53 protein-coding genes and 1 tRNA gene (2 of these 54 running past the window's edge) are annotated in these 57,671 nt (G+C 49.9%); 19 read left to right on the forward strand and 35 right to left on the reverse strand.

Features of this window, described 5'->3' with window-relative positions; translation table 11 throughout:
* A protein-coding gene (locus RBH76_05460; GenBank protein ID WMJ84867.1) for a penicillin-binding protein 2 crosses the window boundary here: on the reverse strand, positions 1–825 show its 5' portion. Its footprint begins 780 nt before the window's first position; 825 of the gene's 1,605 nt are visible here — the first part of the coding sequence; the start codon lies at positions 823–825; the stop codon falls past the left edge of the window.
* Positions 826–1,182: 357 nt separating this feature from the next.
* On the opposite strand from RBH76_05460, the gene RBH76_05465 reads away from it, so the two are divergent.
* Together RBH76_05465 and RBH76_05470 are read left to right on the forward strand one after the other, a co-directional pair.
* On the forward strand, positions 1,183–2,484 hold the full coding sequence (locus RBH76_05465) for a phenylacetate--CoA ligase (GenBank protein WMJ84868.1): 1,302 nt from the start codon (positions 1,183–1,185) through the stop codon (positions 2,482–2,484).
* 14 nt (positions 2,485–2,498) lie between these two features.
* Positions 2,499–2,921 carry an ACT domain-containing protein gene (locus RBH76_05470; GenBank protein ID WMJ84869.1) on the forward strand — a complete coding sequence of 141 codons (423 nt, stop codon included), beginning with the start codon at positions 2,499–2,501 and terminating at the stop codon, positions 2,919–2,921.
* A 125-nt stretch (positions 2,922–3,046) separates the two neighbouring features.
* Here the strand turns inward: RBH76_05470 and RBH76_05475 are convergent, their stop codons facing one another.
* From RBH76_05475 to ruvC, 12 genes are all read right to left on the reverse strand, one after another.
* Positions 3,047–5,341: an ATP-dependent Clp protease ATP-binding subunit gene (locus RBH76_05475; protein ID WMJ85207.1), complete on the reverse strand. Its 2,295-nt coding sequence runs from the start codon at positions 5,339–5,341 to the stop codon at positions 3,047–3,049.
* A gap of 114 nt (positions 5,342–5,455) precedes the next feature.
* A complete protein-coding gene (locus RBH76_05480) occupies positions 5,456–6,181 on the reverse strand; it encodes a CvpA family protein (GenBank protein ID WMJ84870.1) in 726 nt (241 codons plus the stop codon).
* 236 nt (positions 6,182–6,417) lie between these two features.
* On the reverse strand, positions 6,418–7,575 hold the full coding sequence (locus RBH76_05485) for a DUF5711 family protein (protein ID WMJ84871.1): 1,158 nt from the start codon (positions 7,573–7,575) through the stop codon (positions 6,418–6,420).
* A gap of 93 nt (positions 7,576–7,668) precedes the next feature.
* Positions 7,669–8,439 carry a tRNA pseudouridine(38-40) synthase TruA gene (gene truA, locus RBH76_05490; GenBank protein WMJ84872.1) on the reverse strand — a complete coding sequence of 257 codons (771 nt, stop codon included), beginning with the start codon at positions 8,437–8,439 and terminating at the stop codon, positions 7,669–7,671.
* Between the two features lie 36 nt (positions 8,440–8,475).
* Positions 8,476–9,288, reverse strand: a complete 813-nt coding sequence (locus RBH76_05495) for an energy-coupling factor transporter transmembrane component T (protein WMJ84873.1) — start codon at positions 9,286–9,288, stop codon at positions 8,476–8,478.
* The gene (locus RBH76_05500; GenBank protein WMJ84874.1) at positions 9,281–10,150 is read right to left on the reverse strand and encodes an energy-coupling factor transporter ATPase; all 870 of its coding nucleotides are present in this window, start codon (positions 10,148–10,150) and stop codon (positions 9,281–9,283) included. The genes RBH76_05495 and RBH76_05500 overlap by 8 nt, the downstream gene beginning before the upstream one ends.
* Positions 10,147–11,001: an energy-coupling factor transporter ATPase gene (locus RBH76_05505; GenBank protein WMJ84875.1), complete on the reverse strand. Its 855-nt coding sequence runs from the start codon at positions 10,999–11,001 to the stop codon at positions 10,147–10,149. The genes RBH76_05500 and RBH76_05505 overlap by 4 nt, the downstream gene beginning before the upstream one ends.
* 72 nt (positions 11,002–11,073) lie before the next feature.
* Positions 11,074–11,937 carry a class I SAM-dependent methyltransferase gene (locus RBH76_05510; protein WMJ84876.1) on the reverse strand — a complete coding sequence of 288 codons (864 nt, stop codon included), beginning with the start codon at positions 11,935–11,937 and terminating at the stop codon, positions 11,074–11,076.
* A gap of 51 nt (positions 11,938–11,988) precedes the next feature.
* Positions 11,989–13,335, reverse strand: coding sequence for a phosphoglucosamine mutase (gene glmM / locus RBH76_05515; protein ID WMJ84877.1), 1,347 nt, complete (start codon positions 13,333–13,335; stop codon positions 11,989–11,991).
* A gap of 63 nt (positions 13,336–13,398) precedes the next feature.
* Positions 13,399–14,448, reverse strand: coding sequence for a Holliday junction branch migration DNA helicase RuvB (gene ruvB / locus RBH76_05520; GenBank protein WMJ84878.1), 1,050 nt, complete (start codon positions 14,446–14,448; stop codon positions 13,399–13,401).
* A 43-nt stretch (positions 14,449–14,491) separates the two neighbouring features.
* Positions 14,492–15,094 (reverse strand): Holliday junction branch migration protein RuvA, encoded by a 603-nt coding sequence (ruvA, locus tag RBH76_05525; GenBank protein WMJ84879.1) that lies wholly within the window; start codon positions 15,092–15,094, stop codon positions 14,492–14,494.
* Complete coding sequence (gene ruvC, locus RBH76_05530) at positions 15,091–15,612, reverse strand: crossover junction endodeoxyribonuclease RuvC (GenBank protein ID WMJ84880.1); 522 nt, start codon at positions 15,610–15,612, stop codon at positions 15,091–15,093. Before ruvC ends, ruvA begins: the two co-directional genes overlap by 4 nt.
* 438 nt (positions 15,613–16,050) lie before the next feature.
* Between ruvC and RBH76_05535 the strand changes: the two genes are divergently transcribed.
* Entirely contained in the window at positions 16,051–16,482 is a 432-nt protein-coding gene (locus tag RBH76_05535; protein ID WMJ84881.1) for a hypothetical protein, read from the forward strand.
* Between the two features lie 250 nt (positions 16,483–16,732).
* Here RBH76_05535 and RBH76_05540 read toward each other — a convergent pair.
* A tRNA-Val gene (locus RBH76_05540) sits at positions 16,733–16,808 on the reverse strand.
* 318 nt (positions 16,809–17,126) lie between these two features.
* Here RBH76_05540 and RBH76_05545 point away from each other — a divergent pair.
* From RBH76_05545 to RBH76_05585, 9 genes are all read left to right on the forward strand, one after another.
* Positions 17,127–18,020 (forward strand): transporter substrate-binding domain-containing protein, encoded by an 894-nt coding sequence (locus RBH76_05545; GenBank protein ID WMJ84882.1) that lies wholly within the window; start codon positions 17,127–17,129, stop codon positions 18,018–18,020.
* A gap of 28 nt (positions 18,021–18,048) precedes the next feature.
* Entirely contained in the window at positions 18,049–18,702 is a 654-nt protein-coding gene (locus RBH76_05550) for an amino acid ABC transporter permease (protein ID WMJ84883.1), read from the forward strand.
* 18 nt (positions 18,703–18,720) lie between these two features.
* Positions 18,721–19,464: an amino acid ABC transporter ATP-binding protein gene (locus RBH76_05555; protein WMJ84884.1), complete on the forward strand. Its 744-nt coding sequence runs from the start codon at positions 18,721–18,723 to the stop codon at positions 19,462–19,464.
* A gap of 105 nt (positions 19,465–19,569) precedes the next feature.
* On the forward strand, positions 19,570–20,301 hold the full coding sequence (locus tag RBH76_05560) for an SH3 domain-containing protein (protein ID WMJ84885.1): 732 nt from the start codon (positions 19,570–19,572) through the stop codon (positions 20,299–20,301).
* Positions 20,302–20,587: 286 nt separating this feature from the next.
* A complete protein-coding gene (gene secA / locus RBH76_05565; protein ID WMJ84886.1) occupies positions 20,588–23,311 on the forward strand; it encodes a preprotein translocase subunit SecA in 2,724 nt (907 codons plus the stop codon).
* A gap of 624 nt (positions 23,312–23,935) precedes the next feature.
* On the forward strand, positions 23,936–24,610 hold the full coding sequence (locus tag RBH76_05570) for an ABC transporter ATP-binding protein (GenBank protein WMJ84887.1): 675 nt from the start codon (positions 23,936–23,938) through the stop codon (positions 24,608–24,610).
* Positions 24,611–24,660: 50 nt separating this feature from the next.
* Positions 24,661–26,268 (forward strand): hypothetical protein, encoded by a 1,608-nt coding sequence (locus tag RBH76_05575; protein WMJ84888.1) that lies wholly within the window; start codon positions 24,661–24,663, stop codon positions 26,266–26,268.
* A 145-nt stretch (positions 26,269–26,413) separates the two neighbouring features.
* Entirely contained in the window at positions 26,414–27,541 is a 1,128-nt protein-coding gene (locus RBH76_05580; protein ID WMJ84889.1) for an ABC transporter permease, read from the forward strand.
* A 1-nt stretch (position 27,542) separates the two neighbouring features.
* On the forward strand, positions 27,543–28,580 hold the full coding sequence (locus RBH76_05585) for an ABC transporter permease (protein WMJ84890.1): 1,038 nt from the start codon (positions 27,543–27,545) through the stop codon (positions 28,578–28,580).
* Between the two features lie 60 nt (positions 28,581–28,640).
* Here the strand turns inward: RBH76_05585 and RBH76_05590 are convergent, their stop codons facing one another.
* Positions 28,641–29,066 carry an HD domain-containing protein gene (locus RBH76_05590; GenBank protein ID WMJ84891.1) on the reverse strand — a complete coding sequence of 142 codons (426 nt, stop codon included), beginning with the start codon at positions 29,064–29,066 and terminating at the stop codon, positions 28,641–28,643.
* A 292-nt stretch (positions 29,067–29,358) separates the two neighbouring features.
* Between RBH76_05590 and RBH76_05595 the strand changes: the two genes are divergently transcribed.
* Both RBH76_05595 and RBH76_05600 read left to right on the forward strand, forming a co-directional pair.
* On the forward strand, positions 29,359–31,428 hold the full coding sequence (locus RBH76_05595) for a U32 family peptidase (GenBank protein ID WMJ84892.1): 2,070 nt from the start codon (positions 29,359–29,361) through the stop codon (positions 31,426–31,428).
* A 12-nt stretch (positions 31,429–31,440) separates the two neighbouring features.
* The gene (locus tag RBH76_05600) at positions 31,441–32,097 is read left to right on the forward strand and encodes an HAD hydrolase-like protein (GenBank protein WMJ84893.1); all 657 of its coding nucleotides are present in this window, start codon (positions 31,441–31,443) and stop codon (positions 32,095–32,097) included.
* Between the two features lie 237 nt (positions 32,098–32,334).
* Here RBH76_05600 and RBH76_05605 read toward each other — a convergent pair whose 3' ends face one another.
* The 6 genes from RBH76_05605 to RBH76_05630 all read right to left on the reverse strand — a co-directional run bounded on the left by RBH76_05605 (position 32,335) and on the right by RBH76_05630 (position 38,019).
* On the reverse strand, positions 32,335–32,559 hold the full coding sequence (locus RBH76_05605) for a DUF896 domain-containing protein (protein WMJ84894.1): 225 nt from the start codon (positions 32,557–32,559) through the stop codon (positions 32,335–32,337).
* 26 nt (positions 32,560–32,585) lie between these two features.
* Positions 32,586–33,428 carry a peptide chain release factor N(5)-glutamine methyltransferase gene (gene prmC, locus RBH76_05610; GenBank protein WMJ85208.1) on the reverse strand — a complete coding sequence of 281 codons (843 nt, stop codon included), beginning with the start codon at positions 33,426–33,428 and terminating at the stop codon, positions 32,586–32,588.
* 2 nt (positions 33,429–33,430) lie between these two features.
* Positions 33,431–34,363, reverse strand: a complete 933-nt coding sequence (locus tag RBH76_05615) for a DUF1385 domain-containing protein (GenBank protein WMJ84895.1) — start codon at positions 34,361–34,363, stop codon at positions 33,431–33,433.
* Entirely contained in the window at positions 34,360–35,817 is a 1,458-nt protein-coding gene (locus RBH76_05620; protein ID WMJ84896.1) for a HAMP domain-containing sensor histidine kinase, read from the reverse strand. Before RBH76_05620 ends, RBH76_05615 begins: the two co-directional genes overlap by 4 nt.
* 80 nt (positions 35,818–35,897) lie before the next feature.
* Positions 35,898–36,590, reverse strand: a complete 693-nt coding sequence (locus tag RBH76_05625) for a response regulator transcription factor (protein ID WMJ84897.1) — start codon at positions 36,588–36,590, stop codon at positions 35,898–35,900.
* A gap of 112 nt (positions 36,591–36,702) precedes the next feature.
* Positions 36,703–38,019, reverse strand: a complete 1,317-nt coding sequence (locus RBH76_05630) for a hypothetical protein (protein ID WMJ84898.1) — start codon at positions 38,017–38,019, stop codon at positions 36,703–36,705.
* A gap of 458 nt (positions 38,020–38,477) precedes the next feature.
* Between RBH76_05630 and RBH76_05635 the strand changes: the two genes are divergently transcribed.
* Positions 38,478–39,467 (forward strand): asparaginase, encoded by a 990-nt coding sequence (locus RBH76_05635; protein ID WMJ84899.1) that lies wholly within the window; start codon positions 38,478–38,480, stop codon positions 39,465–39,467.
* A gap of 185 nt (positions 39,468–39,652) precedes the next feature.
* Positions 39,653–40,174, forward strand: coding sequence for a ClbS/DfsB family four-helix bundle protein (locus tag RBH76_05640; protein WMJ84900.1), 522 nt, complete (start codon positions 39,653–39,655; stop codon positions 40,172–40,174).
* Between the two features lie 127 nt (positions 40,175–40,301).
* Here the strand turns inward: RBH76_05640 and RBH76_05645 are convergent, their stop codons facing one another.
* The 9 genes from RBH76_05645 to RBH76_05685 all read right to left on the reverse strand — a co-directional run bounded on the left by RBH76_05645 (position 40,302) and on the right by RBH76_05685 (position 50,005).
* Complete coding sequence (locus tag RBH76_05645; protein ID WMJ84901.1) at positions 40,302–41,000, reverse strand: ABC transporter ATP-binding protein; 699 nt, start codon at positions 40,998–41,000, stop codon at positions 40,302–40,304.
* Entirely contained in the window at positions 40,993–41,835 is an 843-nt protein-coding gene (locus tag RBH76_05650) for an ABC transporter ATP-binding protein (GenBank protein ID WMJ84902.1), read from the reverse strand. Before RBH76_05650 ends, RBH76_05645 begins: the two co-directional genes overlap by 8 nt.
* Positions 41,828–42,913, reverse strand: coding sequence for a branched-chain amino acid ABC transporter permease (locus RBH76_05655; protein ID WMJ84903.1), 1,086 nt, complete (start codon positions 42,911–42,913; stop codon positions 41,828–41,830). Before RBH76_05655 ends, RBH76_05650 begins: the two co-directional genes overlap by 8 nt.
* A gap of 9 nt (positions 42,914–42,922) precedes the next feature.
* Positions 42,923–43,807: a branched-chain amino acid ABC transporter permease gene (locus tag RBH76_05660; protein ID WMJ84904.1), complete on the reverse strand. Its 885-nt coding sequence runs from the start codon at positions 43,805–43,807 to the stop codon at positions 42,923–42,925.
* 106 nt (positions 43,808–43,913) lie between these two features.
* Complete coding sequence (locus RBH76_05665) at positions 43,914–45,140, reverse strand: ABC transporter substrate-binding protein (protein WMJ84905.1); 1,227 nt, start codon at positions 45,138–45,140, stop codon at positions 43,914–43,916.
* A 675-nt stretch (positions 45,141–45,815) separates the two neighbouring features.
* Positions 45,816–47,057, reverse strand: a complete 1,242-nt coding sequence (locus tag RBH76_05670) for an ABC transporter substrate-binding protein (GenBank protein WMJ84906.1) — start codon at positions 47,055–47,057, stop codon at positions 45,816–45,818.
* A 176-nt stretch (positions 47,058–47,233) separates the two neighbouring features.
* Positions 47,234–48,130: an RluA family pseudouridine synthase gene (locus RBH76_05675; GenBank protein ID WMJ84907.1), complete on the reverse strand. Its 897-nt coding sequence runs from the start codon at positions 48,128–48,130 to the stop codon at positions 47,234–47,236.
* Entirely contained in the window at positions 48,123–49,037 is a 915-nt protein-coding gene (locus tag RBH76_05680; GenBank protein ID WMJ84908.1) for a DMT family transporter, read from the reverse strand. Before RBH76_05680 ends, RBH76_05675 begins: the two co-directional genes overlap by 8 nt.
* A gap of 56 nt (positions 49,038–49,093) precedes the next feature.
* Entirely contained in the window at positions 49,094–50,005 is a 912-nt protein-coding gene (locus RBH76_05685; GenBank protein ID WMJ84909.1) for an AraC family transcriptional regulator, read from the reverse strand.
* Between the two features lie 302 nt (positions 50,006–50,307).
* Here RBH76_05685 and RBH76_05690 point away from each other — a divergent pair, with 302 nt between their 5' ends.
* The 3 genes from RBH76_05690 (at position 50,308) to RBH76_05700 (ending at position 51,973) form a co-directional block, all read left to right on the forward strand.
* On the forward strand, positions 50,308–50,577 hold the full coding sequence (locus tag RBH76_05690; protein WMJ84910.1) for an autorepressor SdpR family transcription factor: 270 nt from the start codon (positions 50,308–50,310) through the stop codon (positions 50,575–50,577).
* Positions 50,574–51,227, forward strand: coding sequence for an SdpI family protein (locus RBH76_05695; protein ID WMJ84911.1), 654 nt, complete (start codon positions 50,574–50,576; stop codon positions 51,225–51,227). The genes RBH76_05690 and RBH76_05695 overlap by 4 nt, the downstream gene beginning before the upstream one ends.
* A gap of 74 nt (positions 51,228–51,301) precedes the next feature.
* Positions 51,302–51,973: a pentapeptide repeat-containing protein gene (locus RBH76_05700; GenBank protein WMJ84912.1), complete on the forward strand. Its 672-nt coding sequence runs from the start codon at positions 51,302–51,304 to the stop codon at positions 51,971–51,973.
* Positions 51,974–52,051: 78 nt separating this feature from the next.
* On the opposite strand, the gene RBH76_05705 is transcribed toward RBH76_05700, so the two are convergent.
* The 5 genes from RBH76_05705 to RBH76_05725 form a co-directional block, all read right to left on the reverse strand.
* Positions 52,052–53,383 carry an FAD-dependent oxidoreductase gene (locus tag RBH76_05705; GenBank protein ID WMJ85209.1) on the reverse strand — a complete coding sequence of 444 codons (1,332 nt, stop codon included), beginning with the start codon at positions 53,381–53,383 and terminating at the stop codon, positions 52,052–52,054.
* A 328-nt stretch (positions 53,384–53,711) separates the two neighbouring features.
* Positions 53,712–54,923 carry an FprA family A-type flavoprotein gene (locus RBH76_05710; GenBank protein ID WMJ84913.1) on the reverse strand — a complete coding sequence of 404 codons (1,212 nt, stop codon included), beginning with the start codon at positions 54,921–54,923 and terminating at the stop codon, positions 53,712–53,714.
* A 20-nt stretch (positions 54,924–54,943) separates the two neighbouring features.
* Positions 54,944–56,854 (reverse strand): acyl-CoA dehydrogenase family protein, encoded by a 1,911-nt coding sequence (locus tag RBH76_05715; GenBank protein ID WMJ84914.1) that lies wholly within the window; start codon positions 56,852–56,854, stop codon positions 54,944–54,946.
* 58 nt (positions 56,855–56,912) lie between these two features.
* Entirely contained in the window at positions 56,913–57,323 is a 411-nt protein-coding gene (locus tag RBH76_05720; protein ID WMJ84915.1) for an Rrf2 family transcriptional regulator, read from the reverse strand.
* Between the two features lie 302 nt (positions 57,324–57,625).
* Positions 57,626–57,671, reverse strand: the 3' end of a protein-coding gene (locus RBH76_05725; protein ID WMJ84916.1) for a DUF1667 domain-containing protein. The gene runs 323 nt beyond the window's last position; the window shows 46 of its 369 coding nt (coding positions 324–369); its start codon lies off the right edge, out of view; it ends in the stop codon at positions 57,626–57,628.

The following is a 57,671-nucleotide window of genomic DNA, read 5'->3' on the forward strand; positions in this document are numbered from 1 at the left end:
AGCCGTGAGAATCTTAAAGGTGGATCCCACACTGTAAGCAGCGAAAGCGCGGTTAAAAAACGGCATGCGTTCGTCGGTCAGCGCCTCGGCGGGATTATTTGGGTTATACACAGGAGCACTGACCGAAGCAAGAATATCGCCGGTGTAGGGATCCATAATTACAATAGCGCCACAATCGATACCTTTAGCGGCCTGTTCGGCAATTTCCTGAATGTCATGGTCGATAGTCAAAACCAGCCCCGCGCCGTTTAGATAACCACTGTCCATAATCTCAGGCGGAGATGTTTCAATGCCGCGTTGTAAAGCGTCGGTGGCGTAGCGCATCTGCACCACTCCGCCGGCCGAAGTCAGCAGCGAATCGTAAGCGCGTTCAAGTCCCGAGGCACCCTTCCCCGTCGCGGGGTCGATCTGTCCGATAATGTGTACGGCGGGCTGCTCGTCAAGATAACGCTGTGGTACTGGAAAAACTTCAAGCCCCTTGGCATAAAGTGAGGCGGAATCCACCTCCCACAAAAACGGGCGCATCTTGGTCAGCTGCTGCTGCAGCTCGGCACGCTTAGTAATTGGTGTAGCACGCATCAGCACATTTGCCGCCTGCTCATTGGGCAGCACCGCGGCCACGTTTTTGGTGTTGATACCTGTAATCGGTCGTAGCTTGCGGTCGTAAATCATACCGCGTGTCTCGGCGACCTTTAGCACTGTTGCCGATTGCTGATGAGCTGCCTCGATCAACGGCTCAGTGACCGCCAACAGTGAAATTCGCGCAATGAGCAGGCCAAATAGCAGAATTATCAGTGAAAACACCGCAAGAAAACGCTTATACATAAGGGTTGTGCCTCCAAAACTGTTTGACACTATTGTGGGCGTTTCACGACAATTTAATACTTAATGCATTTGGTCGACAATGTATGCCGTATTTTTAAAGATCAACTGTGATAGCACTGCCATTTAGGTACTTTGATCGCAAGGAGGGACATAACGCCAGTCTCACTTTATCAGCTAAGTACCACTCATGCTTTGTTTGTATTGACATATCGCTTTAAAGTGTTATAGTAAATGTTAAATATCAGTCATCAGGCTTTTCCGAGGAGAGTTAGCTGACTAGCACCATATGCGCAGGTCGACGCGCTGGAATTTGGATGTATTACGCGCGGTAAACTTGGCATCGAGGAGGATATCAACATGAAAAAGCCGTTCTGGAACCAGATGGAATCCGCACCCCAACACGAGATAAAATCGATGCAGTCACTACACCTGTCGCAAACGGTGCGACACGTCTATGAAAATGTTTCATTTTACAGAGCAAAGTTTGACGAAGCCGGTATCTCTCCCGAGGATATCAAAAGCGTTGACGACCTTTCTAAATTGCCGTTCACTTACAAGCAGGATCTGCGCGACAACTACCCCTATGGGCTGTTCGCCGTACCGATGGATAAGGTCGTGCGCATCCACGCCTCGTCCGGTACGACAGGAAAGCAGACGGTTGTAGGCTATACTCAAAATGACCTTAATGTGTGGAGCGAGTGCGTCGCGCGCGCGCTAACGGCCGCTGGCGCCGATTCAAGGGACTTTGTGCATGTCTCCTACGGTTACGGACTGTTTACCGGTGGTATAGGCCTGCACGACGGCGCTGGCAAGATTGGTGCATCGGTCATTCCGGCCTCAACCGGCAATACCAAGCGACAGCTTCAAATTCTAAAAGATTTTCGCTCCACCGTGTTGTGCGCCACCCCTTCTTATGCGCTGTTTTTGGGTGAAGCACTGCAGGAGGCCGGTATTTCGCTGGACGAAATATCGCTCAAATGCGGTATTTTCGGCGCTGAACCTTGGACGCAGGAAATGCGACTGCGCATTGAGGCGCTACTGGGAATTAAGGCTTATGACATCTACGGCCTGTCTGAGATTATGGGCCCCGGTGTCTCTTATGAGTGTAGCGCTCAGTGCGGGATGCACATCCATGAGGACTTTTTCATCGCTGAAATCATCGACCCCGTCACCGGCGAGGTGCTACCCGATGGAGCCAAAGGCGAGCTGGTATTCACCACGATTTCTAAAGAGGCACTGCCGCTCATTCGCTACCGTACTCGTGACATCACATCCCTTACCCGTGAAAAATGCACCTGCGGACGCACGTTCGTCCGCATGAATAAAGTCTCGGGCCGAAGTGACGACATGCTCATCATCCGCGGGGTCAACGTCTTCCCTTCGCAAGTGGAGTCGGTGCTGCTCGAACTAGGTATGCCGCCGCACTATCTGCTCATTGTTAATCGTAAGGGGTCGCTTGACACACTTGAAATCCAGGTGGAAATGGACCCCTCAATGACCTTTGACGCCGTACGCCTGATTGAAGAGAAGGAAGAAACCATCCGCCACGCGGTGGAGTCGACACTGGGCATAGCAGCTAAAATAACGCTCGTTTCTCCCAGCACCATTGCCCGCAGCGAGGGTAAAGCCAAACGTGTCATTGACAAACGCGTATTTTAAAGGAGGAAATTGTTATGACCATCAAGCAAATCTCTGTCTTTGTGGAAAACCGCGCCGGAATTCTGGCGAACATCACCTCCGCCCTTGGTAACGCCGGCATCGACATTCTAGCTCTTTCGGTGGCAGACACAACCGATTTCGGTGTGCTGCGTCTCATTGTCAACGATCCTGTACTAGCTGCCCAAACATTGCACAGCGTTGGTTACCCCGTTTCGACCACTGAAGTCATCGCTGTCGCCATCGCGCATCGTCCCGGTGGTTTGTCCGCAGCACTGGCTGCGCTCGGTACTGAAGTGGTGGTGGAGTACTGCTATGCATTCATGGGGCGCGATCCCAAAAATGCCGTGGTCATCCTACGCCCCGATAACAACCAAAGAGCCATTGCGCTGTTGGAAAAGGGCGGGTTCAATACGCTAAGTGAAGACCAGCTTTTCTAACATAAAATATTTTCTTCGGGAAAGCGCTCTAGGGGACATTGCCTAAACTTTGAAAGAGTTTTGTTGCCGAAACACAAAAGCCAGGACAAGAAAGCCTTACACTTTCTGTCCCGGCTTTTTTAATGTTATGCCGTTAACAGTGTTAATTTTTCATTTTTGGCGGTGACGCTAACCAATGCGGGGACATCTGCACCGGCATCCACAATCAATCGCGTCAGCGGGTCTTCGACCTCGCGGCGGATAACCCGGCGAATGTCTCTCGCGCCCGCTTTCTTTCCGAAAGCGCGCTGTGCAATCAGCTCAAGCGCAGATTCATCGTAGCCAAACGTAATGCCGCGCCGCTTCAACGGAGCCTTAATTTCGTCGAGCATTAAAGCAGCGATGCGCCTGAAATCTTCAACACGCAAGTTTTTGAACACTACAATTTCGTCGATACGCGCGAGAAACTCGGGGCGCAAAAAATCTGAAAGGGCTTTCATCGCCCGGTCACGCGAGACCTCGTTGGGCGATTTATCAAAGCCGACCGAGCCGCCCTTGATATTGGAGCCGGCGTTAGAGGTCATGACGATAACGGTATTCTCAAACGACACCCGTCTGCCCTGTGCATCGGTGATGCGTCCCTCGTCGAGAATCTGAAGCAGGATATTGAGCACATCGGGGTGTGCTTTTTCAATCTCGTCGAACAACACAACCGAGTAGGGCTTTCGGCGTACCTTTTCGGTCAGCTGCCCCGCCTCGTCATATCCGACATAGCCGGGCGGTGAACCGACAATGCGTGAGACCGAATGTTTTTCCATATATTCGCTCATATCGATGCGGATGAGCGGTTCAGTGGTGTCAAACAATGCCTCGGCAAGCCGCTTGACCAGCTCAGTTTTACCAACGCCGGTCGGACCGACAAAGATAAACGAAGCCGGGCGCCGCCGGTCAGAAAGCTGAACACGGGTGCGGCGTACTGCTGCGGCCACCAGGTCAACCGCCTCATCCTGCCCAATGACATGTTTTTTAAGCGCGTCGGTCAGTTGCGAAACCTTGGCCAATTCGCTTTCTTTGATCTTAGCCGCAGGAATACCGGTCCATAGCTCAATGACGCGAGCGAGATCGTCCACCGTCACAGCGCGACCCAAGGCCACCGGCTCCAGCGCTTTGATAGCAGCCTCCAACCGCAGAAGCTCGCTGCGTATCTGCGCAAGATTGGCATAATCAACCTCTTGCGCTTGGGTCAGCTGCGCTTCCTGTTGGCGCAATTCTTCATAATCACGGTTTTTCTGCTCATATTCTGCCAGCTCCATGTTATCCAGTGTGCAGCAGGAACAGGCTTCATCTAACAGATCAATCGCCTTATCAGGCAAAAAACGGTCGGTGATATAGCGTTCGCTCATCTCCACCGCCTGCCGTGTGACCTCATCCGACACTTTAACACGGTGAAACGCTTCATAATAGCCCTTGATTCCGGAGAGCACCTCCACCGTTTCCTCAATGGAAGGCTCGTTAACCGTCACCGGCTGAAAGCGTCGCTCCAGTGCAGCGTCCTTTTCAATATGCTTTCGATACTCGTTGAAAGTGGTCGCACCAATCACCTGAATTTCCCCGCGTGAGAGGGCGGGCTTTAGGATGTTAGCGGCGTTCATCGAGCCCTCGGCATCCCCTGCACCGATGAGATTGTGAACCTCGTCGATAAATAATATCACATTGCCCTCGGCCTTGATGTCCTCAACCAGCCCTTTGACACGGCTTTCAAACTGACCGCGAAACTGCGTCCCGGCAACAAGCGCGGTGAGGTCCAGCAAATAAAGCTGTTTATCCATCAGGCGGGGCGGCACGCTGCCCGAGGCCAGACGCTGTGCAATGCCCTCCGCAATAGCCGTTTTGCCCACGCCCGGCTCACCGATGAGACAAGGGTTATTTTTCTGGCGGCGGTTTAATATCTGCATGACGCGATAAACCTCTTTGTCGCGCCCTATAATGCGATCTAATTTACCGTCTCTGGCCTTTTGGGTCAGGTCGTCACAATACTGATCTAAAAATTTGCGGGTTTTGGCCTTCTCACGCTTGGGGCGCTCCCGCTCACGGGTGTTTTTCGTCGGAGGGGTAGCCTCAACCAGCTCGGTCGGCTCATTCTCCTCGGCGGCGGCTTCTCCACCGGTTAATGAGGTCATAAAATTCTGTAAAAAGCCGGGTATCGGCATAGCGCCGCCCGGTTCAAAATCACCCTCCGAGCCAAAGAGCTCGCTCATATGGTCGGAAATATTTTCTATGTCATCCTCGGACATGCCCAGTTTGTCGATCATTTCCTGCACCTGAGGAATATGAAGTTCACGAGCACACTGAATACAGTATCCCTCGTTGACAGGCTGCCCATTTTCAATTTTGCTGACAAATATCATAGCCATTCGCTGCTTACAGCGGCTGCACAGCATATTCATTGGATATCACCCCGGTTTTGTGGAATTTTATATATGTTATAAGAATTGTTTTTATTTTAGCAGTCAGTTGTGAACTGGCAATGAAGCAAGCTTTTACGTTTTTCTTATTTATATGAGTTTTATCGTCGAATTGACCCAAGGCCCGGCTGTATAAAAATGTTTGAAAATGATTGTATGCTCAATCATTTCGGCCGAAACTGGCCCGAACTTACCGCCCGAGGCCGAAATTAAAAACCACAGCACAGCTGAGATAACGAACACATACAGCATACCCTGTATTGCGCCTAATACCCCTCCGAGAAGCTCATTGAACATGCCGATAACCGGTAAATGATTGACAGTTTTCAAAAGCCCTGCAACGATATTGACCAACATCATCAACAAGCTGAACATGATAAAAAACACCACTACCCGCAGCAGACCGATGGCAATCGGCGCAATAATGGTATTGGTTATAGCGGCGGTTACCGTTGCAGCATCGCTGGTAGCCAGCTGCTGATACCACTGCCCAACATAAATTCCCAGCTCGGATTCAAGCGCTGAGGAAAGCATTGCGGGCATTTCACCTGCCAAATCTTCTATGCTTTTGGCAAAGGCCGCCGCATCGGCAGCGGTGAAAGAACCAAGATGTTCTGCCACCATAGTAGATATTTTTTCATTAAAAAAATGCTGGTAAATAACTTCCGCTGCTGGCTGGCTGTAGGTAAGTGCGATAAACATGGCCCCCAGCGATCCGAGCAATACGACAATAGTGTTTAAAAAGCCTTTTCGGTAAGAGGAAATAGCAAAAGCGGCAATAATTCCTACCGTCAGCGCATCCAAAATCCACGACATCCGAATTTCTTCCTTTCTGTCCGGGCAGCTTCGTTACGCTAAGCCCGCAGCACCAGCTGCATAGCTTTAATGTCTCCCCAATGTCATAAAACCGCCGATAGAATCAACAGGCTAGCCTCCTATGTATCATTGATACCTAAATAGAATATTGTTAAACCGCTGCCACGGCTAACATAATCACCAACCAGTTGATGTGTGTACGCCAAACTATGCGCCATCGCTTCAACTTCTTAATCCTATCTTATGGCGGCATGGTTGATCTGCTGCATGGTTGCATAATAAAGTCTCTTTCCTACCACCTGCGCGCAAATCGCATCCTGCGTTTCGGTGATTTCCTCCTTTTGTAGCTGTGCGTTAAAGCGAACCGCCCGGTCACCCAAAAAAGCGATCAGCCCGTCGTTATAAAAATGCAGACTTTTAATGTTTCGGTCAAAACTACCCTCCGCCGTCGGCACTGCGTTTTCGTTTAACAAAACCAGTCTGACCGTATGCGCCGATTCATAGTCACCGACAGCCAGTGCCACGGCACCATCAGGCGAAATGGCAAAACCTGCGATGTGCTCATCCGACAACGAATAGCTGTTTTTCTTTCCGCCTATGGCGGACAGACTATGTACTGCCCGGTCGGTGACCGCGGTGGCCCCTACTCCTTCGGATAGCGAGAGTGCCAATAGAAGCTCATTCGAAAGTACATGGGTGCAGCGCTCCTGACCGGTTGAAATTTCAAAAGTGGTCACCACCGATTCAAGTTCGCCGCCGTTTACACCCACACCGCCCACCGCAATATAGCGCGCATTTTTGTCCAGTGCCAGATTGTAGATAATCCGCTCGGCCGAAACCCATAAAAACTGTTGTGTATAGTTGGAATCGTAGACAATAACCTGTGACTGATCGCCCAAAGCCGCCGTTGAGACGGCGCAAGCACCTGTGGGGGAAATGACAGCAGCATAAATCGGGTAGTCAAACTCATGCGAAAATACCACTGTCTCTCCCGACCGCACCTCTAAATCATATCCGCCACGCGAATAGGTTAAAAGATAACGTCCGGCAGAAACTGCCAGGGTGTTTTTGCCCACCGTGCGCTCGTCTATCACCTGCTTGCCCGCCTGATTGTACACCGAGAGCGCGTTTTCGGTCACCAACACAGCACGATGGCCAACCGATGTAAGCTGCTGCGGTTCAGACGTAATTTCTATGGGATAGCCCGTTTGGTCAAAAAGCATAGCGATGGTATCCGAAAGAATCACGCCAAAGCCGTGCGAGGCAATATCAAAACGCAGAGCGTAGGTTACCACGGCGACCGTAGTAACCAGCGCCACCACAAACAAGCGCCGCACGGTTTTCTTCAAGGCATATTTCTTGCGTTCTTTTTCAAAATCGGTGGTTCTGCCCACGCATGCGCCTCCTTTCAGGTACCATTACAAGTTAGGACTAGGTAAAAACTAACACAAAGAAATAATCAGCCTCGCCACTGGCTAAATATCCTTTTATATGTCGGCTTTGTCGACAGCCGAAAATAATTCGTCGTAATAGACCTCCATTAGCATTAGCCCACGCGCAGGTGCTGTCATACCGGCCCAGCGACGGTCTCTCGAAGCGATGATATCAGGGATACTATCAGTCTCAAGATTGCCCTGCGCAATGTCCAGCAGCGTGCCGGTCATGATTCGCACCATGTTGTAGAGGAACCCATTGCCCGCGACCGAAAATTCTATGAGATCACCACAACGCGTTACCGAACAGTCAAAAATTGTGCGTACGGTGTCCACAATCGATGAGCCGCTATTCTGAAATGCAGCAAAATCAAAGGTGCCAATAAATTGTTGCGCCTGCGCATGCAAAAAATCGACATCCAGGCGATAAGGAAGGTGAAGCGCCAACCCCTCATAAAATGGATCGCGAACCGATCTGTTCAAAATGCGGTAGCAGTAGCGTTTGCCCTTGCAGGAATAGCGCGCGTGAAAATCCTGCGGTACCTCGCAGCAAGCTGTCGCTGCAATGGTCGGTGGTAACTTAACGTTTAAGGCTGGCACCAGCCGCTCGCATGGGATACGGTTGTCGGTAAAAAACGAAACACAGTACATCGCGGCACTGACCCCAGAATCGGTGCGGGAGCAGCCCTTGACGTCGGGGCGGTGCTTTAATACCGCTTCCAGCGCATCCTGAAAGGTCTGCATTATAGTGGGGGCATTCTTCTGCACCTGCCAGCCGCAAAACGTCCGACCATCAAACCGCAGCGTCACCAGTAAATTTCGCAAAACAACACCTCATGGCTCAATCAATAAAAATCAACCTCAGTACATCGACGGGAATATAAAGTTCAGCGCAATGACCAACGTCACCATAAGCAGTGAGAACGCCAATGCCCAAAAGTCCCGCGGAGCATATATAAGCTGCTTCATGCGTGTGCGGCCCTCGTCGCCATGGTAGCAACGACATTCCATCGCCAACGCCAGCTCGTCCGCACGCCGAAACGACGACACAAACAGCGGAATTAAAATCGGAATTAGCGCCTTGGCCCGGTCAATCAGTCCGCCCGATTCCATATCGGCTCCACGCGCCTTCTGCGCCGACATAATTTTATCCGTTTCTTCGATCAGCGTCGGGATAAAGCGCAGCGCGATGGTCATCATCATGGCCAGTTCGTGTACCGGTACGCGCAAGCGCTTCAGCGGCGACAACAGCCGCTCAATCGCGTCGGTAAGCGCAATCGGCGAGGTGGTATAGGTTAAGAGCGATGTACCCGCAATCAGGCAGATGATGCGAATCACCATCAATACTGCCAGCAGTACACCCTCGCGCGTTATTTTTATAATCCAGAGTTCATAAACTGGTGTGCCTTCAACAAATATCATATTGAGCACCGCGGTGAACAGAATAATTGGCACCACAGGCTTGAGACTATTTTTAACCATCACCAGCGGGATGCCTGAAATGAGATAGCCCGCCAGCCCCACGGCGGCACAAAGTAGCAGCCCCGCCATGTTGTTGGTAATAAACAACGCCGTGATATAGCACATGGTCATGATAATTTTCATACGCGGGTCAAGTCGGTGCAAGACCGAATCGCCAGGGAAATACTGGCCGATGGTAATGTCTTTAAGCATGTGCGCCACCCGCCTTTCCCAACGCGCGCAACAGTTCTCGCCGCGCGGCCTCAACGGTATAAACCTGCGTGCTAACGTCAAATCCTCGGTTTTTAAGTTCCATAAAAATCTTGGTCACTTGCGGGGCCGCAAGACCCATGTTTACCAACTCTTCGGTACGCGAGAACACCTCTTCAACCGTACCATAGGCAAACAATTTCGAGTCGTTAACCACCAGCACTTTCTTAGCGTGGCGCGCGACATCTTCCATGCTGTGCGAAACAAGCAGCACCGTGCTGCCGGTTTTTTTGTGGTATTGATTTATCTGGCCAAAAATCTGCTCGCGCCCCTTGGGGTCAAGCCCCGCAGTAGGCTCGTCTAAAATCAGCACCTTCGGGCGCATGGCTAGCACACCCGCGATGGCAACGCGGCGCTTCTGCCCGCCCGAAAGCTCAAACGGTGATTTTTGCATCACATCGGGATCAAGGCCAACAAATCCGGCAGCCTCATGGACGCGATCTTTGATCTCCGCGGCCGACAAACCCATGTTTGTCGGGCCAAAGGCGATATCTTTTTCAACCGTCTCTTCAAAGAGTTGATACTCAGGATACTGAAACACCAGCCCGACAAGAAAGCGAAATTCCCGAATCTTCTTCGGGTTGGCCCAAATATCCCGCCCAAAGATCGAAATGGTGCCGGAGGTCGGGCGAAGCAGCCCATTTAAATGCTGGATAAAAGTCGACTTGCCCGAGCCGGTGTGCCCAATGACCCCAACAAAATCGCCCTCTTCTATCTCCAACGAAAAATCGTCCACCGCAATTTTTTCAAACGGCGTCCCGGGGGAATAGACGTAGCTGACGTGGTCGACTTTTACCGCAATCATGCTTTTGCCCCCTTTGTGGCCGAAAGCAGCTTCGTGAGCGCTTCGACACATTCTTCGTCGGTAATGATATCCTTAGGCAAGTCGATGCCGCTGCGGCGCAGCTCGTAGACGATTTCGGTGGCCTGCGGCACATCGAGCCCGACTTGTTTGAGCAACGACACGTGTGAAAACACCACTTTTGGGGTATCGTCAAGCAGCACTTTGCCACCATCCATAACCACCACCCGCTGACAGGCGGCAGCTTCGTCCATGTAATGCGTGATCAAAATAATGGTCACGCCAAAATCGTGATTTAACCGCGTAATTGTCTCCATAACTTCCTCGCGTCCGCGCGGGTCGAGCATCGCGGTCGGCTCGTCGAGAATAATCAACTTTGGCATCATCGCGATGATCCCCGCAATGGCGATGCGCTGCTTCTGTCCACCCGAAAGCTGGTGCGGCGCGTGCAGACGGTAGTCATGCATCCCCACTTCATTAAGGGCTTCATCCACCCGCTGCCGAATCTCATCGGGCGGGACGCCGAGGTTTTCAAGCCCAAACGCCACATCCTCTTCGACGATGGTAGCGACAATCTGGTTATCAGGGTTTTGAAACACCATACCTGCCGTGCGGCGTAAATCTAAAAGCCTGTCCTCGTCAGCGGTATTGATGCCGTCTACGTAGCAAACGCCACCCTGTGGCAGCAAAATGGCATTTAAGTGCTTAGCAAAGGTCGATTTGCCCGAGCCGTTATGCCCGAGCACCGCCACCATTTCTCCATGTCGCACAGTCAGGTTCACCCTGTCCAGCGCAGCTTCATGCTCGCCGGGGTAGGTAAAAACCAAATCCTGAGCGCTGATAATGTTCTCCATAGTACTCCTTCTTTGCTTCTTGGTGCTCCCCGCCCGTTAACAGCGGTGGAACCCGAAAGTGAATGGGGTATTTCATGCTTGTCCAGCCCAAATAGCGGTGGAACCCTGCGGCAGCACCAGCCCGTTTGATGACACCGGCAGACCGATTTCAGAGGCGGTACATGTCCCGTTATTTTTGCCCGCAGTCACCGAGAGCAGATATTGCATCACCGAAGGCGAAAGCCCAGTGGTGTAGGAATTCAACAACAAAAACAGTGCGTCGGGAGATAGGAGCTGCGTCACAAGACTGCAAAGCTCAAAGATATTATCTTCCAGTTTCCAAACCTCGCCGCCCGGCCCCCGCCCATAGGAGGGCGGATCCATAACGATGCCGTCGTAAGTGTTGCCGCGGCGAATTTCGCGTTCAATAAACTTTTTGCAATCATCAACAATCCAGCGAATCGGCGCACTTTCTAGACCCGACAGCTTTGCGTTGTCGCGCGCCCACTGCACCATACCCTTGGCCGCATCAACATGTACAACCGAAGCGCCCGCCGCTGCGCAAGCCAGCGTTGCGCCACCGGTGTAGGCAAAGAGATTAAGCACCTTGACCGGGCGACTCACCTTTTTGATGGCGTCGGCCATATAGTCCCAGTTTACAGCCTGCTCAGGGAAGAGGCCGGTATGCTTAAACCCTGTTGGGCGTATCAAAAAGCGTAGGTTTTTATAACTGATGGCCCATTCGGCCTTTTTGAGCGTCCGCTGTTCCCATCTACCCCCGCCCTCGGCGGAACGGTGGTAACGGGCGTCAGCCTTCTCCCAGCGCGCGCCCTTTGGCGTGCTCCAGATCACCTGGGGGTCGGGGCGAGCGAGCAATACGTCGCCCCAACGCTCAAGTTTTTCGCCCCCGCTCGCATCTATCAGTTCAAAATCTTTCCAGTCGGCAGAAAATCTCATCCGGTTCTCCTTATTAATTGAAAATCCAGGCCCCTCTTGAATGGGACAATCTCAAATTAAGTGTGTGCTGATGGCGGTGGCAATATCGTTGGCCGCCTTCTCAATTTCGTCGGCCAATTCACCCTCAACCATCACCCTTATGTACGGTTCGGTACCGGAGGCGCGCACGACCACACGGCCCCGCCCCTGTAACGTCTTCTGCCAGCGGTTAATCTCGCCGCAAACCGCCGGATGGGTTTCCAGTGCGGATTTCATGCTGGGGGTCGCGTTCACGTTATGCATAATCTGAGGGAATCGCTTCATTTCGCCGCCCAGTGCCGACAACGGCTTGTGGGCAGCGGCTAACGCATTGAGCAGCATCACGGCTGAAAGCTGACCGTCACCCGTGGTGGCGTGCTCTAAGAATATCATATGACCCGACTGCTCGCCGCCTAGTGAAAGGTTTTTCTCACGCATAACCTCCAGCACATAACGGTCACCTACTTTTGTGATTTCGGTTTTTGTTCCGCGGCTTTTCATCAACTCAAAAAATCCGAAATTAGTCATTGAAGTGACCACAACGGTATCGTCATTCAGCTTACCTTGGGTGGAAAGATAGGCGCTAAGAATCGAAATCAAAACGTCGCCATCAAGCAAATTGCCCTTTTCGTCCACCGCCAACAGGCGGTCAGCGTCGCCGTCAAAGGCAAGCCCCGCAGTATAACTACCCTTTGTCACGAGCGGCGCAAAGCGTTCGATATGGGTGGAGCCGCAGCCGTCGTTGATGTTTACGCCGTCCGGCTTGTCGGCCAGAAAATCGGCCTCAACACCCATCGCATCAAACAATCTTTTTGCGGTCGCAGCAGCGCTGCCGTTGGCACAGTCTATCAGCAGCCTGCCCGAAAATCCGCCAGCGTAAATATTAGCGATATAATTAATGTAACTGCTCACGGCATCCTCGGCGCTTTTCACGCGGCCCATGCAGTTGTGGGTTTTAAACTCATAAGGCTTGGTTCCATCCAAGATAATGGCTTCGATCTCGGCCTCCTCAGCGTCGGTTAGCTTATAGCCGCTTGCGCCGAACAGCTTGATGCCATTAAATTCATACGGGTTATGGCTGGCTGAAAGCATGACCCCCGCATCCGCTTTATAGTGCTGTACCAGATATGCCACCGCTGGCGTAGGCACCACTCCCAGTAGCAAGACATCCGCTCCGACCGAGCACAGGCCTGCCGTCACTGCGGCCTGCAGCATATCGCCAGAGATACGGGTATCGCGCCCGATGACCACCAGCGGCTTTTTATGCGTTTCCGCCGCTAACACCATCGCTGCCGCCCGCCCAATATTCATGGCCAGTTCGGTTGTCAGTTCAATTCCGGCCACACCGCGTGCGCCGTCGGTTCCAAATATTCTTCCCAAAGTAATTCCTCCCCTGCCGGGCAGTTGGTTTAGCCCCGCAAGTTATTGATATGTTGTCACACTTCAAAGTAAGCTAGTCTGATCCGAATCATTTTGTGGAGAAATAAGGCCGAGATGCTGCACCGCCAGCGCTGTTGTACAGCGCCCGCGCGGCGTTCGCGCCAAAAAGCCCAGCTGCATCAGATAGGGCTCGTAAACATCTTCGATGGTGATGGCTTCCTCGCCAGTGGCGGCGGCAAGCGTTTCAAGCCCGACGGGGCCACCGTTGTAGTTCTTGATGATCACGGTGAGCATACGCCGGTCAATTGCATCCAGTCCCAGCCGGTCAATTTCCAGCCGAGAAAGCGCAATATCAGAAATATCACTGGTGATAACGCCGTCTCCCATGACCTGCGCAAAATCTCGCACGCGTTTTAAGAGCCGATTAGCGATACGCGGCGTGCCCCTTGCACGGTGTGCCAGTTCGACGGCACCTTGCGCTTCACACGGAATGTCTAGAATCTTGGCGCTACGCACGATGATTTCGGCCAACTCTTCGGGGTTATAAAGCTCCAGGCGCATCTGTACGCCGAAGCGATCTCGCAACGGCGCGGAAAGCTGCCCCGCACGAGTCGTAGCACCAATCAGTGTAAAACGCGGCAAATCGAGCCGGATAGAGCGCGCCGATGGCCCCTTGCCAATCATGATATCCAGCTCAAAGTCCTCCATCGCGGGGTACAAAACCTCCTCCACCGAGCGGTTGAGACGATGTATTTCGTCGATGAACAGAATATCGCCCTCGCCAAGGTTGGTCAGCAGCGCCACCAGATCGCCCTGGCGCTCAAGCGCCGGACCGGAGGTGACGCGGATCTGTACCCCCATCTCATTGGCTATAATCTGCGCCAGTGTGGTTTTACCCAGTCCTGGCGGGCCGTAGAATAGCGCGTGATCCAGCGGTTCCGCCCTAAGGCGGGCCGCCTCTAAAAATATCTTAAGGTTTTCCTTGACCTTGGTCTGGCCGATATATTCGTCCAAGCTGCGCGGGCGCAACGACAGCTCGGTTTCAGAATCGAGCCGTGTATACTCCGGCGCAACGATGCGATTTTCAAAATCAGTTTCATCATTTCGCAGCAAGAAAAGACCTCCTTTTTATGGTTGTGGCAGTGTGGTTAAAGCACTAGAAGCGCGCAAGTTTTTTTAAGCCGCGCTTGACCAGCGTTTCCACCGACATCTCATCGGTGCAGTCAGCCAACGCGCCTGCCGCTTCCGACTGGCTGTAGCCCAGCGCCGCTAAAGCGGCTATCGCCTCGCTGAGGTTGCCGCCCTTAGTCGTGGAAGCTGAAACTGCCTCCAGCACCTTGGTATCGGCCGAACCAAAGCCGCCTAGCTTGTCCTTTAACTCCAAAACAATGCGCTGCGCAAGCTTGTTGCCCACACCCACCGAACGAGTCAGCGCCTTAGCATCACCGGAAGCCACCGCTAAAGCCAGCTGACTGGAACTAAAGTCAGATAACAGAGTCAGCGCCAATCTAGCCCCCACCCCGTTGACCGTGGTCAGCAACCGAAAACTCGCCAACTCCTGCGCGTCAGCAAAACCAAAAAGGTCTACCGTGTCATCACGTACCACCATATGGGTCAACAAAAGCACCTCGCTGCCTGTGCACGGCATTTTAGTTAGGGTGTTGAGTGAAACGGCGCAACGATAACCCACACCAGCACACTCCACCACAACGCCACCCGGCTCAGCGAGCAAGAGCTCCCCTCTAAGTGAATAAATCATCGGTTCCTCCTGTTGTTGTCGTTTAGCACCGCGCGCCGCATCGTTGAAACCGATGCGCTGTGCGCGTGACAAATCGCTATGGCCAACGCGTCGGCGACATCATCCGGCTTAGGACATTCCGGCAGACACAATAGCCGCCGGGTCATGTCCATCACTTGACGTTTTTCGGCCTTGCCATAGCCAACCACTGCCTGCTTGACCTGCATAGGATTATATTCGAACGGCTCAATGTCATACTGTGCTGCCGCTAGCAAAATGACCCCTCTGGCTTGCGCTACATAGATGCCTGTCGTCTTGTTCTGCGAAAAAAAAAGCTCTTCTATCGCCATGGCGTCGGGGCGTACCCGCTCAATCAGCGCGCACATGTCGCTGTAAATGGACGCCAGTCGCTTTTCAAACGGAACCTTGGGCGGCGTGGTAATTGCATCCGCCTCCAACATGGCAAATCGGCCGCGGTCGTAAGAAACCGCACCGCAACCGACAATGGCATACCCTGGGTCTATGCCTAATACCACCATCGGCTTACCTCCCTTGTTTGTCGTAAATGGGTATATCTGACTTATTATAGCATAGACAGCCCTTTCCAACAAGCAGTCAAGCGTCGTTTTTATGAGCATTGCATGTGTCATTTGTAAACAAAACTGCTCTCGTGATGACGTCAACCGCACCACCTTTGGAGCATGATTAATGATATATAAATGTCATTCTTTCATACCGTCATATCTGGTTAAAGAAGATGTACATCCCGATACCGCATTTAATGTTTACAAACCTTACCATCTATAGTAAGTATGGAGGAAATGTTTGACAAAAGGATGATGGACGTGTTATGTAAACATTGTGGTTAAAGAGATTCCTGGAAACAGCAAATTCTGCCGGTACTGCGGTCAGCCCGTTGTGTCGCAATGTGAAAGCCCCACCAATGAGCCACCCGAGATGCAACAACAGCAAATCTGATGCTGCAGCTGAGTGACAAAATACTGTACAACATGCGTTATGCATTAGGCAGCGATGGTACTATTATCGCTAAAGACAGACTCTTTAAAGATCGGGGATACGGAGAGCTAATTTTTGACAATCCAATCAATCCTGATAAATGGGTAAAAAACGCCGCAGATTTTAACAATGCCGAGGATGAGATAACGTTGACAGAGTTTACTGCCATTGATCTTGGGATGACCTACAAAGAGGCGTGCGCTATCATCAGCAGCCACGGCATCGAAAATTATCGCGTTAATGTTCTAGGATACGAAACCGTAATCTACACCTGGGAAGGTATTGGTACCAAGGAGGCCAGCGCTACCCTGACCTTTACCGACGGTTTATTAATTGCTAAGGAACAGAACGCCCTAAAGCAAATATTGAGATTAAGACCGCATTGCAGCTAAAACAGCTTGACCATGCGGTCTTATTTTATCTTTCTTCGCCACTTCAATTCCTGACGGTATCACATTTTAAATTAAAAAGCGTCTTTGTATGGAATATTATTTCCACCGTCGTTGTTGTCTGGGTTCTATTTCAAAGGCAAAAGGTATTGGGCATAGCAAGAATGGAAAACGCTATTTTGTCGTCAAAATTTTCAACGCAAAACAAAAACCGCACTGCCCGCCGAAAACGGCTTAGCAATGCGGTTTTTTCTGGTGGACGATAACGGGCTCGAACCGCTGACCCTTCGCACGTCAAGCGAATGCTCTACCAGCTGAGCTAATCGTCCATGTCACTTCAAGCGACGTAGGCAATTATACAACACGAAACTAAAAAAAGCAAGGGGTTTGTCCCACTTTTTTAAATTTTTTTTACTAAACACCATTGTAACGCTTAGAAATGCGAAAAAACCGATTAAGGGCTTACAATTTCTTAATGATCTTGAAGAAAACCGGCGTCTAAATGCGAAATATAAAGATATTCAGACTATAATCGCTATAATTTAAAAATTCGGGGATTTGTCGCCGCTTTTTCTAGTTAGCATTTTACCTTGCTAAACTGTTATAATGAGACCTGTTCAAATATCATGTGAAAGGAATGGACCCTCATGAAAAAGATTATTTGCGCAACTCTCGCAGCCGCAATGGCGCTTGCTCTGACTGCCTGCGGCGGCGCTTCTTCCAGTGTTTCAACTCCCGCTTCCTCCGAGGCATCGGCTGCTTCTTCCGCCGCCCCCGCTAAAGAAACCTATATCGAGTTGACCGAAGACCTCGGCGCCGAAGAATACGGCGTAGGTTTTCGCAACGGTGACATCGCCTTTGGCCTTGAGGTACAAAAATACTTAGACGAGATGATTGCCGACGGCACCGCCGCTGAAATTTCTCAGAAGTGGTTTGATACCGACGCACTTTTTAAGGACAAGGGTTTCCTTGAGGAATCCGAAGCGCCCGCCGACGACAAGTCGCTTGAAAGCATCAAATCTAAAGGCAAGTTCATCGTCGGCCTTGACGACAGCTATCCCCCCATGGGCTTCCGCGATGATAAAAATGAGATTGTTGGCTTTGATATCGACCTCGCCAGAGAAGTTGCCAAGCGTATGGGCGTCGAAGTTGAGTTCCAGCCCATCGATTGGGATTCTAAAGAGCTTGAGCTCAACGCAGGAAAAATCGACTGTATCTGGAATGGTATGACCATTACCTCCGAGCGCGTCGCAAATATGTACTTCACCAAGCCCTATATTGCCAACCAGCAGATCATCATTGTCCCCGCTTCGTCCGGTATCACCACTAAGACGCAGCTTGAGGGCAAGATTGTCGGCCTGCAAAAAGGTTCTTCCTCGCTTGAAGCGCTCACCTCTGACCCCATTGGTGACAAAGTCAAGGAAATTGTGGAGTATCCCGATAACGTCTCGGCTTACATGGATTTACAAGCTGGACGAATAGACGTTTTTGTTGTAGACTCTGTTGTGGGTCGATATGTCATCGCACAGAACGCCCGATAATTAAAACGGAAACGGTGGTCGTAAATCAATGCTAAAAAATTTTTTTGACATCGCCATACTGCTGACTGACGGTGTCAAATATACCCTTGCGCTTTTTGCGGTCACCATTGTTGGGTCGATGCCGCTGGGGTTGTTGCTCACATTTATGCGCATCGGAAAAAGTACCATTCTCCGTGGTATAACTAGCTTTTATGTGTACATAATGCGCGGAACACCGTTGCTGTTACAGCTTTACTTCTTTTATTATGGCCTACCATTTATTCCCGGCATGAAAAACGTCATCGTGCTCGACCGACTAACAGCGGCGATGCTCGCTTTTGTTTTGAATTACGCGGCCTATTTCTGCGAGATTTTCCGCGGTGGCATCATTTCGGTGGACAAGGGTCAATATGAAGCTGCCCGCGTGCTGGGCTTTTCCAAAGTACAAACGCTGTTTAAAATTGTACTGCCACAGATGTTGCGCGTGTCGCTGCCCTCCATCGCCAACGAGAGCATTACACTGGTTAAGGATACGGCGCTGGTCACGGTTATCGGCGTCACCGAGATTCTGTATTTTGCCAAGGCGACGGTCAACCGTCAGGCGGTGTTCACCGCTTATCCCGTGGCGGCGGTGTTTTATCTGTTGATGACTTATATCATCACCAAGCTGTTCGATTATCTCGAACGCAAATACAGCTTTTAAGGGGGGCGCGCTAATATTATGAGTATTATTGAAGTACGCAACCTTAAAAAAAGCTTTGGCGATGTAAGAGTACTCGACGGTGTCTCCTTTTCGGTCGAAAAGGGAGAAGCCATTGCGGTCATCGGCCCCTCCGGCTCAGGCAAAAGCACCATGCTGCGCTGTCTGATCGGTTTAGAACGTGCAGACGGTGGCGATATTATCATCGAAGGCGACCCGCTCATGCAAAATGGCGTCTATGTCGGCGACGCTCAGATGCGTAAGGCTTGCGCTAAAATGGGTATGGTATTCCAAAGCTTTAATCTTTTTCCGCATATGACCGTGCTCAATAATCTGATTGCGGCACCGACAATAGTGCGCAAAGAAGATAAAACCGAGGCTACCGAGCGCGCCCGCACGCTACTGAGTGACGTGGGGCTCTTGGATAAGGCCAATGTCTACCCCTCAGCGCTTTCGGGCGGACAAAAACAGCGTGTGGCCATCGCCCGCGCGCTGATGATGAACCCCGATCTATTGCTGTTCGATGAACCAACCTCGTCACTTGACCCTCAGCTGACTGCCGAGGTGCTGGCGGTGATGAAAAAGCTGGTGAAAAAGCGCATGACCATGATCGTTGTTACCCATGAGATGGGTTTTGCCCGAGAGGCTGCTGATAAAGTGATGTTCATGTGTGATTGCAACATCGTTGAGATGGGTACCACCAAGGAAGTTTTTGATCACCCTAAAGACCCGCGTATTCGGGAGTTCATACAAAGTATTTTATAAAATCAGGCTATATTGCATTAAATTGATGCAATATAGCCTGATTTTTGCACCTTTTTTGTTTTTTGTCATATCATGCTACTGTAAAAAGCATGCAGGAGGTTTGTTATGCCAAAAATATATTTGAGCCCCTCAACACAAGAGGGCAACTTTTATGTCACCGGCGGCTCAGAGGAATACCATATGAACCAACTGGCCGATGCACTTGAGCCATACTTACGGGCAAACGCCATCGGCTTTACCCGCAACAATCCTAACCAAACTGTTGTTTCAATCATACGCCAGTCCAACGCCGGGGATTATGCACTGCATCTAGCGCTTCATTCCAACGCTGCGCCCGAATACGGCACCTTGCGCGGCGTGGATATTTACTATTTCCCCGGCAGCTATTCGGGGCAGCGTGCGGCTAATATCGCCGTCCGGCGCTTTAAGGAAATTTATCCGCTGCCAGACAAGGTACGCGCACTTACCACGACGAGACTCGGCGAGGTCGACAAGGTCAAGGCTCCCGCACTGTTCCTTGAAATTGGGTACCATGACAACGAGGAAGATGCCAATTGGGTAACCGAGAATCTTGACACCATTGCCAAAACGATTGGTCAGACACTTGCAGAATATTTTGGGCAGCCGTTTGTCAGCCCGATTCAGCCGCAGCAGGCAACAGTGTCCACCTCGGGTTCAAATCTGAACATACGCGCCCGTCCCAGTACCTCAGCGGCAGTCATCGGCAGCATTCCGAACGGTGCCAAAGTCACGGTCTATGGTTTGTTGCCTGAGTGGGCCAGCGTCTCTTACAACAATAATATCGGCTTTGTCAACAGAAAGTATTTGAATATTTAGTTTGCCTTTTAATACCTGCGTAAAAGCGCGTCGTCGGTTCGCCGCGCTTTTGCAGGTGTTACAAAGGTAAATGTTCATATTTTAAATTAAGAATTCGTCAAACGTTTACAGCTTTCTCTTTGACATCGAGACATTTTCAGGCTACAATACTAAATGGTATCGGCAGAAGGTCGGCAATAAATTTAAATTTTATCGTCGCTGACATGTTGCACTTATGCCTGTGCCAAATGCGGACAAAATTAAGAGGAAACAATTCAAATTTAAAGATAAAAAAGAGGTATCGCCGATGGGCATTTTTGACAAGATATTCGGAAACTACTCCGACAAGGAACTAAAGCGCATCCGGCCTATTGCCAACAGCGTTATGGCGCTGGAAGGCAAATATGCAGCTCTCACCAACGCAGAGCTCAAGGCCGTAACACCTGCTTTGAAGGCTCGCCTGCAAGCTGGAGAAACGCTTGACGACATTTTGCCCGACGCCTTTGCCGCTTGCCGTGAGGCAGCGTGGCGCGTGCTGGGGATGAAGCACTTCCCTGTTCAGATTATCGGCGGCATTGTGCTTCATCAAGGACGCATTGCCGAGATGAAAACCGGTGAAGGAAAGACGCTGGTCGCCACGTTACCGTCTTATCTCAATGCGCTCTCGGGTGAGGGCGTTCACATCGTGACCGTCAACGAATATCTGGCCCGCCGCGATAGCGAGTGGATGGGCAAGGTGCACCGTTTCATGGGGCTGACCGTCGGTCTGGCCGTGCCCGGTATGGATAACGACGAAAAGCGCAAAGCTTATACTTGCGATATCACTTATGCCACCAATAACGAACTTGGCTTTGACTATCTGCGCGACAACATGGTTGTGTACAAAGAGCAGATGGTACAGCGCGGACATGCCTTTGCCATCGTCGACGAAGTTGACTCCATCCTGATCGACGAAGCAAGAACGCCGCTGATTATTTCGGGACAGGGTGACAAATCTAGCGACCTTTATGAGCGCGCCGACAAGTTTGCCAAAGGCTTGACCCGCACTAAGGTGACCGAGCTTGACGACAAACAGGAGCAGGAAGTGCTTGAAGGCGATTTCATTGTTGACGAAAAGGCCCGCACTGCCACCCTTACCCAGTCGGGCGTAAAAAAGGCCGAGCGCTATTTTAGCATTGAAAACCTCACCGACGCCGATAACATCACGCTGTCTCACCACATTAATCAGGCCATCAAAGCCAACGGCATCATGCAGCGTGACGTAGATTACGTCGTCAAAGACGACGAGGTTATTATCGTTGACGAGTTCACCGGCCGCCTGATGATCGGTCGTCGTTATAACGAAGGGTTGCATCAGGCTATTGAGGCCAAGGAGGGCGTCAAGGTTGAGCGCGAAAGCAAAACGCTGGCGACCATCACCTTCCAAAACTACTTCAGAATGTACAAAAAGCTCTCCGGTATGACCGGTACCGCTCTCACCGAAGAAAACGAATTTCGTGAGATTTATAACCTCGATGTCATCGTGATCCCCACCAACCGCCCGGTTATCCGTCAGGATTATGACGACGTGATCTACCGCAGCGAACAGGGCAAATATAACGCCGTCATTGAGCAGGTTGTGGAATGCCACGAAAAGGGTCAGCCGGTGCTGGTCGGTACAATTACCATCGATAAATCCGAGTTGCTCTCGTCGATGCTTAAAAAGCGCGGCATTAAGCACGAGGTGCTAAACGCCAAATATCACGAGCGTGAGGCAGTTATTGTTGCACAGGCCGGCCAGTTTGGCGCTGTCACCATTGCCACCAATATGGCGGGTCGTGGTACTGACATCATGCTCGGCGGCAACGCGGAGTTTCTGGCAAAGAATGAGATGCGCCGCCAGGGCTTCTCTGAGGAATTGATTGAGCAGTCCACCGGTCACTCAGATACTGACGATAACGAGATTATTGAGGCGAGGAAGCAATATGCCCAATTGCATGATAAATTCCGTCAATTAATTGCACCCGAGGCCGAAAAGGTTAAGGCGGCGGGTGGCCTGTTTATCATCGGTACCGAGCGGCACGAATCACGCCGTATTGATAACCAGCTGCGCGGCCGTTCCGGCCGTCAGGGTGATCCTGGCGAATCTCGCTTTTTCCTCTCGCTGGAGGATGACCTCATGCGTCTGTTCGGCGGCGACCGGATACAGAACCTCATGGAAACCCTGAAGGTTGACGAGGAAACGCCAATTGAGGCCAAGCTTTTATCTTCAACTATTCAATCAGCACAGTCTAGGGTCGAGGGTCGAAACTTCTCCACCCGTAAAAACGTTCTGCAGTTTGACGACGTCATGAATCGTCAGCGCGAGATGATCTATTCCCAGCGTCGTTCGGTCATCGACGGCGAGGATATCAAAGAGACCATTCTGCGCATGTTCGACGGCGTCATCACCGATGCGGTGGATTCTTATCTGCCAGGTGCCACCGAAGCTGAAAGCTGGAATCTGACCGGCTTGCGCGATTATCTCTTAGGATGGGTTACCGACAAGGACGACCTTAACTATACGCTGGGCGATCTGGACCGAATCGGGCGTGATGCCATCCGTGAGCAGCTACAAAAAAAGGCGCACGACCGTTATGAGGCGCGTGAAAAGGAGTGGGGCGAAAACCTTACCCGTGACCTTGAGCGCATGATTCTGCTTAAAAACGTCGATGTGCACTGGATGGATCATATCGACGCTATGGACGAATTGCGCCGCGGCATTTATCTGCGCAGCTACGGCCAACGTGACCCAGTTGTGGAATACCGTGTTGAAGGCTCAGAAATGTATGACGCCATGGTACAGGCCATCCGGGAGGACACCGTTAAAATGCTGTTAACCGTGCGCGTGCGCATTGAAGCGCCCGTCGAGCGCGAGCAGGTGGCAAAGCCCACCGAACCTGTGCCGGATGGCAGCGCTAAGCCGGTGCAGCGCAAAACTAAAAAGGTCGGCAGAAACGACCCCTGCCCCTGTGGTAGTGGTAAAAAATATAAGCACTGTTGCGGAAGATAATCGTACACCCAAACTGACACAAATATTTGTTTTGACACAAGGCTGCCGCCAAATTGCGGCAGCCTTAATTTGTCGAAAAGCTTTCTTGTCGCTTAGGTTTAGCCCAATCTCCTCAGAACACGTAATTACGTGTTTTATCGTCAATCCGGCGCATGCTTGCGTGGCTTAACAGCTTTACTGCTCACATTATCTCCCCTAGCTACACAATACCCAATTTACTCTTTTGAACAGTTTTCAGCGCAACCGGTATGGTAAATCAGGCCTTCTTGCTCTTTGACTAAACTTATCTGTTGCCAATGCGTAAATCTATACATTGTGCTAAAATTTAAGTCAAGAGGCAAAAAAATGCAATTATCTTCACACTCTATTATTAATGAAACTTAGTATTTGCTCATAAAGATAGCAAAAGGGGCTTGTGCTACTGGGAATTTTTTTCAAAAAGGCTTTCATTCTTTGAGCGTTTGATGTATGATACGTTACGGTTATAGTGTCGTCAACGAAAGCGCCTTTTGGTGTTTAGAAGGCTTGTCCTTGATTCTTTCGCCTTTTCGGCGGATGATACTTTCGGCTCCGGTCTACTTATGCCAACGCTATTTGTCGCCGACGTGAAAAGAGGGGGTTGCTGTGTTAAAGCTCTATAAACTGCAAAAAAGCTTTGATAAGAAGCGCCCTGTTTTAAGAGAGATCACCTTTTCGCTAGCGCCAGGTTCAGCCATCTGCATCGCTGGTAGAAATGCCACTGGCAAAACCACCTTGTTGCGTTTGGCTTCCGGGTTGCTTTTGCCAGATTCGGGTACTGTCAGCTGCAGCGGTAAAATTGCTTTTGTCCCCCAGGAACCCGTGTTGCTGCCGGAACTCACGGTGTTGGATAATCTCAGGTTGTGGTATTCAGCCCAGGGATTAGATGGCCCTTTTTTTGCCGAAAAGTCACCTGAAACAGCGTTGGGATTGTTACCTTTTCGCAAAAAGCGCGCCGGCGCACTTTCAGGCGGGATAAAAAAACGCCTATCAATCGCCACGGCGCTGGTGGGCAGCCCTAACTTTCTTTTGCTTGACGAACCCTTTGCAGCGTTAGATGCACCGGGTTGCCATGAGTTGTCATTGCTGTTTTGCCGCTTAAAAGCCCAAGGCATTGGCATTTTGTTCACCTCGCACGAGCCCGCACAGATTGCCGCTCTCGCCGATGATGTCTTTTTGCTTCAGGACGGGCGACTTTCAAGGACGCTAACACTTAGCGATATTTCCAAGGAACAGCGCGAATCCAGCGTTTTAGCCTTACTTTTCAATACCGCGCTATAATGTATAACCAAGCTATATAATGGCCACAAGAGAATAACAGGAGGATTTTCATGAACGAAAACAACGGAGCGAATTTTAACGCATCAGAGACGGTCACCACCCTGCCGCCACCTGTTCCGCAAAAGAAAGCGGGCAAGTCAAAGCTACTTATAGGGGCTGCTGCCGTCTGCGCGATTGCAGCTGTTGCGGCAGTTATCAAGTTTTCTTCTACCCCCGACCCCAAGACGACGGTAGAAGCGGCCTTCACCGCAACCGCAGAGCAGCAACAGATCGCTGTCGATAAGATATACCAAAAGATTCCTGCCGCGAAGCTGATGTTCGAAGGCCGCAGCGGCGCCATGACCACCGATTTTGACTTTAAGTTAAACGCCATTGAAGATAACCCTTACGCTGCTTTTGCGAACGCTATTCTAAAGGATGCCGGCATCCGAGGTAGCGCCAGCAGCGATCCTGCGCAGCAGACCGCCGCTTTTAACGCCTCGGTTTATCTCAAGGATGCGCCGATGATTGAAGCTCATGCCTTTATGTCGCCGGAACTTATTGTCGCGGGCGTACCCACCTTTAGCCAGACAGCTCTTTCGATTAACCCCACCACCTTTGCGCAGGATTATACCGGAAGCGTACTCAATGCTGTCTACCCGATTGATGCGCAGTCGCTCGATATGATGCAGGGCGTCATTACCGGAGAAATTGAATATATCAACGCCATCAGCGCGATTTCTTACGAGAAGATGTTGGCTGACATTACCCCCATCTTTAAAAATGCGCTGACCAATGCGACCTATACATACGACAAACAAAACAAAAAATATGTGGTCGATATCCCTGGCGAAGACCTGAAAAGCGCCGTGCTTGACTACTATCGCTATATTTATTTTGAATCAGAATTTGGCGTAGCGATTGAAAAGATGGTTACCTCTGCGATCGACGCAGATCCCAGTATGACCTATGAGGGCATGATGAACGAAGCTATCTCCAGCATTGATGAAAGCCTCCCGGATATGGACGCTAAGCTGACGCTGGATATTAAAAGCGGCCTGATTAAATCCGCTAATCTGGTTTGCACCCCCGTTGCAGCTGCCTCCTCTTCTGAAAGCGCCGAGGTACCTGAAATCATAGTGAACAGCTTTGTTTTTGATTGCACCTTCGACGATGCAGTCAATACCGCAAAATTGGTCATCGCAACTGAAGATGCAATGAACATAACAATGGATGCCACTTCCACTTTCTCAAACGACACCTATGCGACGGATATGACTGTAGGGGTCGAGTCCAGCTTCATCACGTTTAATATGCCGCTGAATATCAGTGTTGCAGCCGACGGTGCTTACAGCTGCGTCGCCGATATGAACATTGATGCAGACGGTGATCTTGTTAATGCTGGCTTTGCTTTTAACGGTACCGCCGTACTTGAAAACGACGCGCTTACTGTGAGCCTACCCGATTCCCGCATTTATGCTTCGGCGTCTGACACTGCAGTCGGAGCATTGGTGTTCGACATTGACTACACCAATGCGCCTTTAACCGAAGCACTGACCGCGCCCGAAAGCACCTCGCTCTTTGAGTTGGATGCGCAACAGCTTGAACAGTTAAACAATGAATATTCCGTCGGGTATGAAAGCCTTGTCGGCCAGCTTTACAGTCTGCTAATGGGCTGATTTAACCGCCGGGCCACATTCTGACCTTTCGGTAAGACGCCCCTTTTCGCGCCGCATAATACGAGCGAAAGGGGGCGTTTTGTGCCGGTTTGTAAGAGTTATGATAGCTTTGTGATTAAATGGCAGAAAAGGGGGGTGAAACACCGTGAAGCTGGTTTTTCAGGGTTGGCGCATCGCGTTGCGACACAGCCTGGGCGCAATGCTAAGCATTCTGATTTGCCTTGCGCTGCTTTTTACAGCGGCGTTAGCCGTTCTGAGCGCCGCACCGATGCCTGAGCCGGTCAAGTTGGCTGTTGTCAGTCTCGATGACTCCTCAATGCCCACTACACTAATCGCCTCTGTGATGGCCTCAAGTTTTGAGGGGGTCGCGACAGTAACTCTGCTTGAGCCAGATGAAAATACCAATGGTTATGCCGCTGTGTTAACGCTACCACAGGGCTTTTGGAACAGCATTATGACTGGAGAAAATCTCGCCCCTGCGCTCACTGTCAACGTCTCTTCACCACTAGAGGGACTCTGGATACGTCAGCTGGCCCAATCCGCCGGCCGCACGCTGCTGAGTGCGCAGAACGCCGTAGGCGGTTTGCTTTCAGCCATGTATGCCGAGGGTCTATCCGATGACGAAATCAATCAGAAACTATTTTCGGCGGATATGGCTTTAATGGAAAGCTATTTGGCCCGAAAGGGCCTGTTTGACAGCCAGGTGCTGCACACCACTGGAGATGTTGCAGTCGCAGCATATTACGGTAGCTCTGCGGTTTCATTTGTCTTTTTTTCCCTCTTGTTTCTGCTATTTCCACCACTTTACGCGCTGCGGCAGTTTGCAGCCTTTTCACAGCGTCGGCGCGAAACCTTTACCAGTTGTACTTTGACTGCCATAACGCTGTTTGCCCTTCTCTGCCCTCTGGGCGTTGTCGCACTGGGCTCTCCGATTCAAAATTTTCTGGGTGTCAGCGGCCTTCTCTTAATTTTACTTTGCGCATCGCTACTGGTTTTTTGCGCCGCAGCTTTTTCTTCAACCGCTGCCTGCGGTGCGGCAGTTACTGGGTTGGCATTGATTCAAACGCTATTTGGCGGCGGTCTGCTGCCCGAAGCGCTGATGCCACCCCCGCTGATACCGTTATGTCGCCTGCTACCGCTTTCGCTGATGCGCCGCCTGACCATCGACGCGGCGTTTGGAGCTGGCTTTTCGGACACCGGAGTCGCCCTGCTTTGGTGCATCTTGCTTACCGGTGGCGCGCTTCTGCTGTGGTCGCGAAAGGAGGCGGTGTGATTTGCCCAAGTTTTTAAGTCTACTGGGCTTGTTTTTAAAGTACCGCCTCAAAAGCGCCGCTTTTTGGGTCGGTGCTGCAGTACTATTGCTGCTGTTTGGCAGCTTTGCACTGCTCTGCCCGGTAGAACGTCCAGCCTCAGCGCAGATCGGATTGATGTATGACACTACCGACATTCCTTTGCAGAGCGCTTGTGAACCGCTGTTAGCCTCTGACACGTTATATTTTATCTACTACCCGCCCGAGGCGCTGCCCACCATGCAACAGGATGTTCGCACTGGAGTTCTGCATTGCGCCTACCACATCAACCCTCAGAACGATCCACCAATCACGGTCTATGAAAACGAAGGCGCATTTCTTACCTCTGTCACTGATGAATTAGTATTTGCCGCGTGGTTTGAAACGCAGTTACCTCAAACTACCCTCACAATCGCTGAAAAGCTAGGCCTTAAAGATCAGCAGCACATCGTCGCAGAAATGCAGCGGCTACAGGTACAGAACAGTCCATTGACACTGCTATTGACACTAAATGCCTCCACGGCACCACAACCAGCGGACAGCAGCGGACTAGTCCCTTTGCTTTATGCGGTGCTTATACCGCTATTTCTGCTCTGCTGTGCCTTTTCGGCCATATTGGCTCCGAGCCGCGAACGAGAGCTGATGGCCCTTTTGCAGTTGCGCTGCTCGGCACGTCCCTGGTTGCCCGCTACCGCTTCGGCACTGGCACAGGTCCTCCTTTTCGCTGTACTATCCACGCTCTGCGAGGTGTTACTTCTGCTTTGGGGAATTGATGCAGGTTATGCGCCAGCCGCACGTCTTACGTTGATCGTCCTGTTGGCGTTGTTAGCGGCGCTGATTGTCCCTATTGTTTCGCGTTTTCGCCCAAGCGCCGTGCTGTTGCTGGTCATGATGTTATGGGCAGCCGTCTCGGTTATTTTTTCCGGGGCGATCATCACACCCGAAGCCCTTGGCAGTTTTAGCACGCTGAAATACCTATCTCCTCCGTGGTATCTGCTGCAGCTCATGACTGCTTTAAGCTAACAGCACCTGAATCTGTTAAACAAAAAGCGGACGCCGGTTTTTATCCGTCGTCCGCCCCTTTTATTCTAATATTCTCAGCGCCGCCGCATATTTTCTCAGGCGCTCCTGGGTCTTTTCAGAATGATCCTTGAGTCGAGCCACATCGCTGTTGTGCTTTAAATCCGCCAGCTTCACCGCCCGCGCAATTGGGTTTTCTTTTAACGCGTTAATATAATCCATATAGGGTGTGCTTTTGTCATGAGTTAACAGTCGCACCGCGTCCATCACCTCAGTTGAAAATCCCGCCTTCTCTAGATCGGTAAAACTGACGGTTGTGTCCTCCACAACATCATGCAGGAGCGCCGCCACAATTTCGCTTTCAGTGTGCATCTGCTCAGCAAGGTGCAGTGGATGGAAAATATACGGAACGCCGCTTCTGTCCAATTGGCCATGATGCGCCGAATAGGCCAGCAGCATTGCCTGTCTGGTCTGTGTCGTATATAACATAAATCCACCCCATTTTAATAACCATTTTGAATTTATTTGTGACAAAGTATAACACACCCCAGCAAACAGGTCAAAGAAAATCTTTCAGAATGTATTTTTGCGTGTTCTACTTCCAATATGCTATAATGTGCACACAGTAGCAATAATCCCGCTTCCAAGGCGGGCATATACCCGAACTTCTTCTCTTTCTGAGAAGTTGCACCGCAAGATAGGTTTTGATGAAACCTGAACATTCATGCTACAATAATAAAAAATAAGATAAAGCTATATTTTTGAAAAGTTAGGAGTAACTATGAACCGACCTGAAATTCTCGCCCCTGCCGGTAGCATGGAATCGCTACAGGCGGCAGTCAATTGCGGTGCTAACGCCGTTTATCTCGGTGCAAAGGCGCTCAATGCCCGCCGAAATGCTGGCAATTTTGACGAGGTGGCGCTTTCCGAAGCGGTTTGCTACGCGCATCTGCACGGCGTTAAAATTTTGCAAACGCTTAATATTGTTATGTTCGATAACGAGATTGACGACCTGTTGCGCGCTGCGGAGACTGCTGCAAAACTAGGTGTTGATGCTGCCATTGTTCAGGACTGGGGCGTGTTGTCACTGCTTAAAGCCACTGTGCCGGAACTTCCACTTTTCGCCTCGACCCAAATGGCGGTGCATAACCTTTCGGGCGCTAAAATGGCGGAAGAAATGGGCTGCAAACGTGTGGTCCTGGCTCGAGAACTGTCTGCAGGAGAAATTGCACACATCGTCCAGAATATCTCGGCACAAACCGAAGTGTTTGTGCATGGTGCGCTGTGCATGAGCGTCTCAGGACAGTGCTATCTCTCATCCATGCTAGGTGGGCGCAGCGGCAACCGCGGATTGTGCGCACAGCCCTGTCGCCTTCCCTTTGCCTGCGCAAGCAGCAGTCATGCGTTGTCTTTAAAAGATCTTTCACTGATTGAGCGCGTCCAAGAGCTTGCCGCACTCGGTGTCAGTTCCCTTAAAATTGAGGGGCGTATGAAACGCCCGGAATATGTCGCCGCCGCCGTGACGGCACTGCGTCAGGCACTCGATGGCGAACAGCCTGATATCGACCGTCTGCGGTCAGTTTTTTCACGCAGTGGCTTTACAACCGGATATTTTGACAGCAAGCGTGACCGATTTATGTTTGGCATTCGGCAAAAGGATGACGTCACTGCCGCCACGAGTGTGCTCGGCGAGCTGGCACAGTTAGCCGGGCGTGATATTGGCGCGGTCCCGGTGGAGGGCGCCTTCACCGCCTTTGAAGACGAACCGATTTCGCTGGCCTTGCGAGATCGAGATAAAAACAACGTCTTTGTCGAGGGAGATGTTCCTCAGGCAGCACACACCAAACCCACCGATGAGGCACGCGTCCGCCAGAGCCTGTTAAAAACCGGTGGTACGCCTTTCCACTTCATCGATCTGGATATCGCACTATCAGACGGGCTAATGATTCCGGTGTCGCAACTCAACGCCCTGAGACGTGAAGCGTTTGAACAACTCTCTGCCCGGCGTTGCGCGCCGCACCCCCACCGCTTTTACCCCGATCGCCCCCCTCTCCCCGCCACGGCCATAGCACCTCCGTCGCAACCCGCGTTGCGCATTCGCTGCCAGGCCAATCAGCTTTCAAAGTCCCTGCTCGATTGCTGCGAAAGCGTTATTCTACCGCTTAATGAGGTTGCTGAAGGCATCCGGTTGGGGGTCACGCCCCAGCGCATTATTGCTGAAATTCCTCGTATTTTATTTACGGATGAAGATCAGGTCGCCCAGAAGCTCAAAATGCTACGCACGCTAGGCGTCACGCGCGCATGGTGTGGCAATGTTGGTGCTGTTTGGCTGGCGAAACAGGCGGGACTGTCTGTCTGCGGTGGTTGGTCACTAAATCTCACCAATACCTTTGCTTTGCAAACAGCGGCTCAGGTGGGCTTATCCGATGCCGAGCTTTCTTTTGAACTGTCACTGTCTCAGGCAATGCATTTGCGTAGCAGTATGCCACTGGGCCTTATCGCTTATGGTTCACTGCCGCTCATGACGTTTCGCAACTGTCCGGTGCGTGCCCAAATCGGCTGCGCCCGCTGTGACCGTAAGCAAACACTCACCGACCGCAAGGACGTCGCCTTTGCGGTGCGTTGTGACCCCTGTGATGCGCAGACCGGTGTGAGCGCGCTTTATAACTCGGTACCGCTTTATCTGGCTGACCGCCGAGATGAGCTTATCGGTCTTTCGTTTGTGACGCTCTGGTTTACCGGCGAATCCCCATTGCAGTGTCAGCATATCGCCGCCGCTTATGCGGGTCGGGCCGACGCAGCGCCGCCTAAAGATTACACACGCGGCCTTTACTACCGAACGGTTTTATAAAAGGAGTTTTCTATGGCACTTAAATACACCACCCTGCTGTTTGACCTCGATGGAACATTGACCGACTCAGAAGAGGGCATCGTCAAATGCGTTCAACACAGCCTGCGTCCCTTTGGCATTGAGGAAAATGACCCGGTCGTACTGCGTAGTTTCATCGGCCCGCCGCTCAGTGCTTCTTATAAGCAGATTTACAACTTTACAGAGGGGCAAATAACCGTAGCCATCGATACTTTTCACGAGCGCTTTGATGCAGTCGGAAAGTTCGAAAACCGCCCTTACGACGGCATCTGCGAACTGTTGGAGCGCTTGAAGAACGCGAATTTTCGTCTGATGCTGGCCACCTCAAAGCCGGAGCATTTTGCGCGGCAGATTATGGCGCACTTTGCACTTGAAGGTTATTTTGACGTTATTTGCGGATCTGACGAAATGCAAGGCCGATTTGAAAAGCAAGATGTAATACAAGAGATTCTGCGAATTCAGCCGCAGCTTAACCGCGATAACACCATCATGATCGGTGACCGAAAATATGATGTCGAGGGTGCAGCACTCTGCGGACTGGACTGCATCGGTGTTGCCTACGGCTTTGGCGGCCACGACGAGTTGATGACCGCTGGAGCTAAGTACATAGTTGAAACGGTACCGGAACTGGGTGTGTTGCTACTAGAGTAAAAATATATGTGTCTAGAATATGCGTCAAACCCTATTCGTGGGATTCTCTTGCAAAACCCTATTTCAGACCGTCTTTGTTCCTTTATTTTTGTACTGACAATTGTTAGGCTCAACTCACGCCCTATAATCGCTTATTGTTATTTTTGCACACTATTCTTTTAAAATAAGCACAACGCCCGTCCGCTTTTAAGCAGACGGGCGTTATTTTGATATTTCAAAGCTTGGATACATTACCCCTTAACATGGCGGTAAATCGTCGTCCTTTCGCTTGAGTTTCGTCTTGTTACCCTGTTCGTCAACGACGTAGGTATGGTTAAGTTGGGTGACCAGGCTGCGGCGATAGCTTTCAATATACTCCCGGCGCAATGCGTCCCGCTCGGCCAGTTCAGCAGGGCTTAGCGCTTCACCCGCTTTTACCCTTCGGGCAAATTCGTTGATGCGGTCCAATTTTTTCTGTTCCAAAATAATTACTCCCTGAAATCACTTATTCAAACGTCGGTTACAGACGGCGTACGTCCGTAAACGCAGCGGTCAATTCCACTTAAATCCTTGGCAAAGCCAATGCTATGATAGCCCTGACCTGACATAATGTCGGCAATTTGCTGTGCCTGTTGCCAGCCAGCCTCAAACAGTAGCATGCCATTGGGGGCCAACAGCATTTTGGCACTCTGCGAAATACTTCGATAAAAAACAAGCCCATCTTCACCGCCGTCCAGCGCCATTTTAGGCTCATAGCGCACCGGCTGCGGCAGCTCTGTCAGCTCCTTGGCCGTGAGATAAGGCGGGTTTGAAATAATCATATCCAGTTTTGGTAACCCGAGCGGTGCCAAATCGCCGAGCACATCGGCTTCCATCACGCTGATGCGCGGACAATCTTTGGTATTCTCACGTAGATAACGCAACGCTTCCTTAGAAAGTTCCAGCGCATATACCTCACACTGAGGCAAATTCTGTGCTACCGCCAGCGAAATCGCGCCGCTTCCAGCACAAAAATCAGCAACCTTGGCCAAAGGCTCCTGCGATAAAAGGCCCAGCGCAGCATCCACCAGTGTTTCAGTGTCCGGGCGGGGAATCAGCACCCCCTCACCAACTTTAAGTGGTATGGAGTAAAACTCCCACTCACCGAGCAGATATTGTAACGGATAGCCATCGACGAGCCTCTTGACCTTCTGAGAAAAAATCAGTGCATCGTCGGCAGCAATTTCATCATTCGGCCGGGTATGCTGTGCCTGTGCCCCAAACTGGGCATAAAAAAGTTGTGAAAGATCAAAATCTGCCGTATCATGCGTCAGTTTTTTACGACATTGAAGATATAGCTGAGAAACGGTCATCTTTACCACCTATCGTCTTCCTGATTCTGCGGGATGCAGGGCCTCATCGCGGCAATAGCGGCCTCGATTTCTGATACATCTGGTTCATTGGTCGTCAGCCGCTGCAGCCACAACCCCGGCGCGGAGATAATCCGTGTGCAAGGGGTGTCATAGCGCCCCGCCAACTTAATGATCTCATAAGCGATGCCAACCACCAGCGGCAGGCAGACCAGCTTTAACGCAATGCGCACGATGAGATTATCCCAGGTTACAAGCGAAAAAACCAGTGCTGAAACCACCAGTACAATGAGAATGAAACTGGTGCCACAGCGCGGGTGAAAACGCGAATGCTTCATCACATTTTCAGGTGTCAACTCTTCACCCGCCTCGTAGCAGGCGATGGTCTTATGCTCGGCCCCGTGGTATTCAAACACACGGTGAATTTCAGGCATTCGGCTGACCAAAAATAAATAAGCTAAAAAAATACCGATTTTAACAACTGCCTCAATCAGTGACAATAATAGCCGCGTAGCGACAAACGGACGAATAAGCCCGATAAGAAAGGTTGGTAGCACCATAAACAATGCCACTGCCAGCAACACACCGAACACCCCGGCGACTCCAGCTAAAACCTTTGAGAAATTCTCCCCAAACCAGTCCATCAGCTTTTTTTCAAAACCGCTGGGCTCTTCTTCAAAACCAGAAATCTCAGCAGATTTCATTAGGCATTTATAGCTGACAGCCATACTGTCAAAAAAATTAAATACGCCTCGTATAATAGGTGTTTTTTTATACCAAGGTTTGGAGCCTTCCTCGGTTCTCCATTCGGAAATATCTAGCTCACCATTGGGTTTACGCACCGCCATAGCGGTGGTATAGGGCCCTCGCATCATTACGCCTTCTATAAGCGCGCTGCCGCCTATTGAGGTCTTTTTACGCTCGTTTGTATTGCTCAATATGGTTGTTCCTCCCCGCCCTGTTCAGGCGCCTTGTGTTTAAGCTGTTCATAAAGTGTGGCGTTGGGTATGCGTATGGTGACGGTTGTGCCCTCATCCAAAACCGATGTTACCTCCAGCACGCCTAAAAACGCCGCGACAATTTCGTCAGCAACAGCCAGCCCGATACCGGAACCACGTCGCGTTAAATTTGCTTTGTAGAACTTTTTCTTGATCTTCGGCAGATCCTCCGGGCTGATTCCGCAACCCGAATCTGTCACCGAAATGACAAAGTAACCATTCTGCTGCTGGACCGCCACCTTGACGCTGCCGCCCGCGTCGGAATATTTGATAGCATTATCTATGATGTTGATAAATACCTGACGCAACCGGTTTTTGTCGGCCATGACCACAGCCGCCTCGAGCTGTTCGTCATAGGTCAGTTTGATCTCCTCGCGACGTGCCTTTTCAGTGTACATTAGCACCGCTTCTTCAAGTTCGGCCAACAGGTCGATTCGTTCGATGACCAATTTAAAGCGCCCCGACTGCATGCGCGAAAAATCGAGTAACTCTTCCACCATCATCGCCAGACGGTCGGTTTCGCTGATGATGACTTGCATACCCTTCTGCACTGTTTCGCGGTCGCCCGCGTCGGCGTCGCGTATCGTCTCGCTCCAACCCTTTATGGCGGTGAGCGGTGTTCGAAGCTCGTGCGAGACAGACGAAATAAACTCGTTTTTTAGTTTTTCGGAGTTTCCCAATTCCTCCGCCATATAGTTTATGGTCTCGCACAGATCGCCGATTTCGTCGTCGTTTCGGCTAACCAAGCGGGTTGCAAAGTCTCCCTGTGCAATTTTTCGCGCCGTCTTTCCTATTTCCCCCACCGGAATAACAATGGAACTGATAAAGTAAGAGCCCGAAAGCACCATAAAAAATATGATGGCAACACCAAATACCACCGCAACGGTAATAATTGAAAAAATTAAGCTATCCACCTTGGCGAGCGATACCACTAACCGTACAGCCGTAATACTTTCGTCATTGACAGGTGCAACACAGCTAACCGCCATAATGTTTTCCTCGCCGATACGCCCCTGAAATCTGCCCATGCCATCGGATGCAACAAGCGCTTCCTCAAAATCGGGCATCTCAATTTTTTCGGCCACCGGAAAACCCGACGACGTCGTGGTAATGCCACCGTAAGCATCCACCGCCATCAGCTCCATGCGGTCGCGCTGCTCAAAATTCTCGATGAGACTTCGAACTTCACGCTGGTAGTCGGCTGAGGGATCGATAGAATATTTTGACAACAGCGTGCTGACGGTGTTCGCCTGAGAAACTAGCGTCTGTTGCACCGAGGAATAATAGAACATGCGCACCGCCAGTATGACCGCGACCTCGACGAGCACCAATATGACAAGGATAATCCCAAGGCTACCCGTGAGCCAGCGGGTGGTTATCTTTTTTTGCGCCATGGGCCTCCTCCTAATAGTGTTTTACAGCCATAAGGCCGCCTTTAAATTACCGCACCGACAAATAGGCGCCTAATGCGGCGTCAGGGCATCCACTTATACCCAAAGCCCCACACCGTCGTAATGTGTTGCGGATTTGAGGGCTCCTCCTCCACCTTCATGCGTAGGCGGCGGATGTTGACATCCACAATTTTAACATCGCCGAAATAGTCCTCACCCCACACCGCCGTCAGGATCTGGCTGCGTTCCATTGCCGTTTCAGGGTTTTTCATAAAAATTTCCATAATCTGAAATTCCACCTGAGTTAGCTCAACCGGTTCGCCGTTTTTGGTGACGGTTCGACTTTTAAGATTGAGGGTAAATGGGCCCGAGGTCAGCTCATTATCCGGCTTTTTGGGGTTGGACATAGACACGCGGCGGTGAATAGCATCGACACGCGCCATAAGCTCCGACGGAGAAAACGGCTTGGTAATGTAATCGTCTGCGCCGAGCATCAACCCGTTGACTTTATCCATCTCCTGGCTCTTTGCAGTCAAAATGATGATGCCAAGCGAATCTGAGCGTTCGCGCAATTTTTTGCAGACTGAAAACCCGTCAAGTCCGGGCATCATAACATCAAGAATGACAACGTCAAAGCCCTCCTCAGCATTATCATAAGCGGCAATAGCATCCAGCCCGTTGCTTACGTCGGTGACCGAATAGCCCGCGCGCTTGAGGTTTATGACCACAAAGTCGCGAATGGCGTCCTCGTCCTCGGCAATCAGAATATTTTTCATAGCGGCTCCTTTCTAGAACTGCATCCTGTTACTGCTCTGATATTCTCTCCTAATTAAAGGGATAGACAATTTACACATTGCCGTAAATGTCTACTCTTTAGTGGGAGTGCAGTTACTGTAAATCGAGCAATGAAAACAAGCTTTGCGCCTGCTCATAGGTTATCGAATATCCCGGGTAACCCTCTTCGGGAATATAAATCTGGTAGCTATTAGCACCCTTGGTGCCCACCACGCTGTATTGCGTCGTTTCAAACTTATCCTGATAATCTGAGGGGCTAACCACACGGATACGCAACAGCTCAACATCCGAATGTTCAAGTGATTTATCAAACAGCATAAATCGCCACTCGCCCGTATCAGACTGTCGCCGTACCGTTACGGCGTCCTTCCAGCCGTCGGGCAGTTTAAGCTGATAACCCGCAGCAAAATTGACCACCGAACGCTGCACACACTGCAGCTCACCTTCAAGAATGCTCATGTATTCAGTGAGATAGACCACCTCGCGCTCATCAGTAGTGGAATAGCCCGGAAGCGGTGAAGAAACCGGTATGTCGATCAATCCATCACCATTAACATCGGCGCAGGTCAGCGTTGGGGTTGCCCGGTCAAACGACTCGTAAATACCAAGATCTTCGTTGGAAAGCGCCTCAATAATAGACTTTTGATCATCTACTACTGCAATACGGGTGGTCATTTCGTCAGAACCAAGATAGATATCAGCAAACACCGCATTCAACCCTGTTGTCAACTTGCCATATGAAAGCTTGGCATAGTCAGTCATAGCGGTGGGCATTTTAACCTCACTGGTGCGCACAATACGCCCCGAACGATATTTTATCAGCGACATAACCGCTGATTTGGTCAGATTTTTGGTGCAAAGTATCATCTCAGCAAGACCGTTGCCATCCACATCGTCGATTAAAATTTCGTTATAACTGCCCTCATATCGCGTCTCAGCACTTTCATTGGAATAAGAGTAAACCTTGCAAACTAAATTATCCTTACCCGCAATAGTCCAACCAACAATAATGTTGTTGCGCTCGGCGTTTTCAATGGGTGCGAAAGAGACGAAATCAATCTCGCCGCCTTCCCCAGGAAGCTGATAACGGCTTTTCCAAACACCATCATTCTCCGTGAGAATGCTCATCCATGAAGAAGTCAAGCCGTTAACGGTCAGCTCATAAAAAACAATGGCCTCATCCCGCCCGTCCTTATCCAAATCATCGAGCACACAAGCTGAAAGATTATCGCCCCGGCGGGGATATCGCAGCTTAAAGGTGTTGGTACCGACAGCCAGCTCAACTGCATCGTAGATGGCTGACTGTTGCGTCGTCAAGCGCGGCGGCTCAAGCAGCTCGTTGACGCCGAGCTGCACGCCGTTGCAAGCGCTTAAAAGCAGTAATGATAAAAGCAGCGCTAAAAGCCGCACCGGCCTCACCTCCCTGTTTTAAAGCCTTCCGCCCACTAAAAATAAGGCAGAAAAAACTGTCCGTCCACCGCTTAACAGCGCATCGGCACAGCTCTAAACACATTTTTCTATACCTAATTATTATACCACCAGATAGTTTTGTGTCAATCGCTCAGGTGGTGTCATCCATTAACTAGCTGTAATAATTCTGTAGCATTATCCCCTTTTTCCGAAGCCATTAAAACCAGCATGGTAAAGCTTGTAGTAATGGGCTTTAATTTTCCATTTGATTATGGTAAAATTACCGCAAAAAGGTGAACTAAAAGCTAAACGACTCTACCTCTTAGTTGTACAATGCTTTTGATGGGCAAACTTTTATCCCTGAATACTTTGGCGCTATGGTAAGTGAAAACGAATGAGATACGCGGGCGCAATCGCCCCGCGTTATTCCATACTCTGACGGGAGGTAAAATGACATTATGAAAAAGTTATTACTACTCACAACGGGCGGAACAATCGCCTCAACCCCATCGGAAGATGGTCTGCGCCCGACAGCACCCGGCGCGGGGCTGCTGGAACTGGCCGGCCCGCTCACCTATGATGTCACGATACGCGACCTGCTCACTCTTGATTCCTCCAATGTTCAGCCCGAAGAGTGGCAGCTGATTGCCCGCACAGTATTTGAGCAGCGCGGTGAATTTGACGGCATCGTTATTACCCACGGTACCGACACGATGGCCTATACGGCCTCGATGCTCAGCTTTATGCTTCCGGGTATCGACCTGCCAGTGGTACTCACCGGTAGCCAGTTACCGATTTTTCATCCGCTTTCCGATGCGCCGGACAACCTGCGCACCGCCTTTGCCATGGCGGTCAGCGGTGTCCCGGGTATTTTTGTAGCGTTTGACCGCAAAGTGCTGTTGGGCTGTCGCTCAGTCAAGATTCGCACCACCGGCTTTGATGCCTTCGACAGCGTCAACCTGCCTCCGGTGGCGGAGGTCAGCTCGGATGGACTTGTTATAAATCCTCAGCTGCTGCCCGTAAAAAGTACCCTCTGCACGCTGGCCGATCAAGTGGATAACCGCGTGGCATTGTTCAAGCTGATTCCCGGGCTGGATCCCCGCTTTCTTGAAGCGCTACTTCAACTCGACTGTCACGGCGTGGTGCTTGAAGCATTCGGTTCGGGGGGGCTGGCCTTCTTGCGCCGCGATCTCGTGACTGCACTTGAGTATCTGGTGGAACACGGTGTTTCGGTCGTGGTGTGCAGCCAATGCCTGTATGAGCGCAGCGATATGACCACCTATGAAGTGGGGCGGCGTGCGCTGCAAAAAGGCGTCATTCCCGGCGGCGATATGACTTCAGAAGCCGCCGTTACCAAGCTAATGTGGGCACTGGCCAATACCGCCTCACCCAAGGAAGTCTCAGCACTGTTTGCCCAAAATCTCACTGGCGAAATTAGCGTACGGTAACAGCGGAGCATGCGGGGGAATGTAGCGATATGAGCGGCGCCTAGCGCGTCGCTTATAGCAAATCCAGTCAAGAAGGAGTGGATCGACGCTATTCTTATAAATGTGACATACTGTTGTCAGAATTAAGCTTGTATACTGATTCTCATACCCGTATTAAAAATAGAATCTGTATGGTGGTGTATATAATGCAGGGATATGTGGATAAAAGGGCTCTCATCGCAGAAATCGAAAAGACAGCCGTCCAATTCATCTCGGAATTTGACGGCATTGCGGAAGCGGAGAAAGACCTGTGCTTCGACGGCGTAGACCGCACACCACAGGAAATGCTTGCCTACCAATTAGGTTGGATGCATTTGCTGTTGGGCTGGGAGCACGACGAACAGCAGGGCAAAATTGTCATCACACCTGCACCCGGCTATAAGTGGAATCAGTTGGGCGGACTGTATCAAAGCTTTTATGACCGCTATCGACAAGCATCGTTGTCAGCGCTCAGAGAGACTTTTGCTGCAACAGTTTTTGAACTGACCACTTGGGTCGATAGCCTTGAAGAAACGGTGATATTTACCCCCGGCGGCAGAAAGTGGGCGGCTTCGACATCCTGCAACTGGCCTGTATGGAAATGGGTTCACATCAATACTGTTGCCCCTTTTAAATCCTTTCGCAGTAAGATACGCAAGTGGAAAAAGATGCAGTCCAACCAATGCTAAACAAGCTAGAACGTATTAAGCAGTTTATTACGACCTCTATTTTTAAAGTTAATGCCTAATCAGTGCCACCATTGTGTGCAAAGCGACCCGCCAATCTCACCGATTGACGGGTCGCTTTTTCGCTTTATTATCTACCCAGATACGCTTTTTTAACTTCTTCGTCAACCAACAGCTTTTTACCCTCTCCAGACATGGTGATGCGTCCGGTTTCCAACACATAAGCATAGTCGGCGGTGTGCAACGCCATGTTGGCGTTTTGTTCAATCAAAAGAATCGTCATGCCCTGGCGGTTAATTTCCTTGATGATATCAAAGATACCGCGCACGATAATGGGCGCCAATCCCAGCGAGGGTTCATCCATCATCAACACTTTCGGGCGGCTCATGAGTGCGCGGGCCACTGCTAACATCTGTTGCTCACCGCCAGAAAGGGTACCCGCCGCCTGCCAATGACGTTCCTTTAGACGCGGGAACAAATCGTACACCCATGCGATGTCGTCATCCAACTTGTCGTGCCGAAGGTAAGCGCCAATTTTGATATTTTCAAGCACTGTCAAATCGGCAAATACGCGTCTCCCCTCGGGTACTAGTGTGACCCCCTTCGAGACAATCGTTTCGGTAGGTAGACCACTGATCTTTTCATTCAAAAATGTAATTTCGCCATTCTTGATCGGCACAAGTCCCGCAATAGCGCGCAGTGTAGTGCTTTTGCCCGCACCGTTGGCACCGATGAGTGTTACAATACTCTTTTCCGGAACATCAAATGAGATGCCCTTGACAGCCTCAATGCCACCGTAATTGACTTTTAAATCGTTGACCTTAATCATCGGCCGCCACCCCCAGATACGCCTCTATAACGCGTGTGTTGTTTTGAATTTCGCCTGGCGTACCGGAAGCGATGGTCTTACCAAAATCCAGCACGTAGATGCGATCAGAAATGCGCATAACCAGATCCATGTGGTGTTCAATCATAAACACCGTCAGACCAAAATCATCTCGAATCTGCTTGATAAAATCAGTCAGCTCTTCGGTTTCCTGCGGGTTCATGCCTGCAGCCGGCTCATCGAGCAGCAACAGTGTGGGTTCCGTGGCCAATGCACGCGCAATCTCAAGACGACGCTGTTTGCCATAGGGCAGATTGTTGGCCTTTTCATCCTTTAGATTCTCAAGGTCGAGAATTTGCAGGAGCTCCAGCGTTCTTTGACGCATAGCCGCCTCTTCGGCGCGATTTAGGCGCAGCATAGCTGAAACCACACCGGCCTTTGAGCGCATATGCCGCGCGATAAGAACATTTTCAAACACGGTTAGGTTTTTAAACAGTCGGATGTTCTGAAAAGTTCTAGCGATACCCAGCTTGGTAATCGCATCGGGCGTTTTAACCATCACTTTACTGAATTTATCGGCATCACTGCCCTGGTAAAGCTTTTTCATCGCACCCTGCGGATGGTTTGAAACAATTAGTTCGCCATTAAAGTGAATCGCGCCGTTTGTGGGGGTATAAACGCCGGTAATCACATTAAAAGCAGTGGTTTTTCCCGCACCATTGGGACCGATGAGCGCGACGATCTCGCCACGATTAATTTCCAGCGAGAGATCGTTGACTGCCACGACACCACCAAACTGCATCGTGACGTTTTCTAAACGCAATACATTATTATTCATGTGCCGCACCGCCCTTCGCCTTGGCCCTTTTAGCAAACGGCTTTTTAAATAAACCGATCAGGCCCTTCCACGAGAATTCGCGGTCGCCCATAATCCCTTGACGGTAGAAAAGTACGACGCACATAATGATGACCGAGAACACCACCTTGCGGAATCCTGAGCGCAAAAGCGGCACATGAAACCCACTGATGACAGTCTCAGCATCGAGAAAGCGTAGCCACCACTCGCTGCAAGCGATGAATAGAAAGGACGAGAGGCAGCTACCGGTGACCGATCCGATACCACCTATGACCACGATAAGTAAAATTTCATAGGTCATAGCCGACTTAAAGGCCGAAGCCTGAACGGTGGTTTGATACATCGCCAGCAACGCACCACTGACGCCCGCAAAAAACGAGCTGATGACAAATGAGAGCATTTTATGCTTAAACAAGCTGATGCCCATGGCCTCGGCCGCGATTTCATCCTCACGAATCGCTTTGAAAGCCCGCCCGAATGAAGAATTGATCAGCAGTACGATCAATGCAATGCAGATGCCAGACACCGCGAACGGGAACAGCACCGACGAAAACGCCGGGAATTTGCGCAGTAGGTTGGAACCATTCGTGATGGGCCCCAGCTTATCCCACTGGAAGATGGCGCGAATAATTTCAGCAAATCCCAGCGTGGCAATAGCAAGATAATCACCCTTTAAACGCAACACAGGCAGACCAATTAAAAAGGCAAATGTCGCCGCTGCAAGTCCGGCTAAGACCAACGCCACCGGTACCGGTAGTGCAAACTGAATAATGCCACCATCAAAGTATTGATAAACCTGTGCTCTAGCCTGCGGCGGAATCGTAAAGATTGCATATGTATAAGCACCGATGAGCATAAAGCCTGCCTGACCGAGCGAAAACAGCCCTGTGAAGCCGTTTAAAAGGTTCAACGAAACGGCAACCAATGCGTAGATGGCACCCTTTTTAAGTACCGTGAACAACATTGAAGTAGAGGGTAACGTGCGCTCAAGCAAAAATAAAAATACAAACAGCGCCGCCACAGCAATGAGGGAATAAATGCTTTTCATCTTTTTATCCATGGCAGCCACCTAAACCTTATCCGTCGTTTTTTCACCGAACAACCCCGTGGGTTTTGCCACAAGGATGACGATGAGCAACGCAAAGGTGAAAGCATCCGAGAAGGTGGTCCAGCCAGCGCCCTTGATCAGACTTTCACAGATGCCGATGATGAACGCACCAACCACGGCGCCGGGAATGGACCCGATACCGCCGAATACCGCGGCGACAAACGCTTTGAGGCCCGGCATTGCACCCGCCGTCGGTACGACGCCGGTGTAATTTGTAAAGTAAAGTAGCGAGCCCACGCCGGCCAGCAACGAACCAATGATAAACGTGGTGCTAATGACATTGTTGATTTTGATACCCATCAGTCGCGCTGTTTCAAAATCGCGCGAGACAGCACGCATCGCCATACCGATCTTCGTATACTTTATCAATATGACCAGCGCGACCACCAATACGATGGTAAGCACCGGAGTGATGACGGTGACGCGCTTGGTGGTCGCCGTACCAATGTTTATAATATCGCTTATCCACGGAATGGGCGGATATTGCTTGGCCAAACCACCCGTGACATAAAGCGCCATATTCTGAAGCAGATAAGAAACACCGATGGCCGAAATCATAATGGACATGCGTGGCGCGTTACGCAGTGGTTTATAGGCCACACGCTCAATGACAAAACCGAGCAAAACGGTGAGTGCCAATACCAGCGGTATGGCGGCATACAACGGCATGGCAGTTGAAAAGTAGACCATCATTAGGCCTGCCACCATAAAAATATCGCCGTGGGCAAAGTTGATCAGGCGCAAAATACCGTAAACCATTGTATAACCAATGGCAATCAGCGCATACTGCCCGCCAACCGAGATTCCTGCCAATATGTACGGCAGATTCTCGTTAAAAAATTTCATGTTCCGGAACCCCCACATAATACAAAGTTTGGCGGGAACAGATATGTGCTATTTGCCCCCGCCAAGCTTATTTTCTTTTTAGGCGTCTTTCTTGAGATTTAACACTTTAATTAACGCCCTGAATCGCGACAAATTCCCACTTACCGGTTTCGGTGTTGACCTTCTTGACGAAGGCCGCGTCACGGATAGCATCACCGGTCTCATTGAAAACAATCCTGCCAGAAATACCAGTGTAATCGACCTTCCACAATGCTTCATTAACAGCTTTGGGGTCGGCAGAACCGGCAGCCTTAATGGCCTCAAGCGCGGTGAAATAAGCGTCGTAGCCCATAGCAGAAACCGCCGCGATGGTGTCGTCTCCGCCGTTGTTAGAAAGATTGGTGGGGTTCGCGTTAATCCACTCTTTAATGCCCTTGACGAATTCAGCGCCTTGCTCGTCGTCGGTGCCTTCGTCAAAGAAGGTGGTCACATAAAGATCGGTTTTAGTGCCCTTGGCAGCGTTGAGAATAACGTTAGAGTCCCATGTGTCGCCCGCCATCATGGGAATGCCCAGGCTCTGTGCATTAGCCTGCTCAATGATAAGCGCCGCAGCTTCGGTGGAAACAGGGGCAAAGAAAACATCGGCACCCTCGTTCTTCGCCTTGGTCAGATAGGGGGTGAAGTCGCTGTTGCCCTCGGGGAAGGTCTCGTAAATAACCTTGCCACCCAGCGCCTCAAACGCCTGCTGGAAGTAGTAGCACAGGCCTACCGAATAGTCATCGCCGAGCTTGGCAAGGCTGTAAGCGGTTTTAGCCGAGAAGCTGTCAGTAGCAAAGTTCGCCAGAACGGTGCCCTGGAACGGATCAAGGAAGCAAATGCGGAAGTAGTGTGTATTGCCTTCGGTAACCTGCGGGTTGGTGCAGGTGACGCCGATAACCGGAATGCCCGCGTTAGCAAACACGTCGGAAGCGGCAATGGAAACGCCCGAACCATAGGAGCCCAATGCAATGGAAACACCGGAGCTGACCAGTGAAGCAGCAGCCGACGGGCCCTTGTCGTTAGAAGACTCGTTATCAACGATCACAAGCTCGACTTTATAGTCTTTGCCGCCGACGTTGACGGTGTTAACCAGGCTGTTTGCATACTGGATGCCCAGCGTCTCCTGCTTGCCACCTGCGCCATTATCGCCAGAGGCAGGCTCGTATACGCCAATCTTAATGACATCGACAGCAGCATCGCCCGAAGCGGACGGAGCAGCAGAGGAAGCTGGAGCAGCCGAAGAAGTGGAACCGCCGCAGGCAGTCAAAGCCAGCAGCAGTGCGAGTGCCAGTGACAGCGCTATAACCTTTTTCATTACAAATCTCCTCCAAATTAAGGATACCCGCATTTTTTATGCAGGGCTTACGGAATAATTCTTCCGCTGAAATACAATTATACGCGCACGCAATACAGATTTCAATAGAAAAGCAGTTATTTTAGTCGAATGTACATTTCTTCTAATTATAGGTGATTTTCTGTTTTTGAACGGTGGATTGTATGTTAATTATGACGGTTTTGCAGTTTTATCCGTCATTTCAACCCCTAAACCACAATTAAAAACCGTTTATGGCAAATATTTCTGAAATATTGGCTAGAATTGACACTTCAATGTGCATGCATTCCCCTGTTACAAGGTGGTGAAATTGCACATTTTTGCGGTATCACGCCTATCTTTTTATGCATGTTGTCGCTCCACCATAGAATACATCGCCCACCAGTGGATGTCCCACCACAGAAAAGTGCGGCTAATCTGCTTCATGTCCCCTATGCAAAGTGCATTCCACAACTGACAGACTGTCATTTTGTGCTTACACACAATTTTGCGCTGGCGGATTTTCCATCGGTGTACGCTGTCTGCCAACCGGAATTTCCCTAGTGTATGCGAAAGATGCTGGTTATATTGACAAACCTTTACATACTATAAAGTTTGGCGGGTACAGCTATATTTAAGTGTCCCCGCCAAACCTATTTTCTTTTTTAGGCATCCGCCTTATGATAATTTATTTACTGGGCTATGCTCCGTTTCAGCCACAATTTCCCACTCCCCGGTTTCGGTATTAACCTTCTTGATGAAAGCCACATTACGTATTGCGTTACCGTTTTTGTCAAAGATGATAGGGCCGGAAACACCCTCGTGCTGTACCTTTAAAAGCGCTTCATTGATAGCCTTAGGGTCTATCGAGCCAGCAGCCTTTATCGCCTCGAGAGCGGTGAAGTAGGCATCATAGCCCATTACAGATACTGCTGAAATAGTGTCATCGCCGCCATTGTTTTTAAGGTTGGTAGAGCTGGATTTTATCCATTTCTTGAAGCCCTTAACAAATTCTGAATCCTTATCTTTGATGATATTTTCATCAAAAAAGGTGGTTACATAGATGTCAAGGTTTGTGTCCTTTGCGGCATTGAGCACAGCTTTAGAATCCCAAGAGTCGCCCGCCAGCAACGGTATTGTAAAATTCTGCGCATCAGCCTGATCAATAATCCTTTCCGCCAACGGTATTGAAACAGGAGCAAAAAAAACATCTGCGCCACTATTCTTAGCGGTATTAAGGTAAGGGCGAAAGTCTGTGGTGCCCTCATGGAAAGTCCAATAAATCACCTTGCCACCCAGCGCTTCGAACTGCTTACGAAAGTAGTAACATAAATCGACCGAATAATTATCGCCCAACTTTGCCAAGCAATAAGCTGTCTTGGCCTTTAAACCATTGGTGGCAAAATCAGCAAGAACAGCGCCCTGGAAGGGATCAAGATAGGTAAGAGTATAATGGTGCGTATTGCCCAGAGTGACCTGCGGATTGGTGCAGGTGGCACAGAGTACAGGAATTTCGGCTTTTGAAAAAACGTCGGAAGCTGCGATGGTAACTGCGGAGCCATAAGAGCCGATAACTATGGGGACGCCTAATCTTACAAGCGCTTCAGCAGCCAGTGGGCCTTTAATAATGGAGGACTGGTTATCGACAATAACCAGCTTAACGGGATATTCCTTGCCGCCGATGTTAACGGTGTTAACAAGGCTGTTTGCATATTGAATCCCGAGGGTTTCCTGCTTTCCGCTCGCAGCATTCTCGCCAGAAGCAGGCTCGAAAACGCCAATCTTGATGACATCAGTAGGAGTTTGGGAAGTGGAAACAACGCCTGATGATGTAGGGACAGCTGTCAAAGAAGAACCGCCGCATGCGTTCAGTGCCAGTAACAGGGCAGCTATGAGCGATAGCGATACGATCTTTTTCATGCTAATACCCTCCAAATTCCGAATGCTTGCATCTATGCAAAAATTACAAAAAACTACGTGCAAAAGCAGTATCAACTTCAATAAAAAGATGTTTTGCACATTTCAAACAATTACATTCTATTTGTATTTCTAAATGACGGATTGTATGTTAAAAAAGACCGTTGGAATTCCAAACACTATTTTATCAGGTGTACCTCAGCGTGTATTCCATGCTTTTTAATTATTTTAGTAATATCATCGGGTAAGGGCGCAAATAGACACATCTGTTTTTTGGTTATGGGATGGATAAACATCACCTTGGTACAGTGCAGCGCTTGCCTTTGAATATCAGCTATCTCCCCACCGTAAAATGCATCTCCCAAAAGTGGATGTCCAACTGCGGAGAAGTGTACGCGTATCTGATGCATGCGCCCTGTATGCAGAATACATTCCAACACAGTCAGCTTTTCGTTAGCCGCAAGCACCCTGTATTCGGTTCGTGCCGCCTTGCCGTCCGCCCGCACAACCTGACGCGGTTCATAAGGCTTTTGCTGCGCGAGCGGCAACTCTATAAAGCCGTGTAAATCTTTGATTCGTCCCTGTACCACCGCCAAATAACGTTTGTCAATCTTTTGCCACAACTGCGCCGCCGCAAGTTGGTGCTTTGCTACGACCAGCGCACCACTGGTATCACGATCCAACCGGATCATAGCGCGAAATACACCTTCGGCTGTGTTCTCCAACGTGTCGGCATAATGGCTGCCGGACCGATGGCACACCAGCCCCGCAGGCTTGTTGTAGACAATGATGTCGGCGTCCTCATACAGTACCGGCACAATTTCGCTGCTTACAGAACGCTTAACTGTCGGTTGGGGCAGCGCCACCGTCAATATCTCGCCCCGCTTTAATATATATGTTGAGCGAACCCGCCGCCCCGAGACGCAAAGCCCATCTTCAGTCTGCTTGAGCACAATAATCAACCGTTTGGAATAGCCCTCGGCCAATAACCGCTCCTCTACGCTTTGTCCGTGCTCTTCTACACAATACGAAAACTGCCGAGGGCCTGTCGACGCTCCTGTCGACGCGTTATTCATGCGTCAAAGCCTCCTTTTTAGGCAAAAAGCGCTTGCTTTCCGAGATAAACAACCCCACCAACGTCAGCGCGGTACCAAATGCGGCCAACCCGGTAATTTTTTCACGCAATACAAGGGCGGATGTTACAACCGTGATCACCGGAACCGCATAGATGTAGACACCCGTTTTGACGGCACCCAGCATTTTTACTGCGGCACCCCACGTCACAAAGCATAGCGCCGAAGCACCCAGCCCTAAAAACAGGAGATTGAACAGGTTCACCGGAACAAGCAGCTGGGCGGTATTGGGGCTAAAATCCAATATGAACAGCGCGGGCAACATAAACACCAACCCGTAAAAGAAAGCCCTGCGTGTTGTTTGAATGGTGTTGTAGCCAAAGTGGCTGATCTTTCTGGTCAGCACCGAATAGAATGCCCATGCTATCGCCGCGAGTACAGCCAGCATGTCTCCGATGGGGTTGAGCTTTAATACGGTGCTGCCGTTAAAGCTGATAAGAAAAATACCGGTCAGTGCAACGACAAATCCAACAAAAAACTGTACCTGCAGCCTTTCGCCATCCAGAAAGAAGTGCGCCAGAAGCGCGATAAAAAATGGGCCTATTGACACAATAACTCCGACATTAGACGCAAAGGTGTAGGTCAGCGCAATGTTCTCCATCAAGAAATAAAGGGTAACCCCACATAGGCCTGCAGCCGCAAAATACAGCTCCTGCCTTCTTTCCACAATTTTAAGCCTTTTGGGGCAAACTAACCACAAAGCCACAAACCCGGTGAAAAATCTTAGAAATAATATTTCTACCGGTGAAAAATCCCTAAGCAATATTTTTGTCGATATAAAGGTGGTTCCCCAGATAAAAACTGTTATAAGTGCTGTCAGATGACCGGTTAACACATTCTTTTTTTCCATAAAAGCCTCTCTATTCCTTGTTTAGTTATATTCATTTTTTGCATCGTATTTTCGATTTAAATGCTTCTGACGTCAGCGAGTTCCTGCTCACCTATTTCATCCTGGCCCGACAAAGATGCTCTGCTAAAATCATGGTGCCTTTTTAAAGCCGCATCTGTACTAAAAATGTTCATATACTGTTTTGGTGTCAGGCCGATAAACTTCTTGAAGAAATTTGAAAAATGGCTTTGATCATTGAAACCTGTCTGCAAAGCAGTTTCAAGCGGCGGAACCCCTTGAGCCAGCAGCTCTTTAGCCCTGTCAATGCGAATCGTCTCCAGGTAGCTGTAGGGCGAAATGCTCTTCCACTTGGTAAACGCACGCAGCAACGTATATTTGCGCAAGCCGGTTAAACAGCATAAATCATTTAATGTAATGCTCTCCATATAATGCGACTCTAAAAATTCACAGACAGCCTGCAGCTCTGGACCCAGTGCCGGCTGCTGTGCAGGTGTCTCTTGTTTTGTATAATCTATCAAAAGCTGTTCTAATAAGAAATAGAATAGCTCCTCTTTTTTAAAGTCGCTTGCCCCCTGCATCAGCTTTTGATGCAGCTCTTTGAGCAGCGGTACTAGCTCACTACGAAAATTGGCCTGTGGCGCAAATACGGGTAAATAATCCTGTCCGGTCACCTCAAAGACCGCTTTGCGCATCACTTCCGGCTGAATATGAATGCTGCGGTAATTAAAAGCTTTGCCGTCAATCTGCGCACAAGCATGATTGTCTCCGGGATTATATAACACCATGTCCCCCGGTTCCAACGTATACAATTTGTTTTTGCAGGATAGTTGGCGCCGTCCTTTTTCAATAAAGCCGATGACATAATAGGCGTGAAAGTGGTTGGGAAAAGGTTGCATAACACCTTGAAAATGCAGCGCTTCGACCTGAAGTGCCAAATCAAATATAACCGTTCGGATTTCGTGATTCAATGATTGCCCCGCCTTTCGTCGTTCTCTGTTACACAGTCTATCACAAAAGCGGTTTGCCGTTCTTGTAAGATATTGCGTCATCTTAAGTGATATGCCGAAGTTTACACGCGTTAAAAATCGGATTCAAACGCCTCCTAATTGTCGTTAATGTAAGGCTATTATAATGGCGCAGGTAAAAAAACACAAATCTATAAACATTTAGGAATCCATCTAAATGTACTTGACTTTTTAGGTTTCTGCTGCTAGCATACATTTAGATATTCTTCTAAATGTTCTAAAGTTTTAATAAGGAGGTGTCCTGCGTGAGCTTTCAAACCACCTTTAAGGCTCTTTCAGACCCCACGCGACGCGAAATTCTCTCGTTGCTCAAACGCGGTGCTATGACTGCGGGTGAGATCGGCACCAAATTCGAGATAACTGGTGCCTCCATCTCCCACCATCTTGCGGTGTTGCGTAACTCAGGGTTAATAACCGATGATCGGCGTGGCAAATATATCTATTATGAATTGAACATGACGGTGCTTGACGAGCTACTCGGTTGGGCTGCCGATTTGAGAGGAGAAAAGCCATGAAAATGAAAAAGCCAGTCATATTTCTTGTAGGCGTACTAGCGCTACTGCCGCTGGCGCTGACGGCCTGGTTTTACCCACGTTTACCGGCTACCATTCCAATGCATTGGAATATTGACGGTACCGTGCGCTACGACCCCAAGTATAACCTTTGGATAGTGTCAGCGTTGTCGCCGCTGCTTGCAGTACTATTCCCTGTGATGGCAAAAATCGACCCCAGAAGGCGCAATTACCAAAAGTTCAGTGCAGCCTATCAGGGCTTTATGATTGTGATTCTGCTGTTTTTTCTGATGATGAACAGCATCGTCATTTCAGAAGCACTCAACCCCGGGCGCATCTCGGTTTCCACCGTCGTAACTATCGGCGTGGGGTTGCTGTTCGTGTTTCTTGGCAACATTATGCCAAAGATCAAAAGCAATTTTTATATGGGCGCACGCACGCCATGGACCCTATCGGACCCCGATGTCTGGTTTAAAACCAACCGCCTGAGCGGCTATCTATTTTTTATCAGCGGCATCATCATCTGCGTCTGCCCGTTTATTCTGACCGAAAAAATGACATTTATCGTTTTAATGGCCATAACAGTTATCGTGGCTGTCATACCCGCGGTTATGAGCTACCTCTGGTACCGGAAAAATCACCGAAACGGCTAACCCTCTCCCGAAATAATTTTGCGAGAAAGGCGCACTGCACCCAATCGCACCAACTGACACAGGAGTTTTACAACATGGAAAAAGAAAAGAACAAGATCAAAAAAGTCGCATTGCCGGAAGATTTGCCAACCTATCAAACCCCAGAGCAGCTTATTGCCGCCGGAAAAGAAGATCGCTATATCTGCGATATAGCCGTGCGAAACGTCACCCTTCAGGATACTGATCTAAGCGATCTTAGCTTTGAAAATGTAGTTTTCTCACACTGTAGTTTTTCAGAAGCCGATTTGACTTACTGCACTTTCACCAACGTCCTGTTTGAAAACTGTGCGCTAACTAACTGTGACTTTTCTAAAAGCCGGATGCACCAGTGTGAGCTTAGAAACGCACAGTTTAAGGGTGCCAATTTCAGCGCCAGCCGCATATCTCACCTGCGAATCCAAAACTGTAATTTGCGGTATGCCAATTTTACCGAGTCGCAATTTGACCAATGTGAAATTGCTGGCAGCGATCTGACCGACACCTTTTTTGCCAGCTGCGCTTTTAAACAACTCACCGTGTCAGAATCGCAGTTTATTCGTTCGGAATTTTTTCGCACACCGCTCAAGGATATCGATTTTACCACCTGTACGCTGGATGGAATCTGCGTTTCCGAAACAGGTAAGGAGCTTTCAGGCGCTATTGTAAACATTTTTCAGGCAGCCGAGTTGGCAAGATTGTTTGGAATTATTATCAAAGAGAACGGCTGACGTTCTTACATAAAAAAGCGGCGAAAAAAATTTCCGCCGCTTTTTTAGTACTCGCAGGTGTTGAAGCCCGCAAACCTATTATTCTTTTTTTAGAATTTTGTCACCAACATAAAGGCCATGCGCCGCCGCATGCGAAAGGGATCGGGTAAATCCTGCACCGTCTCCTACCGCATAGATGTCTTTGCACCCTTCAAGTTCAAAATCGTTGGTAGCGGGGCGGGCCGAATAATATTTGCACTCCACACCGTAAAGCAACGTATCATAGTTGGCGGTTCCCGGCGAGATTTTATCCAAGGCGTGCAGCGTTTCGATGATATTGTCAAGCTGACGCTTGGGCATACATAGGCTCAAATCGCCAGGTACAGCATCTAACGTAGGGCGTACAGTAGACTGACCCAGACGATGCTCGTTGGTTCGCCTGCCTGCCTCAAGATCGCCGAGCCGCTGCACCAGCACGCTACCTCCGGATATCATGTTCGCCAGCGAAGCCACAGCCCGGGCATATTCAATTGGCTCGTCAAACGGCTTGGTAAAACGGATAGTGGTCAGCAGTGCAAAGTTAGAGTTTTGGGTCTTTTTAGCCTCATCGCGGTAAGAGTGGCCGTTAACAGTCAGAATACCGCCGGTGTTTTCCATCACAACGCTGCCCCGCTCGTTAAAGCAAAACATGCGGGTGGTGTCACCGTACATCTTAGAGCGATACCAGATTTTTGGCTCATATATCTGCTGTGAAAAATCCTGCCAGATCAACGAGGACATTTCTACCCGTACACCAATGTCAATTTGGTTGTTAAACAGTGGCACACCGTTCTTTCGGCACCACTCAGAAAAAAAGCGGCTACCCACACGCCCGACGGCAAAGATGATACTCTCAGCCAACAGCTGATTTTCCACGCCGCCACGACTTTTCAGGGTCAGCAAGTGGCTTTCACGGTCGACATCGGTAACCTCGGTCTCGGTTATTATTTCGATACGGCCGCGCAGCGAATCGACCAGTTTTAACATGGTTGCGAAATTGGAGTCGGTACCTAGGTGCTTAAGCTGCGCCTGGTGCATGTGCAAATCGTTTTGCAGACATAGTTTTTTAAGTGTATTAGACGGCATAAAGCGGTCGGTTGTCGCACCAAAACCCACCAGCACCGAGTCGGCCTGCTCAATATAGTCAATGACCAGCTTTTGCGGTAAGTAATCGGTCAGCCAGCCGCCATATTCGGTTGAAATGACATATTTGCCGTCGGAAAACGCACCGGCACCCGCCAGTCCTTCCATAATTGAACAATGAGGGCAATGCACACAGGTGTGTGCCCCGCCACTCACCATAGGGCAAGCACGTTTTCTTAAATCCGGCCCCTTTTCAATCAGAGTAATTTTAAGCGACGGTTTCTCCTCTATCATCCGGTAGGCCGCCATCAGCCCGCCGATGCCTCCACCAATAATTGCAACGTCACAGCTTTTGTAATCAGACACCTGACATAACAGTCCTTTCGGCAAATTATCGCCGCCGACCGTATTGAACGTCGGCAGCAATCTTTATTGTAGCATAATATTTTGTTCGCGAAAACAAAAATATCATAAACACAATATTTCGCCACAGAATAATGGTCATTTTAGAAAAATGAATCGTTTTTCTAAATCTTCTATAAAAGCCCCCCGACAGCGCTTTGCTGTCAGGGGGCCTTTATATGTAATAGAAGGAAAGGACAGTATTTTTTCCAAAGTTAGCAGGGCTAAATTAAATTTACTGCATGGATTCCAGGATGGCATTAGCCAGCGATTCCAGTTCTGGATTTTTATCCGCATGGAGAGATGAAGCTATACTGACGCGCTCGTTGAGCACGGTCATGTTTTTCATCTCTTCGCTAACGAATTTCTGCATCAGGTCACCAGCCTTGATAGCCCAAGAACCGTTTTCCACAAGCGCGACCGTCCGTTTTTGAAGGTTTAGGGCTTTCATATCCATCAGGAAGTTGTGCATAGCAGGATAGATGCCGAGATTATATGTTACTGAAGCCAACACCATGTGGCTATATTTAAACGATTCAGAAATGAGCTGTGAGACATCCGTTGAAGAAACATCGTATAAGGCGATGTTGGTCATGCCCTTATCACACAAGCGAGCCGCCAGTGCCTGCATTGCGGATTCGGTGTTGCCATACATTGAGGCATATACCATCAGGACGCCTTTTTCCTCCGGTTGGTAGCGACCCCAAAGATCGTATTTCTCAAGGATATAGGGTAAATCTTTACGCCACACGGGTCCGTGGAGGGGGCAGATGTATTTGATCTGGTCAAGAATACCGCCGGCTTTTTTCAAAATTAAGCGGATATGTGGGCCGTATTTTCCGACGATGTTGGTCAAATAGCGTCGCGCATCATCCAACCAATCTCGGTCAAAGTTGACCTCATCAGCAAAGAGCTTTCCGTCCAACGCACCAAAGGTGCCAAAGGCATCGGCAGAGAAAAGCACGCCATTGGTGGTATCAAAGGTTACCATGACTTCTGGCCAGTGTACCATGGGGGCAAATACAAAGGTAACCAGATGCTTGCCAAAGCTGAATGTATCGCCTTCTTTCACCTCGACAATCTGGTGGCTGTCGACATTGAATCCAAACTGGCGCATCAACATAAATGCTTTCTCATTGCTGATAATGGTCACTTTGGGCCAGCGGAGTAGAATCTCCTCAATCGAACCCGCATGATCAGGTTCCAGATGGTTGATAACCAGATAATCCAGCGGCCGTCCATCAAGCACATGTGTCATGTTTTCCAGCAACTGTCGGCAAGCCGACCAATCCACAGTGTCGAACAACACCGTCTTTTCATCCATGAGCAGATAGGCGTTATAAGAGACGCCTCTGGGTATCGGATATGCGTTTTCAAATAGAGCCAGACGGTGGTCGTTAGCGCCCACCCAATATAGATCTTCGGTTACATTTCTCACACAATACATAATGTACTCCCCTTTCCGCTTTACGCCTCAATAAATTGATCTTTGGCTTCGGCACATTCCGGGCAGACCCAGTCTTCCGGCAAATCCTTGAACAGCGTGCCCGGCACCACTTCGTTCTCTTCGTCGCCTAATTCGGGTATATATTCATACCCACAGCCGCTGCAGATATAGCTGGAACCAATCGGCTCAGGCTTAGGCATTTGCGGGCGTTTCATTTTCGTCATGGGAGGTGCGGGCTGCTTTTCGCCGGTATCCAGCGCAGCCGTCAGTAGCGGTAGTATCTCATGGACATCGCCCACAATACCATAGTCACAGTTCTTAAAAATTGGCGCATTGCCGTTTTTGTTGATCGCCACAATAATAGAGGCATCCTTAATACCCTTTAAGTGCTGGGTTGCACCCGAAATGCCGCAGGCTATGTACAAATTGCCGGTAAATTTCTGGCCGGACATGCCCACATACCGGTTTAATGGCAGATATTTGAGCGTTTCGGCCACAGGACGAGAAGCACCGATGGCGGCACCCGCGGCCTTGGCCAAGTTTTCAACCAGCTTCATGTCCTTCTTTTCTCCGATGCCCTTACCAGCAGAAACCACGCGTTCCGCCTGGGCAATGGGGGTTTCCATGGGAATGCCGACCGTAAAGTCGAAGCCATCCTTCTTGAGCGCCTGCGCCAGAGCGTCAACCTGTGCCTTAGCATCGCCATCTCTAAAGATGACTTTTTTACGGATACCAGTAATAGGTGCAGCTTTCTTAGGACGGCTGCTGGAAGAGCCAGCCTCCTTTGGTGGTTTGCCCAAAATATGAGAAGCGATGATCATGCGCTGAATCTCGTTCGTGCCTTCATAGATGGTGGTAATCTTGGCATCGCGGTACATCCGCTCCACCTCCATACCCTTTAGGTAACCATTGCCGCCGAAAATCTGCAGGGCGTCGTTTGTCACCTCCAGCGCAATGTCCGAAGCGTACTGCTTGGCCATTGCAGATTCCATCCCAAAGGGTTGGTGATTCTCTTTTAGCTCCGCAGCAGAGTAGACTAAAAAACGGGCTGTACGCAGCTTGGTAGCCATATCGGCAATTTTAAAGGAAATGACCTGTTGGAACCCAATCGGTTTACCAAACTGCACACGCTCTTTGGCGTAGGTCACCGCTTGCTCAAAAGCGCCCTGTGCAATGCCAAGTGCCTGAGCAGCAATTCCGATGCGGCCGCCGTCCAGCGTCGCCATCGCAATTTTAAAGCCCTGCCCCTCTTTGCCCAGCAAGTTTTCTTTGGGAATCTTCACATCATTGAAGATCAGCTCTGCGGTGGAAGAGGAGCGGATACCCATTTTGTCATAGTGGTCACCGAACTCGAAACCTTTCCACCCTTTTTCTATAATGAAGGCAGAAATGCCGCGCGTGCCGATATCGGGCGTCGTAAGCGCAAAAATCACATAAGTATCCGCCTTGGGCGCGTTAGTGATAAAAATTTTGCCGCCGTTTAAAAGATAATAATCACCCTTGTCGACGGCAGTAGTCTCGGTGCCGCCGGCATCGGAGCCAGCATTGGGCTCGGTCAAGGCAAAGGCGCCGATTTTCTCGCCCTTACATAGCGGAACCAAATACTTCTTCTTTTGTGCCTCGTTGCCGAAAGCAAAAATTGGCCAAGCGCCCAAAGACGTATGTGCGGACAGAATGACGCCCGCGCCGCCGTCCACCCTTGCCAATTCCTCTACAGCGATGGCATAGCTGGTCATATCCAGGCCCATACCGCCGCAGTCCGCGGGAAACGGAATTCCCATCAGCCCCATCTTGCCTAAGTTGGCAACTGCATCATCGGGAAACTGGTTTTCCTTGTCCATGAAGAAGGTCAAGGGTTTAATCTCCTCTTCTGCGAACGTTCTGACCTTAGTTCGAAGCTCCTCGTGTTGTTGTGTGGTCGAAAATAACATGTCGCTTCCTCCTTTTGAAATTCTTGATAAATTTTATCCAGTATATAGATATAAAAAATCAATCGCCAAATAGAATTTTTTGTAAGCAGTGCGCCTCCAGTTCCTCATCCAGCTTTTTCTGAATGGCAGCGAGATGAATATTGACTTGGCAAACAGTGTCCCCGTGCGCTTTACACCACGTACACTGATATCCCGGTTTCATGCAAGAACTAACCGAGGAATCCTCCTCCATAATCTGCATCAACCGAAAAAGAGATACCTTTTCCAATTCTGCCGCCAAAACACAGCCGCCTTCCGCCCCACGCAAAATGCGGATGAGGCCGCCTTTTTCAAGCTTTTTTAGAATTTTATAAGCGAACTGCTGTGGAATCTGTTCTCCTTGTGCTAGTTGTGACGCCGTGACACGCTCTTTACCCGCGAGCGCCCGAAGAATTCGCAGCGCATAATCTGTTTCCTTTGTAATAATCATCAGGCACCCCCTTTTGTCTTATTATATTCTACTATCCTGGATAAAAAATGTCAAGTATGTTTTAGCTGATTTGTTACATTAATACAATAAAAGAGAACTAATTTAACCAATTTAATTAGATAAAAAGCTGGATTTGCTGGATTCCATGTAATTAGCAGTAGGCAATTAAAAATCTCACATCATTAGAATTTGAAAACGGCAAGATGGTTTATACATCTTGCCGTTTTACTATTCTGTCTGATACCATGCCGAACTTGTTGGGCGACTTGTCAGCGCCGAACACGGCACGCCACTTATTTCATTTATTCTTTGCAACGAGGAATGCTCTTGGTAATAATAACATCACAG

The organism is Oscillospiraceae bacterium MB24-C1 (genome assembly GCA_030913685.1).
In the GTDB taxonomy this organism is placed as follows: domain Bacteria; phylum Bacillota; class Clostridia; order Oscillospirales; family Ruminococcaceae; genus Yanshouia.

Excerpts from the sequence above, each read along its gene's own strand:
- RBH76_05465 (WMJ84868.1), top strand. The coding sequence starts at position 1,183 with ATGAAAAAGCCGTTCTGGAACCAGATGGAATCCGCACCCCAACACGAG.
- RBH76_05470 (WMJ84869.1), top strand. The coding sequence starts at position 2,499 with ATGACCATCAAGCAAATCTCTGTCTTTGTGGAAAACCGCGCCGGAATT.
- RBH76_05475 (WMJ85207.1), bottom strand. The coding sequence starts at position 5,341 with ATGCTGTGCAGCCGCTGTAAGCAGCGAATGGCTATGATATTTGTCAGC.
- RBH76_05480 (WMJ84870.1), bottom strand. The coding sequence starts at position 6,181 with ATGTCGTGGATTTTGGATGCGCTGACGGTAGGAATTATTGCCGCTTTT.
- RBH76_05495 (WMJ84873.1), bottom strand. The coding sequence starts at position 9,288 with ATGCTTAAAGACATTACCATCGGCCAGTATTTCCCTGGCGATTCGGTC.
- RBH76_05500 (WMJ84874.1), bottom strand. The coding sequence starts at position 10,150 with ATGATTGCGGTAAAAGTCGACCACGTCAGCTACGTCTATTCCCCCGGG.
- RBH76_05505 (WMJ84875.1), bottom strand. The coding sequence starts at position 11,001 with ATGGAGAACATTATCAGCGCTCAGGATTTGGTTTTTACCTACCCCGGC.
- RBH76_05510 (WMJ84876.1), bottom strand. The coding sequence starts at position 11,937 with ATGAGATTTTCTGCCGACTGGAAAGATTTTGAACTGATAGATGCGAGC.
- ruvA (WMJ84879.1), bottom strand. The coding sequence starts at position 15,094 with ATGATTTATTCACTTAGAGGGGAGCTCTTGCTCGCTGAGCCGGGTGGC.
- ruvC (WMJ84880.1), bottom strand. The coding sequence starts at position 15,612 with ATGGTGGTATTAGGCATAGACCCAGGGTATGCCATTGTCGGTTGCGGT.
- RBH76_05535 (WMJ84881.1), top strand. The coding sequence starts at position 16,051 with ATGCTGCAGCTGAGTGACAAAATACTGTACAACATGCGTTATGCATTA.
- RBH76_05545 (WMJ84882.1), top strand. The coding sequence starts at position 17,127 with ATGAAAAAGATTATTTGCGCAACTCTCGCAGCCGCAATGGCGCTTGCT.
- RBH76_05550 (WMJ84883.1), top strand. The coding sequence starts at position 18,049 with ATGCTAAAAAATTTTTTTGACATCGCCATACTGCTGACTGACGGTGTC.
- RBH76_05555 (WMJ84884.1), top strand. The coding sequence starts at position 18,721 with ATGAGTATTATTGAAGTACGCAACCTTAAAAAAAGCTTTGGCGATGTA.
- RBH76_05560 (WMJ84885.1), top strand. The coding sequence starts at position 19,570 with ATGCCAAAAATATATTTGAGCCCCTCAACACAAGAGGGCAACTTTTAT.
- secA (WMJ84886.1), top strand. The coding sequence starts at position 20,588 with ATGGGCATTTTTGACAAGATATTCGGAAACTACTCCGACAAGGAACTA.
- RBH76_05575 (WMJ84888.1), top strand. The coding sequence starts at position 24,661 with ATGAACGAAAACAACGGAGCGAATTTTAACGCATCAGAGACGGTCACC.
- RBH76_05590 (WMJ84891.1), bottom strand. The coding sequence starts at position 29,066 with ATGTTATATACGACACAGACCAGACAGGCAATGCTGCTGGCCTATTCG.
- RBH76_05595 (WMJ84892.1), top strand. The coding sequence starts at position 29,359 with ATGAACCGACCTGAAATTCTCGCCCCTGCCGGTAGCATGGAATCGCTA.
- RBH76_05600 (WMJ84893.1), top strand. The coding sequence starts at position 31,441 with ATGGCACTTAAATACACCACCCTGCTGTTTGACCTCGATGGAACATTG.
- prmC (WMJ85208.1), bottom strand. The coding sequence starts at position 33,428 with ATGACCGTTTCTCAGCTATATCTTCAATGTCGTAAAAAACTGACGCAT.
- RBH76_05620 (WMJ84896.1), bottom strand. The coding sequence starts at position 35,817 with ATGGCGCAAAAAAAGATAACCACCCGCTGGCTCACGGGTAGCCTTGGG.
- RBH76_05625 (WMJ84897.1), bottom strand. The coding sequence starts at position 36,590 with ATGAAAAATATTCTGATTGCCGAGGACGAGGACGCCATTCGCGACTTT.
- RBH76_05635 (WMJ84899.1), top strand. The coding sequence starts at position 38,478 with ATGAAAAAGTTATTACTACTCACAACGGGCGGAACAATCGCCTCAACC.
- RBH76_05640 (WMJ84900.1), top strand. The coding sequence starts at position 39,653 with ATGCAGGGATATGTGGATAAAAGGGCTCTCATCGCAGAAATCGAAAAG.
- RBH76_05645 (WMJ84901.1), bottom strand. The coding sequence starts at position 41,000 with ATGATTAAGGTCAACGATTTAAAAGTCAATTACGGTGGCATTGAGGCT.
- RBH76_05650 (WMJ84902.1), bottom strand. The coding sequence starts at position 41,835 with ATGAATAATAATGTATTGCGTTTAGAAAACGTCACGATGCAGTTTGGT.
- RBH76_05655 (WMJ84903.1), bottom strand. The coding sequence starts at position 42,913 with ATGGATAAAAAGATGAAAAGCATTTATTCCCTCATTGCTGTGGCGGCG.
- RBH76_05660 (WMJ84904.1), bottom strand. The coding sequence starts at position 43,807 with ATGAAATTTTTTAACGAGAATCTGCCGTACATATTGGCAGGAATCTCG.
- RBH76_05665 (WMJ84905.1), bottom strand. The coding sequence starts at position 45,140 with ATGAAAAAGGTTATAGCGCTGTCACTGGCACTCGCACTGCTGCTGGCT.
- RBH76_05670 (WMJ84906.1), bottom strand. The coding sequence starts at position 47,057 with ATGAAAAAGATCGTATCGCTATCGCTCATAGCTGCCCTGTTACTGGCA.
- RBH76_05675 (WMJ84907.1), bottom strand. The coding sequence starts at position 48,130 with ATGAATAACGCGTCGACAGGAGCGTCGACAGGCCCTCGGCAGTTTTCG.
- RBH76_05680 (WMJ84908.1), bottom strand. The coding sequence starts at position 49,037 with ATGGAAAAAAAGAATGTGTTAACCGGTCATCTGACAGCACTTATAACA.
- RBH76_05695 (WMJ84911.1), top strand. The coding sequence starts at position 50,574 with ATGAAAATGAAAAAGCCAGTCATATTTCTTGTAGGCGTACTAGCGCTA.
- RBH76_05700 (WMJ84912.1), top strand. The coding sequence starts at position 51,302 with ATGGAAAAAGAAAAGAACAAGATCAAAAAAGTCGCATTGCCGGAAGAT.
- RBH76_05705 (WMJ85209.1), bottom strand. The coding sequence starts at position 53,383 with ATGGCGGCCTACCGGATGATAGAGGAGAAACCGTCGCTTAAAATTACT.
- RBH76_05710 (WMJ84913.1), bottom strand. The coding sequence starts at position 54,923 with ATGTATTGTGTGAGAAATGTAACCGAAGATCTATATTGGGTGGGCGCT.
- RBH76_05715 (WMJ84914.1), bottom strand. The coding sequence starts at position 56,854 with ATGTTATTTTCGACCACACAACAACACGAGGAGCTTCGAACTAAGGTC.
- RBH76_05720 (WMJ84915.1), bottom strand. The coding sequence starts at position 57,323 with ATGATTATTACAAAGGAAACAGATTATGCGCTGCGAATTCTTCGGGCG.